The organism is Pantoea sp. Ap-870 (assembly GCF_011752515.1).
Taxonomy (GTDB): Bacteria; Pseudomonadota; Gammaproteobacteria; order Enterobacterales; family Enterobacteriaceae; genus Pantoea; species Pantoea dispersa.
On sequence record NZ_VWXG01000007.1, the window covers coordinates 109,856 to 167,526 of the forward strand.

Here is a 57,671-nt window from a genome sequence, read left to right on the forward strand (position 1 = left end):
GCAGGATCCGCACTGTCGCGGCATTCTGTTACTCGGCCTTGATGCGCCGGAAGAGAAGCTGAAAGCCGGCTTCGCCGCCGCCGCGCAGGCGACGTGGGTGAAAGGTTTTGCCGTCGGTCGCACCATTTTTGGCCAGCCGTCACGCCAGTGGCTGAACGGTGAGCTGGATGATAAGGCGCTGATTGAGACCGTGAAAGGCAATTATCTGCGCCTGATTGGCTACTGGCGCGCCGCGCGCGGCTGACGGATTTGAAGAGGATGTACTGAGAAGCGGCCTGACGGGCCGCTTTTTAGTGTGTTGCGAGCGGATGCCCTCACCCCAGCCCTCTCCCACCGGGAGAGGGAGCCGTTCAGGCAGGTCGTTAAGCATTGTACCAGCCCTGTCAGACCGATCAGACCGCTCCGGACTGTTCCCTCTCCCGCCTGCGGGAGAGGGTTAGGGTGAGGGCAAGCCCTCAACCCCCTGAGTTTTGTGAGGCAATTCATAAACCGATGAAATAGCCTTCACGATAGCGTCAAACAAATGAAATTTTCCATCCATCTGGTACTATAGCGCTCATTATCCAGCCATATTTCCTTTTCTGACGGGCCGAAGTAATGACCAATAACCCAACGCAATTAACCTTGTTACAGGACGATATCCGTCGTCGCTACGAGACGCTGAGTAAACGCCTGAAGCAGGTGGCTCGTTATATCCTTGATAACAGCAACAGCATCGCGTTTGATACCGTCGCCTCTATCGCCCAGCAGGCGGATGTTCCGCCCTCCACGCTGATCCGCTTCGCCAACGCATTCGGCTTTAGCGGCTTCAACGAAATGAAACAGGTCTTTCGTCAGCACCTGATGGAAGAGACCGTGAACTATACCGAACGGGCGCGCCTGTTCCGCCAGACGGCCACCGACGACAGCGCCAGCTCACCGGAGAGCCCGGTGGAGATCCTCAACGTCTTTACCATGGTCAACAGCCAGGCGCTGCAGCAGCTGGCGATGCAGGCGAATCCCGACCAGCTGAACAAAGCGGTGAAGATGCTCAACGAGGCGGAGAACATCTACATCATCGGTCTGCGCCGCTCGTTCAGCGTGGCCTCGTATCTGGTGTATGCGCTGCGCCATCTGGAGCGTCGCGCTTTTCTGATTGATGGCCTGGGCGGCATGTTCACTGAACAGCTCAGCATGGTGAATCCGAAAGACGTGGTCATCGCTATCAGCTACTCGCCGTATGCGCGCGAAGCGGTGGAACTGGTGGAGCTGGGCGCTAAACGTGGCGCGCATCAGATCGCCATCACCGACAGCCAGGTCAGCCCGCTGGCAGCGTTCAGCGATGTCTGTTTTGTGGTGCGCGAAGCGCAGGTGGATGGCTTCCGCTCGCAGGTGGCCTCGCTGTGCCTGGCGCAAACCCTGGCGGTGTCGCTGGCGCTGAATAACAGCAGCAGCGAATAAACCCCGGGTACCGAATGGAACAAAGGCAGCCATCTGGCTGCCTTTTTTATCTGTGCGCATCAGTGAATGCGTGTGCCGTTTAACCTGGTGCGCATTTCCGGCGACCGCGCGGAGACCCGATTAACGGCGCGGATACTGCTCACTGTTCACCCAGGCGTGATCCTTTTCCCAGGTAAATTTCCACAGCCGTACCGGCCCGGCCATCACGTTCAGATAATAGTTATCGTAACCGGCCAGAGTCGCCACCGGATGATACCCGCGCGGCACCGTTACCACATCGCGGTTATACGGGGCCATACACTCGTCGAGCGAACGGTCGTCGGTGTAGACGCGCTGCATGGCGAAACCGGGCTCAGGATCGAAACGGTGATAATAGGTCTCTTCCAGATAGGTTTCGTCCGGGCTGTCCTTCTCATCGTGCTTGTGGCTGGGGTACGAACTGGTCGCGCCCTCGTCGGTATACACCTCGACCACCAGCAGGCTGTCGGCCGGTTGATTATCCGGCAGAATGTTATGCACCAGGCGCTGGTTGCGCCCTTTGCCACGGTGCTCCACGCCTACATCCTGCGGTGCAATCAGCCGCGCCGGCAGATTGCCACTGCCCGGCGCACTGCATACCGCCAGTTCCAGATCGCTGTCGGCAGTGACTTCAACCTCATCATGATGCGGCACGTAAACCGAGTAAGGCGGCGTGCGCTCAAACGGCGACAGGCGCTTACCGATGCCAGGGAATTCTGCGTCGCGGGTTTTCACCGACGCCAGACCGGCCACCAGCACCAGGCACAGCTCTCTCTCGCCGCTGCTTAACCGCAGCGTCTGGCCCTTTTTCAGCAGATAAGCGTCAAAGCCCACATATTCCCAGCCGGCGCTCTCGGGCGTCACGTGCTGGATACGCCCGTGGCTGTCCGGCTGCTGCACTTTTGAAATCAGTGACATCCTGTTTCTCCTGTTGCGCGACATTAACCCAGCGTTGGCATACTGAATTCAGAAACGGTCTGCTGACCGCTCGGCCAGCGCACGGTCGCCGTTTTCATGCGGGTGTAGAAACGCACCCCGTCCGGACCGTGCACGTTGAGCGCACCAAACACTGAACGCTTCCAGCCGCCAAAGCTGTGGAACGCCATCGGCACGGGCACCGGCACATTGACGCCCACCATGCCCGCTTCCACGTTGTGCACAAATTCACGGGCAGTATGGCCGTTGCTGGTGAAGATGGCGCTGCCGTTACCAAATTCGTGGCTATTCACCAGCTGCAGCGCGCTGTCGAAGTCGCTGGCGCGCATGATGCTCAGCACCGGTCCGAAAATCTCTTCGCGCCAAATCACCATCTCCGGCGTGACGTTATCGAACAGCGTACCGCCAACGTAGTAGCCCTCTTCATGGCCCGCGACTTTCACGCCGCGTCCATCAACCACCAGCGTCGCGCCTTCCTGCTCACCTTTGTCGATGTAGCCCAGCACTTTCTTCTGGTGCGCAGCGGATACCACTGGCCCCATTTCATTCTCTTCGGCACCCTGCTGCATGCCCGGCCCCACGCGCAGCGCTTTGATCAGCGGCGTCAGGCGCGAAATCAGTTTATCGGCTGTATCGTCGCCAACCGCCACCACCACCGGCAGCGCCATGCAGCGTTCCCCGGCAGAACCGAAAGCACCGCCCATGATGGCGTTCACAGTGGCATCCAGATCGGCATCCGGCATCACAATGGCGTGGTTTTTCGCGGCGCCGAAGGCCTGCACGCGTTTGCCATGCGCGCTGGCGGTTTTGTAGATGTGCTCGGCCACGCCGGACGAGCCAACGAAGCTGACCGCCGCGATGCGAGGATCTTTATACAGCTGCTCGGCGTCTTCGTTTGAGGAGTGCACCACGTTGAACACACCATCCGGCAGCCCCGCTTCTTTCAGCAGTTCAGCCATGCGTACCGAGGCAGAAGGATCGAGCGCCGGCGGCTTCAGCACAAAGGTATTACCGCACGCCAGCGCGATGGGGAACATCCACAGCGGCACCATCGCCGGGAAGTTGAACGGCGTAATGCCCGCGACCACGCCCACCGGCTGCATCAGCGAATAGCTGTCAACGCCGGAACCGACGTTCGGTGAGTTTTCCCCTTTGATCAGGTGCGGAATGCCGCAGGCAAATTCGATCACCTCGATGCCGCGCGTCAGCTCACCCAGCGCATCGGACCAGACTTTACCGTGCTCAGAAACAATCAGCGCCGCCAGTTCATCGCGATGTTTTTCCATCAGCGCTTTGAAGTTGAACATGACGCGGGCACGACGCAGCGGCGCCGTTTTCGACCATTCCGGAAACGCCGCATGGGCGACCTCAATGGCCTGCGCCACTTCTGCCGCCGTGCTTTGCGTCAGTTCGCGGATCACTTTGCCGGTCGCCGGATCGTAGACCGGAATGGTTTCGTTGCTGGCGCTGTGCGTGATTTTGCCGCCGATAAAGTTTCCTACGATAGTCATGTCGTTGCCTCTTTGATGTGTAAGGTCCCTGCAGGCCGCGGGTCAGTCTGGGTCGCGCCCGATCAGGCAATACGGAAAGCGTGCTATGAAGCTATTACAGTGAAATAAATTTTTCAAATAGTTCTTTTTGGAAAATTTACTTTTAGCGGCCTGGATCGCATTTTTCCGCCAGCGTTAGCGGACTGGTGTAAAGTGCGGGCCTGATGACAATGCCGATGCTGCCTGCACCCGTAATCAGCAGCAGGGAGATTGGCAGGACGATCAGTCAGCGAGAGGGTCAGCGCCGGAGCGTAGCTGGATGAAACGAAATATGAAATTTTTGCGAGGCAGATCCAATATCCGTTATTTCATAATTCAACTAAAACGAAATAAATGTTTTCTTTGCAGCATCTGCAGACAATGCGATGTGAAACGAACCCTTATCTGTGTCTTAGCGACACGCTTTTGTTAGTGTTGGCCTCGGTCGGAGGCCTTTTTTTCACCTGTTCCCCCACCCCATGCGTGATTGCAGCAGCGGATTACCCGGTGCGCATCAATGCGCGCTCTGTCATGCTGTAGGGGCGCCATTTATGGCGACCTGGACGCAGCGTCCTCGGCTGGCATCCCAGCCTGACGCTTGATCATCCGCAGGGTACAAAGCAGCGCAAATCCCACCAGCAGCGCAGTCAGCAGATACACCAGCTGTACGCCGGCGAAGCTCATGATAAAACCCGCGATCGGACCGGTGATGCCGAGCGACAGATCCATAAACGCAGTGTAGGTGGCCAGCGCGCTGCCCTGGTTCTGCTGCGGTACCACTTTGACTGCGACCACACCAATCGCCGGAAAAACCAGCGAGAAACCGGCGCCGGTGAGAAAAGCGCCGAACTTCGCCATCCACGGATCGAACGCGCCCGCCACCAGCAGCAGGCCAATCGCCTCGACGGCAAAACACAGGCTGGCGACGCGCAGCCCGCCGAGCTTATTAATGGCATTGGGAAACAGCAGGCGCATGCCGACGAACGCAGCGCTGAACAGCGTCAGCGCGAAGGCGGCACCGTCCCAGCCCTGCTCCTGATAAAACAGGGTGATAAAAGTGGCGATCACGCCAAAGCCCGCCGAGCCCATCGCCAGCAGCAGGCCAAAACCGTACACCTTACCGAGCACCGCGCGGAACGGCAGCGGTTTGGCCTTGCTGCCTTTCACCGGTGCACGGGGCAGCGCCAGCACTATCGCCAGCACGCTGATGGCGATAATCACGCTGGAGAGCAGCAGCAGGCCGCCGCTGCGAAAGATCATCACCCCAAGCGGTGCGCCAATCGCCATCGCGCCATAGGTGACAATGCCGTTCCAGGAGATCACCCGGCCAATATGCAGCGAGCCGACTTTCGCCACGCCCCACAGCGAGGTGCCGGTGCCGCAGAAACTCTGCCCGACGCCCAGCAGCACGCGCCCGAGGCATAGCAGCGCGAGGCTGAGCACTTCCTGCTCCTCTATCAGCGCCGACAGCAAAATACACAGTCCGCTCACCAGGCTGCCAAACAGCCCAAGCACCACCACTTTTTTGGGTCCCCAGCTGTCGGCATAGCGACCGGCATGCGGACGGCTCAGCAGCGTGGCGACATATTGCAGGCTGATCACCACGCCGGCCCAGAAAGCGCTGTAGCCCAGGCCGTCATGGACAAAGCCCGGCAGCACCGCCAGCGGCAGGCCAATGGTCAGATAGGTGGCGAAGTTGAACTTCACGATGGAGAGAATCTGTAAATTCAGACGAAAACGGCTGTATTCGGCCGCGGCGGGCTGGTCAGGCATGAGTGATTGCGCTCGTGTTTGACGGAATTTTTATAGCTGAAGCTTTACTATACGCCTTTTCTCGCCGTGCGCACCGTCGATTAGCGGCGGGCTGATGGCGGTATCTCCGGCGGTGCTTATCGGGTTCGCTTCGCTTACTCCTAAACAAACAATTACTTACTGGCGTTCAACTACACTTTCCACAGCGAACCACCATTCAGGAGAGGGAATGAACGAAAAGCCACAGGAGAAAATTGGCCAGAACATCCTGGTCAAGCTGGCGATGTTAGTGATTATTCTGGCGGGCATTCGTGCCGCGTCAGATATTCTGGTGCCCTTCTTACTCGCCAGCTTCCTGGCGATTGTGCTTAATCCGCTGGTGACCCTGCTGATGCGCCGGGGTCTGCGGCGCGGCGTGGCGATCTCGCTGGTGATCACGGTGATCTTCATTGTGATGCTGCTGCTGGTCGGGGTGCTGGCCAGTTCGGTAAGCGAGTTCAGCGATACCTATCCGCAAATCCGCAGCCTGCTGGAACAGAAGCTGACGGTGCTGCAGCATTTCGCCGCGCAGTTTCATATCAATATCTCCACCAGCGCACTGGCGGCACGGCTCGATCCCAATGTGATTATGAACATGGCTACCACGCTGCTGGCGCAGTTCTCGGGTGCCATGACCAATGTGGTGCTGTTGATTCTGACCGTGGTGTTCATGCTGTTTGAGGTGCACCATCTGCCGTACAAACTGCGCAATGCGATGATGAATCCGCAGATCCGCATCGCCGGATTGCACAAAGCGCTGAAGGGCGTCACGCACTATCTGGCACTGAAAACGCTAGTCAGCCTGATTACCGGGCTGGCGGTGTGGCTGGTGCTGATGCTGCTGGACGTCAAATTTGCGCTGTTCTGGGGCGTTGTCGCCTTTATCCTCAATTTTATCCCCAATATCGGCCCGATTATCGCCGGTGTGCCGCCGTTTATTCAGGCGCTGGTGCTGAATGATGTGTATGACGCCGTGCTGGTGGCGGCGCTGTTCAGTGCCATTCACATGGTGTTTGGCAATATGCTGGAACCGCGCCTGATGGGACGCGGGCTGGGACTGTCAACGCTGGTGGTGTTTCTGTCGCTGATTTTCTGGGGCTGGCTGCTCGGTCCGGTCGGGATGCTGCTGTCGGTGCCGCTGACCAGCGTCACCAAAATCCTGATGGAAACCACGCCGGGCGGCAGCCGGTTGGCGATAATGCTGGGTAATGGCCGCCCCAAACCGCGCCTGCGCGTCAAAGCTAACCGGCCCGCGCCGCGCCCGTAACGTCTTATCACGCCACGATGCCAGACGATCCGTTTTTGCCGATCGTCTGGCAACTTCCCTGCGCAGTGACGCTGCCGCCGTATGGCGTCAGCGCGCATCGCCATGCCTGATGATTCTGGCGCAACATTCTTACTCATCCCGTGCCACAGGCTTTTTCCTGCCGGGAAATGCCAGTAACGGCAAAACATTGTCAATAAACGCAAAGCGCGAACCATAATTGACTTGTATCAGATTGGTGGAAAATCAAAACGCTAACATGCACGGCCGCGGGAAAGTGTTATGCTGCTGACGCCGTAACGCGCTCCCTGAATGCTGCTTAAACCGACCGAGGAAAGTCTGGTGCCTCTGCAAAAACGACAACGCGATTTTGGCTGGCTGTTGATTGTCTGTGCCGGGTTATTACCGCTGGTGCTGGGCATATTTTGCACAGCCATTGAGGCGCGCCATACGGTCAGCCAGCAGCAAATTGCCACCGCCAATGCCCTGCTGACGCAGGCAGAAAAGATGAGCGACAGCGCCTGGGACATGGTGACCCGCCTGCGTCAGTACCAGAATCGTCGCTGCGCCGATATTGATGAAGATTTGCAGCGCGCCGGCACCCTTAACGCCTACTTCCGCTCGATTGGTACCCTGCAGGGCAGCGAAATCACCTGCTCGTCGGCTTACGGGCTTCAGCACGACACGCTGGCCGGGATGATGATGCAGTCGCCGCCGGTGACCGGCAAAGCCTGGTGGAGCCTGTCGATTCGCGGCACCTCCGGCGTACCGGATCGCCCGGCGGTGATTTTCGTGCGTCACCTGCCGGACAGCAGCGGTTTCTGGGCGGTGATTGATGGTCAGTATCTGATGGACTTCATGCGCGCCATCGGCGAGTCGAACCGTTATCAGATGAGTCTGCGCTTCAACGGCGGCAGCCCCATCGCCAGCGGTCCGGACGACCAGCCAGAGCTGCTGTACCTCAGCAGCGCCAACTATCAGGCGGAGTCCAGCCGCTATCCAATCAGCGTCAGCGTGACGGTACCCGCCGCCGAGCTGATCAAAGCCTGGCGTCAGGCGCTGCTTATTTTCCTGCCAATGGCCGCCATCTTTTCGATTTTGCTGATGGTGCTGACCGCCAACTGGCTGCGCCGCCGCCTCTCATGGGCGGATGAAATTCGCCGGGCGATACGCAACCGTGAGTTCACGGTGCACTATCAGCCGGTGTACAGCACCGGGATTCAGCGCTGCACCGGTGCGGAAGCGCTGATGCGCTGGCAGCGGCCCAACGGCGAAATGATCCGCCCGGATATCTTCATCAGCCATGCCGAAGCGGAAGGCATGATTGTCCCGCTGACCCAGCATTTGCTGGCGATGATGGCGGAAGATATCCAGAGCTGGCAGGTTGAACCGGGCTTCCACATTGGCTTTAACCTCGCGGCTGAGCATCTGCAACACCCCGATTTTGTGCAGGACATGATGCGTTTTGCCCGCAACATCCGTGACAAACAGATGCTGATCACGCTGGAGCTTACCGAGCGCAGCCTGATTGAGGACGGCGACGCGGTGTCGCGCAAGCTGCGCTATCTGCAGTCGCACGGCATGAAGGTGGCGATTGACGACTTCGGCACCGGCCACTGCGCGCTCTCCTATCTGATGACCTTCCCGCTCGATTACCTGAAGATTGACCGCGGCTTTATCAACGCCATTGAAGGACTGGAGATCGAAACCCCGGTGCTGGATGCCATCATCAATCTGTGCCACAAGCTGCAGCTCGAGGTACTGGGTGAAGGGGTAGAAACCGCGTTGCAATTTCAGTATCTGCAGCAGCGTGGCGTGGTGTTTATTCAGGGCTATTATTACGCCCGTCCGATGGACAATAACCAGCTTCGCGCCTGGCTTAATCAGCAGGGGCGCCAACCGCTTCCCGTTGAGGACCACCATGAGCCTGAACTGCATCATTCTTGATGATTATCAAAATGTTGCCCTGTCGCTGGCCGACTGGGCATCGCTGCAACCGCAGGTAAAAACTACCGCGCTGCACCGCCACTACGCCGACGAAGATGAACTGGTCGCTCACATCGCGCACGCCGACATTCTGGTGGTGATGCGCGAACGCACCCCGCTCAGCGCCCGGCTGATAGGCCGCCTGCCCAATCTGAAGCTGATTGTCACCTCCGGCATGCGCAATGCCTCAATCGATCTGCACGCCTGTGCCGAACGGCTGATTGCGGTGTGCGGCACCGCCAGTAGCAGCGCGGCGCCGCTGGAACTGAGCTGGGGGCTGCTGCTCGGTCTGGCACGCCATATTCCGGCGGAGAGCCAGGCGCTGCGCAGCAACGGTGCGTGGCAGCATACGCTGGGCATGGCGCTGCATGGCAAAACCCTCGGCCTGCTTGGGCTGGGCAAGATTGGTGGTGAGATGGCTAACGTGGCGCGCGCCTTTGGCATGCGCGTGTGCGCCTGGAGCCAGAACCTGAGCGAAGCACGCGCAGCGGCGTGCGGCGTAGAGAAGATGGCTTCGCTGCCGGCGCTGCTCAGGGCGAGCGATGTGGTATCGATTCATCTGGTGCTGAGTGAGCGCACCCGTCATCTGCTGGACGGCGCGGCGCTGGCGCACATGAAGCCGGGCGCGCTACTGATTAACACCTCGCGCGCCGGGATTGTCGATCAGCAGGCGATGATCAGCGCGCTGCAGTCTGGTCAGCTGGCGGGCGCCGGGCTGGATGTCTTTGAACAGGAGCCGCTACCGGCCGATCATCCGCTGCGTCAGTTGCCGAACGTGCTGGCAACACCGCATCTGGGCTACGTCGCCGACACCAATTACCGCACCTACTTCAGCGAGGCGGTGGAAGATATTGCTGGCTGGCTGCACGGCGCGCCGCTGCGCTCGCTGCTTTAAGCCCCCGGCGCGTCGACAGCACCAGGGTTAGCTGTGGCAGTACAGGCGCGGCAGCCCGGCATAATTAATCATCTGGTCGCCATTGGGCAGCTGGTACATCTGGTAATAATCGTTATTGCCCTCGCGCGCTGGCGAAAACACGATCTGCGCCGCCAGCGCGGGCGGTACGGTGTCGTCTGCCAGGATACGTACGTTGCGCGTGGTGCTGAGCATGAAATCGCCCTGGCGGCGCCAGGTGGTATCGGATACGCGATGCAGGCGATAGTGGCGATCGCGTACCGTGACGGTGCCGGTCAGCGTTGAGCTGCCGCTGCCGTCCGCCTTAAAGCGCGTGCGAATAGTGGCATCAATCGCGCCAGCCGGCGCGCCTTCATGATCAATACGATACGGTACTTCACACCACTCCGGTACCGGTTCTGCCGGCCGCAGCAGCAGCGCCAGCGCCCACGGCAGCACAAAGGCCAGCACCACCGCCGTGGTGATTATCGCTTTACGCATCGGGTATCTCCTGCGCGGACACCATCCATGAAATACATTCGTTGTCCTTCTGCGCGATCGGTTTGGCGCACAGGAAGGTGCTGGAAAAGAGTCGGGTGCGCACCGGGTTGATGTACACCATCGGCGGCGCTGAGCCATCCGGCAGACGCGGTTGCCACTGCCGATAGCGACGCAGCGCGTCCTGCACCACCCACGAATCGGCTTTCAGGTGGCTGGGGATAAACACCTGGCTGTTCTGAATGCGCAGCAGCGGCCGGAAATCCAGCGCATCGTGCTGCACCGGCGCAAACATCTGGCGTGCCAGCAGCGCCAGCGCGACATTCACCAGCAGCAGCGCAACGATTACCCAGCGCAGCACAGGCCGCTTTTTCTTTACGCTGGCCGGCGCGGGCGCAGGTTGCGGACTGACCACCGCTGCCGCTGGCGCAGCCACCGGCTCATCGCTCAGCGGCGCCACATCGACCTGATCGGCCAGCACGCAGCCAATCAGCGGTACCTGATGCACCAGCGGCCCCGGCGCGTGTGCCAGCTGCGCCTGCTGATTGATGGCGGCAATGGTGGCCGTCAGGCGTTCGGCGAACGGTGTGTCGCTGGGGACGCGCTGGAACAGCGCATGCAGGGTCTGGTTGCGCACCAGTTTGCCATCCGCATCAATCACGCGCCGCAGAATAGCGGTTTGCAGCGGCGTCAGTGCCACGCGGTGCGCGGGCGACTGCACCGGGAAGAGGACCTGCTGGTCAACGTCAAAACAGAGACTTTTTGCAAATAAAACAAAGCGTGCCATGCGGCGCCCGATCTCCGGCAGAGAAACTGGCGCAAGTATAGATATTTTCGCTCGCCCGCGCATCTACGCTGCGGCCTGCGTCGCGATTCAGACAATTTTTTTGCCGCGATTGTGGACCAAAACGGCCATAGTTTTAGCCAAAAAATAGCCAGTTATTGGCGGAAACATGACAAATATCACATTTAAACGGTATACTCTGTCGCGGGATGCAATAATTACCTGAGTAATAATTGCTTTGGCAGGCCAGGGAAAAAACCACTTTCACGGCTATGCTTTAATTTTCTCAACGCCGCGGACTGAACGCTCCACCGAGTCCGCAGCGTTGAGGACTTTTTGAATTCCAATACAGGGTAACCTCATGAAATTACGTAGGAAGCGTGTAAAACCTATTGGGCTGGATGACGTCACGATTATCGATGACGCTCGTTTACGTAAGGCCATTACCGCCGCGTCACTCGGTAACGCGATGGAATGGTTCGATTTCGGTGTTTATGGCTTTGTGGCCTACGCGCTGGGTAAAGTGTTCTTCCCGGACGCCTCGCCTGGCGTGCAGATGATTGCCGCACTCGGGACCTTCTCGGTACCGTTCCTGATCCGTCCGCTGGGCGGCCTGTTCTTCGGCATGCTGGGCGATAAATACGGTCGCCAGAAAATCCTATCGATCACCATTGTCATCATGTCGATCAGTACCTTCTGTATCGGCCTGATCCCTTCTTACGCCTCGATTGGCATCTGGGCACCGATACTGCTGCTGCTGGCGAAAATGGCTCAGGGCTTCTCGGTGGGCGGGGAATATACCGGTGCGTCGATCTTCGTCGCCGAGTATTCGCCGGACCGTAAGCGCGGCTTCATGGGAAGCTGGCTGGACTTTGGTTCGATTGCTGGCTTCGTGCTGGGCGCGGGCGTGGTGGTGCTGATCTCAACGGTGATTGGCGAGCAGAAATTCCTCGACTGGGGCTGGCGTATTCCGTTCTTCCTGGCGCTGCCGCTGGGCATTATCGGCCTGTATCTGCGTCACGCACTGGAAGAGACGCCAGCGTTCCAGCAGCATGTTGAGAAGCTGGAGCAAGGCGACCGCGAAGGTCTGCGCGACGGCCCGAAAGTGTCGTTTAAAGAGATTGCCAGCAAACACTGGAAAAGCCTGCTGGCCTGTATCGGTCTGGTGCTTGCCACCAACGTGACCTATTACATGCTGCTGACCTACATGCCGAGCTATCTGTCGCATAACCTGCACTACTCGGAAGATCACGGCGTGCTGATTATCATCGCCATCATGATGGGGATGCTGTTTGTGCAACCGGTGATGGGCATGCTGAGCGACCGCTTCGGCCGCCGTCCGTTCGTGATCGTCGGCAGTATCGCCCTGTTCTTCTGTGCGATTCCGGCCTTTATGCTGATCAACAGTAACGTACTGGGGCTGATTTTTGCCGGTCTGCTGCTGCTGGCGGTGATCCTCAACGCCTTCACCGGCGTGATGGCCTCGTCGCTGCCGGCGATGTTCCCGACGCACATTCGTTACAGTGCGCTGGCCAGTGCCTTTAACATCTCGATTCTGATTGCCGGCCTGACGCCAACCGTAACCGCCTGGGCGGTGGAAGCCAGCAACAATCTGTATATGCCGGCTTACTACCTGATGGTGGTGGCGGTGGTCGGTCTGGTGACCGGTCTGTACATGAAAGAGACCGCCAACAAACCGCTGCGCGGCGCGACACCGGCGGCATCGGACCTCGAAGAAGCGCGTGAGATCCTGCAGGAGCATCACGACAACATCGAGCAGAAGATTGAAGATATTGATGAAGAGATCGCCCGCCTTGAGGCGAAGCGGAAAAACCTGGTGCAGCAGCACCCGGACATCAACGAGTAATCTGCCCTTTCACTCCCGCCACCCGGCGGGAGTTTTGTTTTTGCGGTTGCCGGGTGCGTGAGAATGTGTGCTGCGGTGATGCTTCCAGGTGCGCATGAATGCGCACCCTTACGGGTAACGGCGGGTTGGGATTCGGCGGTTGCCGGGTGCGCTGTAGGGGCGGCATTCATGCCGACGAGCAACGACGCCCGGCCCGCACCGCACACAATCCTTCATGCTACCCGGCGAAAAGGGGTAAACTGTCGCCACTTTTTTCACCAGCATGAGTTAATCGAGCATGTCTGATTTCAATCTCATTCAGCGCCCAAGAAGACTGCGCAAAAGCGCGTCGATGCGCGAACTGTTCCAGGAATCCCACCTCAGCCTGAACGATCTGGCCCTGCCGATCTTCGTTGAAGAAGGCGTGGATGATTACGTGCCAATCAACGCCATGCCGGGCGTGATGCGCATTCCGGAAAAACGTCTGGCGTACGAAATCGAACGCATCGCCAAAGCCGGTATCCGTTCGGTCATGACCTTCGGTATCTCGCACCACACCGATGCCACCGGCAGCGATGCGTGGAACGAAAACGGCCTCGTGGCGCGCATGTCGCGCATCTGCAAAGACACGGTGCCGGAAATGATTGTCATGTCCGATACCTGCTTCTGTGAATACACCAGCCACGGCCACTGCGGCGTGCTGTGCGATCACGGCGTCGACAACGACCAGACGCTGATTAACCTCGGCAAACAGGCGGTGGTTGCTGCGCAGGCCGGTGCCGACTTCATCGCGCCGTCAGCAGCAATGGATGGCCAGGTGAAAGCGATTCGCCAGGCGCTGGACGCGGCCGGTTTTACCGATACCGCTATCATGTCCTACTCCACCAAATTCGCCTCGTCGTTCTACGGTCCGTTCCGTGAAGCCGCGGGCACCGCGCTGAAAGGCGACCGCAAAACCTATCAGATGAACCCGATGAACCGTCGTGAAGCGATTCGCGAGTCGCTGATTGATGAAGCGGAAGGTGCAGATTCGCTGATGGTCAAACCGGCAGGCGCTTACCTCGATATCCTGCGTGATATCCGCGAGCGCACCACGCTGCCGCTGGCGGCTTACCAGGTGAGCGGTGAGTACGCGATGATCAAATTTGCCGCTCAGGCGGGCGCCATTGATGAACGTAATGTGGTGCTGGAGAGCTTAGGTGCCATTAAGCGTGCCGGTGCAGATCTCATTTTCAGCTATTTCGCCCTTGATCTTGCCGAGCAAAAAGTGCTCTGATCCTCTCGTTACGCTAAACAATCGCGGATTGCCGCGGTTGTTTAGTGCTCTCTGCCCCTGCGCGGGCACGACATCCGGTTTGCTGTAACACATCCATCATTAACAAGAGTTACGCGATGAAAGCACCTGCACTGCCTGCGGACGAATCACAGCGTCTGACCCAGTTACGTGCGCTCAACATTCTGCACACACCCACAGAAGAGCGTTTTGACCGTTTAACCCGCCTTGCCCGACGTCTGTTTGACGTTCCGGTCGCGATGGTCAGTCTGCTGGAGAATGACTATCAATGGTTTAAATCCAGCGACGGTTTTGATCGGCCAACCACCGCGCGTAACATCTCTTTTTGCGGCCACACCATCCTGCAGGATGAGGTGATGGTGGTTGAGGACGCGCTGGCCGACACGCGCTTCAGCGATAATCCGCTGGTTACCGATGCAGACAATCCGGTGCGTTTCTACGCGGGCTATCCGCTGCGCACGCCGTCCGGTGCCAAAGTCGGTACGCTGTGCATCATCGATAATCATGCGCGCCAGTTCAACGCGGAGGATCTGCACGCGCTGCGCGATCTAGCGGCCATGGCCGAAGCCGAGCTGGTAGCGTTTCAGACCGCGACGTCCGATGAGCTGACGCAAATCACCAACCGGCGCGGCTTTATGACGCTGGGTCAGATGGCGCTGAATGAGTGCCTGCTGAGACAGTTGCCCGCCAGCCTGACGTTTCTCGATCTCGACGGTTTTAAGGCCATCAATGACCGGCATGGCCACCGCGAGGGCGACCGCGCGCTGATGGACTTTGCCGATGCCATGAAGGTGAGTTTTCGCCATGCCGATATCTTTGCCCGGCTCGGCGGCGATGAGTTTGTGGTGCTGCTGAACGGCATTCGTCAGGACGAGGCGGAAGCGACGCTGGCGCGCTTCGCCCACTATCTGCATAAACAGATGCAGGATCTGGAGCGGCGTTACACGCTGCAGTTTTCATCGGGCATCGTGGAATTTGATCCGCAGCAGCCGCAATCGCTGGAGCAGCTGCTGGAAAGCAGCGACGCACGCATGTACGCCGCCAAGTACCAGAAAAGGCAGCCGCGCAGATAGCCGCTCCTTAATGCGCCAGGTCGTCAATCAGCGTCTGATTAAACTTCGCTGGCGCTTCCATCTGTGGCGCGTGCCCCATGCCGGGGAACTCAATCAGCCGCGCGCCAGGAATCAGCTGTGCCACCTGTTTGCCCAGCACGTTGTAATGGCCGAGCTGCGCTTTCACCGCTGGTGAAGCGATATCGCTGCCAATCGCGGTGGTATCGGCCGTGCCGATCATCAGCGTGGTCGGCACCTTCAGGTCTTTAAACTCGTAATAGACCGGCTGGGTGAAAATCATGTCGTAGATCAGCGCCGAGTTCCACGCCACTTTCTCATGCCCCGGTCCTTTATTCAGCCCGGCCAGCATCTGCACCCATTTGTCATATTCCGGCTTCCACTGGCCGCTGTAATAAGTGTGCTGCTCATATTTCTTAATGCCCGCCGCGTCGAGCTTCAGCTCGCGCTGATACCATTGATCCACCGAGCGCCACGGCGCGCCCTTCGCCTTCCAGTCCTCAAGGCCAATCGGATTGACCAGCACCAGCTTCTGCGTCTGCTGCGGATACATCAGTGCGTAACGCGTCGCCAGCATACCGCCGGTGGAGTGGCCAACGATCACCGCTTTCTCAACGCCGAGCTGCGCTAACAGCTGATGGGTGTTTTGCGCCAGCTGCTGGAAGCTGTACTGATAGCGGGCGGGTTTGGTGGAGGTACAGAAACCAATCTGATCCGGCGCAATCACGCGATAGCCCTGCTGGCTCAGCGCGTTGATGGTGTCTTCCCAGGTAGCAGCGCAGAAGTTTTTACCGTGCATCAGCACCACTGTCTGACCATTGGCCTGCTGCGCCGGCTTCACGTCCATATAGCCCATGCTGAGCGACTGCTGCTGGGAGGAGAAGGTAAAATGCTGCAACGGATAAGGATAGTGAAATCCCTCCAGCTGCTCGCCATACACGGCCTCTGCGGCCTGCGCGCTGAGCGTGCCGCACAGCATCGCTGACGCCAGCGCTACGCTCAGTAACGGTTTTAATCGAAAACGAAACGTCATGTGACCTCTTCTGTACAGGGGAAAAACCCTCAGTCTGGCACGAAAACCGCCGGTTGATATTGTTGCGCCGTGCCACCGCCAGTCACACCTTTGACTGTTAAGCCGCGCAAAGCGATAACCCATTTGCGTTAATAATAACGGCCGTAATTACGGCAACTATTCAACATCATCACAACATGTCGGTGATTAATTTCACGACAAACAAGACCAGTCTTGATGACAATTAATAAAAAAGCCATTTCCTGATAAAACTTTACGTTACGTCAGTGCTTAAAAAGTTTAATTTAATTACACTGTGTCGAGTTATTGGAGGACCATAATGATGCAGCAAAAATACAACCAAGGGGTGATTGATTCGGTGACCGAATGGATTATGGCCAACCTGGATCAACGTTTGAGCATTGATGATATTGCACTGAAATCTGGCTATTCCAAATGGTATTTACAGAAACTGTTTGCCCGTTACCATAACGAAACGCTGGCGCGTTATATTCGCAAAAAGAAACTGATTTGTTGCGTGAACGAGCTGAAATTCAGCCGCACGCCGATTATCAGTCTGGCGGTTAAATACCATTTCGAAAGTCAGCAATCCTTTACCCGCTCGTTTAAACAGGTGATGGGCTGCACGCCGCTATTCTGCCGCAAACGTCAGCTGAGCGATGCTGCCGAAGCCCTGTTGCGCAGCAGTGACGATCCCTGCGCGCTGTGTCGCAAAGTCGGGTTTAATCGCAGCGAGCAGGAAAAACCGGTTGTTAATCCGGTCAGCGAAAATAATGGGAAGTTTCCAGCGCGTATTAGCTGCGCGGTACGTTAATCACGTCTGATATTTCGGGAAAATATTTATAACCGCGTGAGTAGAAGCGGCGAGATTTATTGCGCTGATGCACAGGTGCACCGTGCCCATCCGGGCGGTGCGCATAAATGCGCACCCTACAAAACCGTGCAATTACCTTGTTACGGTGCGCATAAATGCGCACCCTACAACCGTGCAATTATCCTGACACGGTGCGCATAAATGCGCACCCTACAAACCGTGCAATTACCTTGTTACGGTGCGCATAAATGCGCACCCTACAACCGTGCAATTATCCTGTCGCGGTGCGCATAAATGCGCACCCTACAACCGTGCAATTATCCTGACACGGTGCGGATAAATGCGCACCTGACAAAACCGTGCAACGTTCCTGTAGGGTCGCCATTTATGGCGACCTTTCGGCATTGCAAACAGAAACACCCCCGGTTGTTTTCCGGCCGGTAAAACACTTTTATTTCTCAGCGCACCGGCTGGCCCGGCAGCAGCTTATCTGACATCAACTGGCGGCAGACAAACGCGTCCTGCCGTGCCTGCTGCTGCTGTTGCGGTGACAAATCCTGCCACACCGTTTGCAGATGCTCCGCCAGCCCGGACTGGAAATGAATCTTCTGCAGCGCATAATCCGAATTACCGCCTTCAATAATCTGCTGCATCGCCTGTGCGCTGTTATCGCGCCCGTCATGGGTCAGCGTACAAAAGGTCGCGATGTAGTAAGCCTTGTCCTCATCGCTGTAATGCGGCATCAGCCACCAGATCAGCGCACTGATAATCAGCAGCAGCGGCAGCAGGAATTTGATTTTTAACATGGATTTATTGGCCAGCTGAAAAAGAAAACGCCGCAATCTTAACAGATTCACCGCGCCATGCCGCACGCCATTTTCAGGCTTTTCTCCGGCAGATTGAGACGAGGCTTAACGGGGAATGCACCGATGTGCTTATAAAGTAGCCCGCTCAATTTTCCTCGTCATTCAGGGAATGAACATCATGAAAAAAAGCCAGCTGGCGCTGCTGATTAGTACCTTGTGCCTTAGCGGTTCACCCTATGCCGGGATTATGCGTCATGACATTGACGTGCAGGAATACCGCGATTTTGCCGAAAACCGGGGCAAATATGCTATCGGTGCCACCGATATTCCCCTCTATCGCAAAGACGGCAGCTTTGAAGGCTATGTACTGGACGTGCCGATGCCGGACTTTAGCATGGTCAGCGACGAGGGTTTCAGCTCATTTATCGCGCCATCTTTTGTCACAGGTGCCAAACATGTTCGATATGTTCTGTCGCTGAATTTAGGCAAAAAAGCCAAATTTTCGCCGACTTACCGTGGCATTAACTACAATAATGATCCCACGCGAGACTTTCATTTACCGCGGGTTAATAAGGTGGTCGTCGAAAGCGCGCCTTCGCCTTACATCGGCGGTGAAGAATTATTAGCGAATCGCAGTCGCTATACCGTATTTGCCCGCCTGGGTGCGGGTTATCAGCAAATCGACGATCCAGAAAGCGGTAAATTGATACCTATCGATGGCGCCTACGTCTATAACACCGGTGGAACCTTTAAACCCGGCGCCATTACGAATTTTTATAAGGACTACATTAAGTGGAGAATTTTTTCACCTGATCACCCCTCATTTTCCCTGTTAAGTATTGGTACCCGTGGAGGTGATAGCGGTAGCCCGGTGTTTGCCTGGGACAGTGTAGAAAAACGCTGGGTACAGTTCGCTGTCCATTCTGGTGGCTATGGGGGGACTACCTACAATTATTCCTTTGCCAGTGAATTAATTAATGGAAAGCATGTGCAGGAGGTACTGGATTCCGTCAGGGATGCTGATGTTGAAGACAGCGGCGGCACTACCCTCGAATGGCGCGGTGATAGCATTATGCAGGATGGCAAAACCTGGCAATGGCACGGGCTTGATCAGGCTCAGGCAGAAACCGCACCCGCCAAAGCCAGCAATGATCAGCTCAATGCCACCAAAGATCTGCGCTTTAACGGCGACGGTGGCATCATCGAGCTGGCGCAGTCGGTCAACCTCGGCGCGGGCTTGCTGCGTTTCTCGAACGACTACACCCTGCGCGCCGCAGGCGACGGCAACTTCAGCTGGGTCGGCGGCGGCGTTGAGGTCGACAAAGACAAAACTGTGCTGTGGCAGGTTAACGGCCTGCAGGACGATGCGTTGCACAAAATCGGCGCCGGCACGCTGCACGTTAACGCCAGCGGCATCAATCCCGGCGCGCTTAACGTCGGCGACGGCACGGTCATCCTTGACCAGCAGGCCGACGCGCGGGGACGTAAACAGGCGTTCTCCACCGTCACCCTGTTCAGCGGCCGCCCGACCGTGGTGCTCAACAGCGCCGATCAGTTAAGCACTGACAACATCCGCTTCGGCTATCGCGGCGGTACGCTGGACGTTAACGGTCACGATTTGACCTTCGACGATATCCTGCACAATGACAGCGGCGCGCGCATCGTTAACAGCAGTCAGACGCTGGCGCATCTCGATCTCACCGGCGATAACCGCCTGTTCCTCGGCGAGCTGGGCGAAGCGGACTCACGCGATAACCTCAACGTGACCACCCATCAGCGCTGGCAGCTGGCCGGCGGCGCGCAGCTTAATCAGCTGGCGGTGGCCGACGGTGTGCTAACGCTGAGCGGCGAACAGGTTGAGCATGCCGGGAAGGTGTTCTTTGCCAATGACTGGCAGGACAAAACGTATCACATCAACCAGCTGCAGGTGGCGCATGACGCCGCGCTAACCGTCGCTGAGCACGCTCACGTTACCAGCGACATCACGCTGGCCGACAAGGCCACGCTTAACGTGCTGGGCCGATCCACGCTGGCCGGCGACATCAACCTGAGCGGCACCGCTTCCAGCCTGATTGCTGACATCGCGCAGTACGTCAGCACGCTGGGCGAGCTGGCTTCCACCATCAGCGCCAATATCAGTGGCCAGGGCCGCGTGATTAAAAGCGGTGACGGCCGGCTGACGCTGAGCGGTGACGTCAGCAACCAGCAGGGCGTTGAGGTGCAGCAGGGCGAGCTGGAAGTGAGCGGCAAGCTGCACACGCCGATGAACATGGCCGCCGGCACGCTGCTCTCCGGCGGCGGCGTCATCAATCACGCCAGCCTCGCCGATAACGTCACGCTGGCACCGGGCTGGAACAATGCGCCGGACAGCTGGTCGGCCATGCGCCTTGGCGATCTGCGTCACGGGCGCGACACGGCGCTGGTGCTGAACTCCGCGTTCCGCAATAACGCCAGCGATCGCCTGCTGATCGATGGCGATCTACAACAGCCGGACGATGCGCCGCTGTGGCTGACGGTAAAACCGCAGGCCAGCTGGATCGATAGCGATCGCAACCACAACGGCGCAGCGGATAACACTGAAGGCGTGTCGCTGGTGCAGGTCGGCGGCCAGGCGCACGCCGACAGCGTCCAGCTGGCCGGCAGCTATGTGGCGCGCGGCGCCTGGGCTTACGGTCTGTACGCCTTCGCACCGGGCCGCGCCAGTGGCGATGAGCGTCTGGTGGCGGGCGAAGGGGATCAGTTCTGGGATTACCGTCTGCAAAACATTCTGCTGGCGGAAGGGGATAACCGTGAACCTTACCTGCCGGAGCCGGAGCCGGAGCCGGAGCCTGAACCGCAACCCGAGCCAGAACCGCAGCCGGAACCGGAACCGGAAAATCCGCAGGTGCCGCAGCCAGAGCCAAAACCGGAGCCAGGCAAGGTACGCGCGGCGGTGATTCCGCAGGTGCCGGCCTACATCTCGCTGCCCGCCGCCTTCCACAGCGTGACACACAATCTGCAAGCGCTGTTCAGCAGCAGCGCGCAGCAGGCGGGCGCAGAGGGCCGTCCGGATCTGTTTGTGTCCGGCTACACCGGTGACGACCGCTATCACAGTGCGGGCGGCTTTATGGATTACGGCTACGATTTCCACAGCCGCTATCAGGGCTGGATGATTGGCAGCCGCTTCCCGCTGCAGTCCGCGCTGGCGCTGAGTGTCGGCGTCAATAAAGGCAATCTGAGCATCACACCGGAAGCGCGAGACGGCAATAGTCACGCCCGCATTGATACGCTGGGCGCCAGTGCGCTACTGAGCTGGCAGCCCGATCAGGGCCTACAGCTGGCCGTGCCAGCTGGCGTGATGCAGTACCGCGGCAGCGTCAGCACTGACCTGCGCGGTAACGTGACGCAGCTGAAAGCGCGCGGCGTGAACCTCGGGCTCGACAGCGGCTGGCGCTGGCAGTCCGGCGCGCATGCGCTAACGCCGGTGGCCGGTGTGAATGCGCAGTGGCTCGATATCAATGATTTCACCGACAGCGACGGCGCACAGGTGAGCTACGATAATCCGCTGCAATGGCAGCTCTCCGGCGGCGTAAAATACGACTTCCGCCTCAACGAGAAGCTGAAGCTGGGCGCGGAAACGCGCTACGTGCAGCGCATCAGCCAGCGCGATCGGGTGGCGATTGGTGACGGCCAGCAGGCGGCGCACTTCGCCACCGGACGCGGCGGCAATAGCCTGCAGTACAGCGGTTACGCCGGCTGGCAGGTACTGGACAATCTGGAGCTTAACACCCAGCTTCAGGGCCAGCAGCGCCTGACGCAGGAAGGCATCAGCGACTGGAATCTGCAGGCCGGTGTGAAAATCAGTTTTTAATCGCGGCTCTCATCACGCATCAGCCCGGGACATGTCTTACCGGGCTTTTTTATGCTTTTCTGAAAAAAAACCAGACAAAACTTAATTGCCACGTTAGTCGGTCGCTTTAGGTTTGCGATTCTCGCTATTTTCATCCATGGAAGAGAATATGAAACTTACCCCGCTGACGCTGGTGATCAGTACGTTCTGTTATAGCCTTCCTGCATTCGCTGATGAGCGCTACCCTGCATTTTCACCCTTACAAAATAATAACGTTAACGCTGCGAATATTCCGCATCCACCGGAATCCTTTCATGGTCCATCAACCCAGGAAATCCCTGAGCTGCCGCTGCTTGCGCAGGCCAGCCGCCAGACCGGCGAAGGGATTAAACAGCTTGGGAAAATGATCGCCCGCGGCTCGTGGTTTGATGAGATCAATCCGGCAACCTCGGGCCTGGTGAGAAGCAGCGTGCTGGCCGGCAATAACAGCCATCACTTGTGGTATTACCGGTTACAGACCATGGTCCTGACCGGGGAGAAAGATGAAGGATTGCCGAATATCAATAATCCTGGCATCGTGGCTCCGATACCCGATCCCGATCGTGGCGAAGCTGTCATAATACCGCCGCCTCCACCGCCTGAGCCGGAACCGCCACAGCTTACACCCGCGCCACAAATCCCGACCTATCTCGCCCTGCCCAACATGCTGTATGCCCTCAACGACACCATGCAAACCCGCTTCCACTTCGCTGCCCGGCAGATGAGCCTGGATGATCATCACAACCTGTTTGTGTATGGCTATAGCGGCGGCGAGCGCTATCGCAGTGCGCAGGGCGATAGCGATGCCACCAGCCGCTATCAGGGCTGGATGCTGGGTGCGCGCTGGACGCCGGAAGCGGAACAGAGCCCGCTGGCCTTCAGTGCGGGCGTGCATAAAGGCGTAGTGACTATGCTGTCGGATACGCCGGCGGGGCGCAGCCAGCTGCGTATGCAAACCCAGGGCATTAATGCGCTGATCGGCATTCAGCCGCCTGAGGGCTGGCAGCTGGAGATACCGCTGGGGCTGACGCATTATCGCGGCACCTTACGCCATGAAACCCAGGGTGAAGTGGCGCGGATCAGCGCCGTTAGCGGCAATATCGGCGCAGAAGCGGGCTGGCGCTGGCAGCAGGATGCGCATAGCCTGATGCCGCTGGCCGCAGCCGGTGTGCAGTGGCTGCATATTGCGGATTTTACCGAGCAACAGGGTGCGCAGGTGAACTATCAGCTGGCGCCGCAGTTCAGCCTGGCTGGCGGTGTTAAGTATGATTATCAGCCGCTGTCGTCAGTGAAGCTTGGGCTGGATGCGCGTTATGTCTGGCACAGCGGCAGGCAGAATACGCTGGATGCCGGCGATATGCGCGGATTACCGATTGAGCGCGCCCGCCACAGCGCCCAGCTGGGCGGTTACGTCAGCTGGCAGCTGCATGAAAACGTGGAGGTCGGCACGCAGTTGCAGGTGCAGCAGCGGCTGGATCGCCCCGGCGTGAGCGACTGGAATGTGCTGAGCGGAGTAAAAGTGGCGTTTTAAACCAGTAAAAGGATGCAGATTGTTGTAGCGGCACGATTTATTGCGGATGCGATTTCTGCATTATCCAGTCGCACAAACCGTAGCGGCGTGATTCATCGCGCATTTCAATTACCGCACAGCGGCGGAAAGCGCAATAAATTGCGCCGCTACCACCCGTGCAGTTATCTGCGGCATCACATGGAAGGGATATCTGCGCGAGAAATCGCGCCATCATGATTTATTGCGGATGCGATTTCTGCTTTATCCCGTCGCACAAACCGTAGCGGCGCGATTCATCGCGCAATTTCAATTACCGCACCGTGGCGGAATGCGCAATAAATTGCGCCGCTACCATCCGTGCGGTTATCAGCGGCATCACATGGAAGGGATATCTGCACGAGAAATCGCGCCATCATGATTTATTGCGGATGCGATTTCTGCACTGTCCAGTCGCACAAACCGTAGCGGCGCGATTTATCGCGCATTTCAATTACCGCACCGCGCCATCACGACGCCTGCAAATAATGCACTACCGACTGGTTCAGCGTATCCAGCTTCTCTTCCAGCAGCAGAAGCCCTTCGCGGATGACCTCCTGATCTTCAGCGCTTTGGCAGGCGCGCTCGATCTGCCCGCACAGATCATCGATCTCGACAGCGTAAATGATCTGCGCCGATCCGCCCAGCCGGTGCAGCGATGAAGCCAGCGCCGGCCAGTCCTGCGCATCAAAATGGCGCCAGCACTGCTGCATATCGTTGCGGCTCTCCTCGCCGACCTTCTCCAGCATCTTCGCCACCATCGCATCGTCGTGATACACCATGGCGCGCAGCGATTCGAGCGACAGCAGCGAATCCAGCGCCGGCACTTCGGCGGCTGGCTCGTTGCTGCTCAGCAGCTCGGCCAGCTTGTCAATTTTCAGCGGCTTAAACAGGCAGGCGTTCATGCCCGCTTCCAGACAGCGCACGCGCACGTCCGACTGCGCATTGGCCGTCAGACCAAAAATTTTCACCGCGTTGCCACTGCGGCGCAGGGTCTGCGTCAGTTCGATGCCGCTCATGCCTGGCATATTGCAGTCGGTGATAATCAGATCGAACGACTGATGCGCCAGCAGCGCCAGCGCCTCTTCGCCGCTGCTGGCTTCGCTGATCTGCTGGCCCAGCTCGCTGAGCTGGCTTCGCAGCAGCAGGCGGTTGGCCGGATGGTCGTCGACCACCAGAATATTCAGCTGCGGCAGCGCACGGCTGCGCGCCACGCGGGTTTTCTCCAGCAGCTTGCGCGCCCGGCGTGCCGGCATCATCACGTTAAGCTGAATCAGCGTGCCGCGTCCCGGCTGGCTGTTGAGGTTCATGGTGCCCTGCATCTTCTCCAGCAGCTGGGCGCTAATCACCAGACCAAGACCGGTGCCGGTCTGCTTGCGCCCCTCTTCGGTCTGAGCAAACGGCTGAAACAGTTTGGCCTGGTCGACAGCGCTGATGCCCACGCCGCTGTCTTCGATCTCAATTTCCAGCTCCAGCGAACCGTCTTCCCACTCATGGCCGATCACCCGCACTTCCACGCCGCCTTCGTGGGTAAACTTGATGGCGTTATTGATGTAATTGGCGATCACCTGGCGGAAGCGCGCAGCATCGATAAACACTTCCAGCCCCGGCGGCGTGTCGCTGTGGTAGTGCAGCGTCAGATTTTTGCCGCTGGCCATGCCGTCAAACAACCGCACCACCGGCAGCACCAGCTGCTCGGTGCTGACCCACTCCGGCATCAGCTCCAGCTGACCGCTCTCAATCTTGGCCATGTCGAGGATATCGCCAATCAGCCCCAGCAGCGTGTTGGCCGACTCGTAGGCGATCTGAATGGCTTCGTTATCGCGCTGTTTGCGCCCTTCCAGCTCCAGCAGGCCGATGATGGCGCTGATCGGCGTGCGGATCTCATGGCTCATGGTGGCGAGGAACGAACTCTTGGCACGGTTGGCTTCATCCGCCACCTTTTTCTCCGCCTGCAGCGCCAGCATCAGCAGTTCGTAGGCGGTAACATCCTGCCAGCCGCAGATCAGCCCGGTAATATTGCCCTGCGCATCGCGCTGCTCCTGCGCCCAGTGGTGCACCATGCGCGCTTCGCTGCCGTTTTCGATCTCAATTTCCAGATCCTGGGCGGTATCGCCCCACAGACTGTTATGCGCCAGCGCCACCAGTTCCGGATCGTTGACCGCTTCCGGGCTCATCAGCGGATAGAGTTTGCTGATGAGCGGCGACAGCGGATGGCGCTGATCGTAAAGCGAAAAACTCAGGCGCTGCGCGTCGACGCCGGCAAAAAAGCGCTGAAACGCACCGTTAGCACTGACCACGTTCCAGTTGCGATCCAGCACGTAGACCGGCGTTGGCAGGCCATTCAGCAGCGCATCACGAAAGCGCAGTTCAGCCTGCAGGTCAGCTTCTGCGCGACGGCGATGCTTCACCTCTTTGCCGCGATAGTTAACCCACGCCAGACAGGCGATCAGCAGCAGCGCGGTCAGCAGAGTGATGGCGTAAAACTGCGCGCGGTACAGCTGCCAGGTGGTGCGCGTGGTCTGCGGTGTGCCCTGCCAGCGGCTGGCAATCAGCGAGATTTCGCTCGGCTGAATGTCGGCCAGCGCTTTATCAATAATGCTCAGCAGCTCCGGCTGATCGCGGCTGACGGCAAAGCTCAGCTCCACCGGCGGCAGCGCCTGACGCGACACGATCTTCAGCGGTTGCTGCGCGTAGCGCGCCAGTAACGTGTTCACGCTCAGCTGGTTATCGATCAGCCCGGCGACCTTGCCCTCCTGCAACAGTTGCAGCGCCAGGCTGGCGTTATCCACTTCAGACAGCTGCAGCGTGGGGAAACGATCCAGCAGCGCCTGACGCGCCGGATTGCCTTTGACGATACTGAGCTTCATGCCGGGATAGAGCGCCTGCGGCGCATCAGGCTGGTCCGGCACCAGCAGCACCAGCGGCACCTTCAGGTAAGGCCGGGTAAAGCGCACTGCCTCCTGATGGCCGCCATCCTGCGCCATCGCTGCCAGCATCGCTACCTGATGCTGCTCCAGCTGCTGTACGCCGTCACGCCACGAATACGCCGGCACCGGGGTGAAAAACAACCCGGTGCGCAGCTGGATCAGATGCAGCAGATCGGCGCTGATACCCTGAAATTCGCCCTGCTCATCCAGCAGCGCCAGCGGTGCAGAGAACGGATTGAACGCCACTTTCACCTGCATATGCTGCTGCAGCCACTGCTGCTCGCGCGGCGTCAGGCTGAGCGGATCCTGCAAACGCCAGACGTCCGGCCGCTGCGTCCACTGCCGCGAAATTAGCCGATGCTGTTCGCCGGGAATAGCCGCGATGGCGGCATTCAGCGCTTGCAACAGCGGCTGATTATCGGCTTTCACTACCAGACGGCTGCCGTACAGTGCGTCTTCCGGCAAAATCGCTGCCAGCGCCAGCTGATTGACATAGCTGCGTTCAATCAGAAATGCTGCCGCCAGCAGGCTACCGAGCGCATAGTCCGCTTCGCCACTGGCCACTGCCGCCAGCGCCGCCTGGCTGGAGGGATAACGCACGATGGTGGCGTCAGGGAAATGCTGTTTGATTTGTGCATCGGTCAAAAAGCCTTCGCGCATGGCGAGGCGCAGCGGTGCATCGTAGGGCACCGGCTGTGAGGCCTGCTTCTCCGCGGCGATCACCACCGGACGATTGATGAGAAAACTGTCTGTTGCCCTGAAGGCCGCCGCATCGTGCAGTTCGCGCCCCGGTGAGCTAAACAAGGCGTCCGCCGCGCCGCTTTTCACCGCCGCCTGCGCCGCCGCCTGGCTGGGATAACGCACCATCACCGCCTGCACGCCAAGATTACGCGCCAGCAGTTGCAGATAATCGGCGTAGATCCCTTCCACGCTGTTGCCGCTGCCCGCTTCCTCCTGAAAGATCAGATAAGGCGGCAGCTCCGGTGCCCACACCGCGATGCGCAGCTCATGTTTAATGCGCAGCCAGCGCCACTCGTCACCGCTCAACTCAATATGCATCGGTGCCAGCTTTTCACGGCTGAACAACTGAAATATTTCGGGCTGCGGCTGGGCGGCCAGTAGCGGGCTCAACAGCAGCAGAAGCAGAGTGACCAGGCGCAGCATCGCTACTCCATATGATTACGATTGGCGAAGGCAAAGAGATCGCGCAGGCTTTTGCAGTGCAATTTCTCCAGCAAACGGCCTTTGTAAGTTGAAACGGTTTTATTGCTGAGATTCATGCGGTTAGCAATGCGCATGTTATCCAGCCCCTTCAACAGATAAGTGAACACCTGAAATTCCTGCGGTGACAGCGATTCCAGCAGCCGGATATCGGGATGAGTGCTGCTCTGTTCCGGTGGTGCATTAATACCGGCTAACGGAAAGTAGCCATAACCATTTTGTGCCGCCCGAATTGCGGTGATGATTTCCGGCAAATTGTCTTTTTTACTGATAAAACCATTTGCGCCACAGCGAATACTCTGTATTGCATAGAAACTCTGATTCTTACCTGAGACGATAATAATAATACCCGGAAAACTCCTGGCGCGCAGAGTTTTTACGACTTCAATACCATTTATCGAGTGAATATCAATATCCATTACGACGATTTCCGGGTAATGCTGATCAACCAGCTCGAGTGCTTCGCGACCATCATCAGTTTCGGCAATTAAGGTATGCCCTTCTTTTTCAAGTAAAAAAGTTACAGCCATACGCGCCATGGGATGATCGTCGACGACGATAAAGTTCGCCATGATTCATTTCCTGTCAGTAGCCAAATATAAACTTCCTCTATCCAACTATTAGACTAATAAATTCAACAAATAATCAATAATAATCAAATAACAAAACGTAGGCCATGTCCTACACGACACCGATGAACAATCCCATATCTTTGTAAGAACATTAATCGTATGATCTTCATGTCGCAATTAATCACCCTGTAAACAATTTCACAAACCGTCATAAAATAAGAGCACAAAAATGGGAATGGATATTCTGTTCAACACTGGTGACGATAATAAACCCAAAAAAATCATTATTGCGCTAAGCTGCAATTTTGCGCAGACCGGTTTACAAGAGCTTTGCCGTTCACTCCCGGGATGTGAAGTGCAAACGATACTGGGTGCGCCAGAAGCGATATCAGATGAGCTCATGTTTAGTTATGCCGATTTAGTGATTACCGACCTGCCTCGTGATGCGGCAGGTCTGGCAGAGTTACTTCTCATTCCTGAATGGTTCAAAGGCAGCACGTTGATTTTATTGGATGAAGAAGCTAAGGCGATGCGTCGCACACTCCTGGATGCAGACTTCAGTGATGTGGTAATGAAAAAAGAAAAATTAACGACGCTGCATCAGGTAATACATAATCTGCTGCAAGCTAACCCTGAGTCTATTGAAGAACAGTTAATCGGGAAAAACGCACTCATACGTGAAAAACGCGTTATTTGTGCTTTATTACGCGGAGTGAAACCGTCGTTGATTGCACGGGAAATGGGACTGCACCCACGTGAAATCAGTCGTAGCAAAATTAATTGCCTGGCAAGAAGCGGTTTTTCATCGCTTAATGCCATGCTGGCGTGCGCATCAAGGACATCACAATGATGTCACTTTTAGTTAATAAAATTTTCTTGCGTTAACAGCGCTCGATTTTTGACACGGAGGGAATAATCCGATAACAACAAAATGCTAACTTTAACAGCGCGACAAAATTTTGTTGTAGCAGCATCCTTTCAGGCTTTAATTTCCCCTGCCATGGCGTGTCCAAAACAAATCAGACGTTAAATACAACCTATCCATACATCGCCTGTCTGGTCGAAAAGGAAAAATTTCCCGGCTGCAGGGCTAATCACCAGCCTTAGCTTACACCTTTGCGGCTGCAGTTCCCCCAGCGCCAGCGTGCGCGCGTCATTGAAATCCGTCACCAGCGCCGGAAAATGCGCCATGCCGTTAATCTGCGCCCGGTACTCGCGCATCATGCCGCGTCGCAGGTGCTGCACATCGTTAGTGAGCCAGCGCGGCAGGCTGTTCGCCAGCTGATGCGCTGCCACCGGCCCGCCGGTATAAGCCAGCAAACGCACGCGCGCCTGGCGCGGCGGCTGAATAAAGTGGTGAATGAACCAATCCATGTATGCGTCTTTCATCCCTGCGCTTCCCCTGTGCTGACCGGCTGGCCTCAGGCTATTTTAAGGACTGGCAGGTTTAAGGTTAATGAGACCAGGCCTACGCGCCGGTCAGTGCAGTCTGACAAATGGGGGAGATTCTTAGTCGTTTGGGTTTGGGTTTGGGTTTGGGTTTGGGTTTGGGTTTGCCCTCACCCCGGCCCTCTCCCACAAGCGGGAGAGGGAGCGGTCCGCTGCGGGCGGGGAAGGCAGTGCGTAACTGGGGAAAATAAGGGGCATGAAGCGGGGGCAAGTGTGAAAAGCTCGCAGGCAAAGGCTGAAGATGACCGATTACACCCTGGCGCGCCAGCCAGTTCCTTCTTCCCCTACCAGCACCGCCCAGTTCCCTCTTCCCAACCGGCACTGGTCAGTTCCCTCTCCCGCTTGCGGGAGAGGGTTAGGGTGAGGGAAAGATCACTCTGATTTCAAACGATTAAACCGCCTGCGCGCACGCCCATGCCGAGCTCCACGCCCACTGGAAATTGTAGCCACCCAGCCAGCCCGTCACGTCCACCACTTCGCCAATGAAATAGAGCCCCGGCACATCACGTGCTTCCATGGTCTTTGACGACAGCTGCGTGGTATCCACGCCGCCCAGCGTCACTTCGGCGGTGCGATAGCCTTCGGTGCCGTTTGGCTGCACGCGCCACTGGTGCAGCGTGGTGACCAGCTCGCTCTGCTGCTTGCTGTTGAGCTGCTTCAGCGTCACGTCCGGAATCTGCTGCAGCTCCTGCAGCACTTCCACCAGCCGCTTTGGCAGAATCTTCGCCAGGCTATTTTTCAGGCTGAGGTTGGGATGCGCCGCGCGCTGCACGTCGATAAAATCGTCCAGCGCGGTCTCCGGCGACAGATTGACGGTGACAAACTCGCCCGGCTGCCAGTAGCTGGAGATCTGCAGCACCGCCGGACCGGACAGGCCGCGGTGGGTAAACAGCATCGCCTCTTTAAACAGCGTGCCGTCCTGAGCGGTGATGGTGGTCGGCAGCGCCACGCCGGAAAGCGTGTTCAGCTGCTCCAGCAGCGGCTTATGCAGCGTAAATGGCACCAGCGCGGCGCGCGTCGGATGAACGCGCAGGCCAAACTGTTCCGCCACCTTATAACCGAAAGGCGTTGCTCCCAGTCCCGGCATCGACAGACCACCGCTGGCGATCACCAGCTTGTCCGCGCGAACCGCCGAGCCATTCAGCTGCAGCGTATAACCGTCGTCGTCGCGCGCCACGTTCAGCACTTCGCTGCGCAGCCGCAGCGTCACCTGGCCGGCTTCACACTCCTTCAGCAGCAGATCAACAATCTGCTGCGCCGAATCATCGCAGAACAGCTGGCCAAGAGTTTTCTCGTGCCAGGCGATGCCGTGACGATTAACCAGATCGATGAAATCCCACTGGGTGTAGCGCGCCAGCGCCGATTTGCAGAAGTGCGGATTATGCGACAGATACGCCGCCGGTTCGGTGTAGAGATTGGTGAAGTTGCAGCGGCCGCCGCCGGACATCAGGATTTTGCGCCCCGCTTTCTTGCCGTTATCCAGCAGCAGCACGCGACGGCCTAATTGCCCGGCCTGCGCCGCGCAGAACATGCCGGCCGCGCCTGCACCAATGATGATAACGTCAAACTTTTCCACTGCCTTAACCCACCTGATTGAAAGGCGCTGATTGTAGAGATCTGCGGCTTTTCGCGCCAGCGACAAAAAATTGCCGTAAATGTGTCATATTGTAACTTGCTCATTTTGCGGTCTTTTTGCCTTTAATTACCTGCCGGATGACAAATTTAAGACAAAAAAGAGCTATATTTTTCTTTCCCATAGCGCACGTTGTCGCAGATAATGCGCCGCGTTCATGTCCTCCAAAATGGCGTAACGTTTATGCTACATCTGTTTGCTGGTCTTGACCTAAGCACCGGCCTGTTATTGGTTCTTGCTCTGCTGTTTGTGTTGTTTTACGAAGCAATCAACGGCTTTCACGACACTGCCAACGCGGTCGCTACAGTCATTTACACCCGTGCGATGCGGGCGCAACTGGCGGTTGTGATGGCCGGTGTGTTCAACTTCTTAGGTGTGCTGCTCGGCGGTTTGAGCGTGGCTTATGCCATCGTGCATATGCTGCCAACCGATTTGCTGTTGAATGTCGGTTCGGCGCATGGGCTCGCCATGGTGTTCTCCATGCTGCTGGCGGCGATTATCTGGAACCTCGGTACCTGGTATCTCGGCTTACCGGCGTCCAGTTCGCACACGCTGATCGGCGCCATCATCGGTATTGGTCTCACCAATGCGCTGATGACCGGCACGTCGGTGGTGGATGCGCTGAACCTGCCGAAAGTCATCAATATTTTCCTCTCCCTGATTCTGTCGCCGATTGTTGGTCTGATCATTGCGGGTGGCCTGATTTTCCTGCTGCGTCGCTACTGGAGCAGCACCAAAAAACGGGCTCGCATCCACATGACGCCTGCTGACCGCGAGAAGATCGACGGCAAGAAAAAGCCGCCGTTCTGGACGCGTATCGCGCTGATTGTCTCCGCCATTGGCGTGAGCTATTCGCACGGTGCCAACGACGGTCAGAAAGGCATCGGCCTGATCATGCTGGTGCTGATTGGCGTCGCGCCGGCGGGCTTTGTGGTGAATATGAATGCCTCCGGTTATGACATCACCCGTACGCGCGACGCGGTGAACCATCTGGAACAGTATTACCAGCAGCACGGCCAGTCGCTGACGCACATCGTGCAGATGGCGCCACCGGCAGTGCCGACGCCGGAAGAGTCGCTCGGCGGCCCGCAGGAGTTCCATTGTGATAGCTCCCGTGCGCTTGATGCGATTAACCGTGCGCAGGGTCTGCTGGGTAATCTGCAGAGCTACAGCGATCTCACACCTGACCAGCGCGGTCAGATGCGTCGTCTGCTGCTGTGCATCTCCGACACCGCGGACAAAGCCGCTAAGCTGCCGGAGACCAGCGCCGACGATAAGCGCTTCCTCAATAAGCTGAAAGGCGATCTGCTTGGTACCATCGAGTATGCGCCGGTATGGATTATCGTGGCGGTCGCGCTGGCGCTCGGCATCGGTACCATGATTGGCTGGCGCCGCGTGGCGACCACTATCGGCGAGAAGATCGGTAAAAAAGGCATGACGTATGCGCAGGGCATGTCGGCCCAGGTAACGGCGGCGGTGTCGATTGGTATCGCCAGCTACACCGGGATGCCGGTTTCGACCACGCACATTCTGTCATCGTCGGTTGCCGGTACTATGCTGGTAGATGGCGGTGGGCTGCAAAGCCGCACCATCAAAAATATCGCGATGGCCTGGGTATTCACCCTGCCAGTGTGTATTTTGCTGTCTGGCTCGCTGTACTGGATTGCGCTGAAGCTGATTTAACGCTTCAGCGTTGCAGGGTTCTGTCGTGGTGCGTTGCGAATACAACACAGCGCGCCGCGACAGAACCCGCTCCCCTTCTCAGTGCCAAATCGCTAAGGCGATCAGGCTCACCACCACCAGAAAACACAGCCCGCTGGTCAGAACAAACTGACCGCGTACCCGCTCGCAGCGACGAATAAATTCATCGTCGTGATGATCGCGATAGCGTTTCTCCCAGATATAGCGCACCAGTCGCACCTGCTTGCTCGGCTGACCGTGGGACGTAAAGAAACCGGCACCATCAACATACTGATACAGCAACGGATCGCACCCGCGCAGCACCGCCAGCAGTGAGCGCAACGATGAGAAGTAACGCGCCATATTCACCAGACAAACCACACACAGAGCCCAAAAAAGCGCGATAGTGCTGATCATGTTCCCCTCCCGGCTGGAGCCGCAATGACGTTACCTGCAGCGGGGAAAAGCTGCAGACGCCCCACGGGAAATAAGCCAGCCACAGATGAATCGAATTGCATTGTTGTTATGCGGACCTGAGCGCGCTACCCGGACGGGAGTGGCCCTCATTTTCAGTGTAGGAGATCTGTTTAAATTTTTTCCAGCGATGATTTTCGTTCAGCGCGAGCGAAAAAAGCGATAACCCATGATCTGACTCACAGCCGGGCTTCGGTTTGCAGCATTTGCTACCCACTCTGGCTATACTCGGGATATAACAATTATTCACCTGCGTGGCTGACATTGTGGTTGGTGGCGCTTCATCGCCGTTACGCGCAAAGGATTACGCCAGCCGAACGGCAGAAATTCGGGTTGCCCCAGAATCTTGAGAAAGGAGTTTTATCATGGCTTATAAACACATCCTGATTGCAGTAGACCTTTCCCCGGAAAGCCAGTTGCTGGTTGATAAAGCGGTATCACTGGCCCGTCCTTATGATGCAAAAATCTCGCTGATTCACGTTGATGTGAACTATTCAGATCTCTACACCGGGCTGATTGACGTCAACCTCGGCGACATGCAGAAGCGAATTTCGGAAGAGACACATACCGCGCTGCGCGAGCTCTCCACCAACGCCGGTTACCCGATTAGCGAAACCCTGAGCGGCAGCGGCGATCTCGGCCAGGTGCTGGTGGACGCGATTAAAAAATACGATGTCGATTTGGTGGTGTGCGGCCATCATCAGGATTTCTGGAGCAAGCTGATGTCGTCAGCGCGCCAGCTGATCAATACCGTGCATATCGATATGCTGATTGTGCCGCTGCGCGACGAGGAAGAGGAATAACCAGTAAAAAAGCCCCTCGGACCGAGGGGCAAAAGACTGCAATAACAGAACAACTACAACATGGCTTAGGGAAATGAGTGACGCTTACGGCTGTTGGTTCAGCGCCAGCCGTACGACGACCCGGCGATTCGGCGCGTTACAGGCAATCTGTGCGGCGCGCGATCCTTCACAATACTCCACCACCGGTTCACTGCTGCCCGCGCTGCTGGCGCGGATCACCGTGGCCGGCAGGCCGCCGTCAATCAGCATCTGGCGTACCGTAGCAGCGCGCTGCTGGCCGAGCTGGCGGTTGGCGCTGGCGTTACCAATCGGGTCGGTGTGACCAATCACTTCGAGGCTTTTCAGCTCGGCGCGATCGCGCTGCAGCTCGGCAATCAGCGCACCGACCGCGCGGCGGCCGGCGGCGGAGATATCGCCAATGGACGATTTGCCAAAGTTAAACAGCACGTCACCGGCCAGCACGTAGTCTTTGTAGCTGCGCGGCGCCAGGTTGTCGCACTTCACGACCGATGACGCACGCGACAGCGCGTGGATCTGCTGCTGCGCCCCGTTGAGTTCCCGCTCCGCCTGCTGGCGGCTGACTACCTGCGGCTGGCCGGTAGTGACGTTGCCGAGGCGCACAAAGTAGGTGGTGCCGCCGGCAAAGTTGTCGCGCCACGCCTGGGCGCGCTTACCGCTGTAGCGCGGCGCGTCTTTCATGTAGTTATCCAGCGAGTAGCTGCCCGGTTTGAGGCAGAAGACGCTGAAACCGCCCGGCAGCAGCGCGGTCTGGAATTCGCCGTCGACATAGACGTGCGCCGCATCGTTGCCCGACTGCGCCAGTGTGCGGTAATAAACCACCTGAGTCTGCGATGCCGGTACGCCGCTTACCGGCTGATACAGTTCGCCGAACGGTTTTGCCGCCAGCGCGCTGTGGCTGAGGGTGACTGAACCGGCCAGCAGTGCGGCCAGCAGGGTAAGGCTGAAAGTTTTCATAACTCCTCCACGGGTGCCCAAAAGGGCACCCGATTAGTATTGATGGTTAACAGATTAAAAAAGCCACGGCTGATTAATGATTATCCAGTTCGACTTTTACCCCCTGCTGCACCAGCAATTCACCTTCCACTCCACTGTGACGATAAACGTCGTACACCTGACCGCCCTGGGTAATCGTGCCCGCCACCTGCAACCAGTCGCCGAGATCGGTGCCGTCTTTGAGAAGATCAGATAGGACAATTTCCTTATTTTCGGCATCATTAATGATTAACCGGGAATCCGTGTTTAAAGTTATGTCATCTTCAATAATTTTTATAAAATCAGAGAGATCGATGTTACCTAAGTTTTGTTGGATAATAAGTTCATTCTCATCGTTAGCGATTGGATGATCTTCTGACTCTTCCACTGCATAAGCGTCATCAACAACAGGGGCAATTTCATTATTTGAAATAGATGACGTATGAGTAGTTATATTTTTCCCCCAACTAAGGTCATCCAATCCTAAACTAGACGGATCTTTGCTTGTTAACGTAACTTCTCCAATGAACGTTCCTGCAGGAGCAACGTAATCAAAGTATACTTTCCCTCTGTAATCATACGATTGTATTCTTGTGTCTTTTATTAAATTTCCTTGAGTGTCATAAATTTTTATGATGGCGGGTGCAGAATCATAACCTGCAAAAGTTCCCCACCCCGACACAACAAAATGGACATCCGTTGTTGCGCCAAATTTTAAAGTCAATAAATCATCATTTACCTGTAAAGAATTGCTCGAAAAAGCGTTCCCCCCCCCACCTGCAGCAATGACTACTACGTCCCATTTCCTGGTAACAATCAGCCCATTGCCGAAGTCATGAGATTTTCCGTGCCTTCCAGCGGAAATGCTATTAAAGTTTTCAAAGCCTTGCGTAAGAATTACATCAGGTCCAATCTCAATCTCCCTGCTTACCGATTTTGCGGCATTACCCGCCTTATCTGCTGCCTGTACATAGAAACTGTGCGCACCATTACTTAACGCCGGTGACGGCGTAAAGGTCCACTTACCATCCGCCCCCGCCGTCACCGAGCCCAGTTTGGTACTACCATCATAAATGGTCACCACACTGTTGGCTTCCGCTTTGCCTGACAGGGTTGGCGTGGTGTCATCGGTTTTACCGCCGTTAGCCACGTTACCGGTTTTGCTGCCGGCGTTGTCATACACCGTATCGATGGTCGGGGTGCTGATGACCGTATCAACGGTAATATCCCACGCCACAGCCTCGCCGCTGCTGTTGCCGGCGCTATCGCTGGCTTTGGCGCTGATGTGGTGCAGTCCGTCCGACAAGTCACTGAGCGGGACGAAACTCCAGTTGCCGCTGCCATTGGCGCGGGTGCTGCCCACCGCTATACCATCAATATAAATCGTCACCAGGCTGTTAGCCTCGGCGGTGCCGTTGAGGGTCGGCCGCTTGTCGTCAGTGAAGCCATTTTTATCGATGTTGCCCTTAATGCTGCCGACATCATCTTCAATGGTGACAATGACCGGTGCGTTCGGTGCCACGGTGTCTACGGTAATGTTCCACGCCGCGGTCTGGCCGCTGGTGTTGCCCGCGGTATCGGTGGCGGTGGCGGTAATGCGGTGCAGGCCATCGGTCAGATCGCTGCCCGGGGTAAAGCTCCAGTTACCGCTGCCATCGGTGCGTACGGTACCGGCAGGCGTACCGTCGATGTATACGGTAACGGTGCTGTTGGCCTCGGCGGTGCCGCTGATGGTCGGCCGCTTATCATCGGTAATGCCGTTGTTCAGCACATCACCGGTGATGCTGCCGGCGTCATCGTAGACGCGTACAATCGCTGGCAGGTTCGGCGCCACGGTATCAACGGTTATCGCCCACGGCTGGGTTGGGTAGCTGGTGTTACCGGCCGCGTCGGTGGCAGTGACGGTGAACTCATAGCGTCCGTCAGCCAGATCGCTGCCCGGCGTAAAGCTCCAGTTGCCGCTGGCATCCGCTTTCACCGAGCCTACTGCAACTTCACCAATGTAAATGGTCACCAGGCTATTGGCCTCGGCGGTGCCATTCAGCGTTGGTCGCTTATCATCGGTCGTGCCGTCGCGCTGAATCGGGCCGGTCACGCTGCCAACGTTATCCATAATGCTGGTGAGCACTACCGGATTCGGTGCCTGGGTATCGACAATCACCGGCCAGACGTCAGACGGTGCCGAGCTGTTGCCCACCGGATCGGTCATCACCACGGTGAAGTTGTGCGTACCATCGTTAAGCGGCGTAGTCGGGGTAAAGCTCCAGCGCCCGTCGTTACCAACGGTGACCTCACCAATCGGCGTACCGTTATCGATGATGGTGACCTTATCATTTGGCGTACCGCGGCCAGACAGGGTTGGCGTGGTGTCATCGGTGTAGCCGCCTTTGCCAATTGGTCCCTGAACCGTGCCGACGTCGTCGCTGACGGAGTCAATCACGCCCTTGTTCGGCGCGGTGATGTCAATCAGCAGATCGAACTGGCTGGTTGGCTCACTTTCGCCGTGTGCTTCAGTGGTCGCCGTCACGGTCAGGGCGTGCGAACCTTCGCTGAGCGCTGTACCCGGCGTGAAGTTCCACTGGCCCTGCGCGTTAGCGCTTACCTGATCAATCAGCTTGCCGTTGTCATAAATTTTCACCAGCGCGTTCGGCGTCGCGGTGCCATACAGCGTTGGCGTGGTGTCATCGGTGGCCTGGCCGGAACTCAGATCGCCTTTGACACTGCCGGCGTTGTCTTCCACGCGAGTCAGCGCTACCACCACCGCAGAAGTATCGACGGTAAAGTCAATCGCCCCGCCAATTGGGCCCTGATTACCGGCGAGATCGACCGGCTGCGCGGTGAAGCTGTGCTTGCCATCTGTCAGCGGCGTGCCCGGGGTAAACGTCCAGTTACCGCTGTCATCGGCGACCGCTCTGCCCAACTCTTTGCCGTTGTCGCGCACAATTACTGTAGCGCCCGGCTCAGTTTTACCGCTAAAGGTCGGCGTGGCATCGTCGGTGGTCTCGCCGCTGCGAATCGGCCCCTGTACCTGGCCGACATCATCCGTCAGTACCGGATTGATGATGTTGCCTGGCGCCGTGGTATCCACTTCAATCGGATAGACGCCGGTTTCCGGGCTGACGTTGCCGGCAGCATTGGTGGAAGTCGCGCTGATGTTATGCACGCCGTCACGCAGATCGCTGGCTGGCGTATAGCTCCAGTTACCGTTGGCGTCTGCCGTTACCGTGCCCAGCTTAATGCCGTCTGCATAAAGCGTAACGAGGCTGTTCGGCTGTGCGGTACCGTTAATGGTTGGTCGTGCATCGTCGGTGACGCTTCCCTTCTGCACCAGGCCCTGAATGTCTCCTACGTTATCCATTACGCTGGTAATCGCCGGCGCATTCGGCACACCGCCGCTGATCAGGCCAAACTCAAACTTGTCTGACGACTCGCTGACGTTACCAGCGGCATCTACCGCTTCCGCTGTCAGCGCATGGGCACCGTTGGCCAGCGGTAACGGTGGCTCGAAGCTCCAGTTGCCTTTGCCGTCAGTGCGGGTTGAGCCTATCAGCACGCCATTGTCATAAATATTCACCAGACTGTCGGCTTCAGCGGTACCGCGTACCGTCGGTGTCGCATCATCAGTGGTGTCGCCTGCAGCGATTGGTCCACGGCGATCGCCCTGATCGTCATACACTTCAGTGATCGCTGGCTTATTCGGTGCCTGCGTATCCACATTCACTACATAAGGATCCGACGGCTTACTGCTGTTGCCCGCCGGGTCGGTGATCACGGTTTCAAATTTGTGCTCACCGTCGTTGAGCGGAGTTTCCGGCGTGAAGGTCCACTTGCCATTCTCGCCAATTACCGCGCTGCCGATGGTTTCACCGTTATCGATAATGGTTACCACGTCGCCCGGCTTACCGCCGCCAGTCAGCGTTGGCGTGGTATCGTCAGTCGCGCCGCCGTTGTCCACGGTGCCCTGCTCTGTACCCACGTCATCACGGACATCCTCAATACCCGCGTTGTTTGGCGCCGTGATATCAATAGTGATATCGAAGGCGGCTGTGGCCTCACTCTCGCCGTGTGCCGGCGTGGTGGCGGTCGCCGTCAGGCTGTGCGGCCCTTCGCTCAGCGCAACGCCAGGCGTAAAGCTCCAGCTGCCGTCTTTGGCTGCCACCGTGCTGCCAATCAGCTGGCCATTGTCGTAAATTTTCACCAGCGCGTTGCCGGTTGCGGTGCCTTTCAGGGTCGGCGTGGTGTCATCTGTCACCTGACCGGACGTGAGATTACCGGTAATGCTGCCCGCATCGTCATACACCTGAGTGATAGCAATCACCACTTTGGAGGTGTCTACGGTGAAGTCAATGGCGTCAGTTTCCGGCCCTTTGTTACCGGCCTTATCCACCGGCTGAACGGTAAAGCTGTGGTCGCCATCCGCCAGCGGCTGATCCGGCGTGAAGCTCCAGTTACCGTCTTTATCAGCTACCGCGCGACCCAGTTCATTACCGTTATCGCGCACGATTACCGTGGCGCCCGGCTCGGTTTTACCTTTAAAGGTGGGCGTCGCGTCATCGGTGATGTCGCCGCTGTTAATCGGACCCTGCACCAGGCCAACGTCGTCAATCAGCTGATTACCTTTGCTGGCTTCTGGCGCGGAGGTATCGATATCAATTGGATACGCCCCGGTTTCCGGACTGATATTACCGGCCGCGTTAGTGGCGGTAGCGGTGATGTTGCGCACACCATCCGCCAAATCGCTGTCCGGCGTAAATGACCAGTTCCCAGCGCCATCGGCCTGGGTGCTGCCCACAGCTTTGCCATCAACCAGCAGCGTAACGATGCTGCCCGGCTGGGCGGTACCGTTGATGGTCGGACGCGCGTCGTCGGTCAGACCGCCTTTCTGGATTGCACCCTGAATGTCACCTACGTTGTCCATCACGCCAGTGATAGCCGGTGCCGTTGGCTTACCGCCGGCTGCCAGCGAGAAGTCAAACTTCTCTGATGGCTCGCTAGCGTTGCCCGCCGCGTCGATCGCTTCCACGGTCAGCGAGTGTGCGCCGTTAACCAGCGGTTTGCCCGGTTCGAAGCGCCAGTTGCCCTGCCCGTCAGCGCGCACGCTACCGATCAGTTCACCGTTGTCATAAATCTTCACCAGGCTGTTGGCTTCCGCAGTGCCCTTCACGGTAGGAATGCTGTCATCGGTGGTATCACCGGATTTCAGCGCACCGGTGCGATCGCCCTGGTCATCAAACACTTCGGTAATCGCTGGCTTGTTCGGCGCCTGCGTATCAACAATCACAATGTACGGATCGGACGGCTGGCTGCTGTTGCCGGCCGGATCGGTGATCACGGTTTCAAATTTATGCTTGCCGTCGTTGAGCGGGGTTTCCGGCGTGAAGGTCCACTTGCCATTCTCGCCAATTACCGCGCTGCCGATGGTTTCACCGTTGTCGATAATGGTCACCACATCGCCCGGCACGCCTTCACCTACCAGCGTTGGCGTGGTGTCGTCAGTAATGCCACCGTTGTCGACCGGGCCCTGCACCGTGCCCACGTCATCCAGGACGTTATCAATACCGCCCACGACTGGCGGGGTCAGATCGATGGTGAGGTCAAAAGGTGACGACTCGGCGCTGGTTCCGGCGGCGTTTGTCGCCGTAGCCGTAAAGTGATGTTCACCTTCCGCCAGCGCAACATCTGGCGTAAAGCTCCACTCGCCTTTGTAGTTGGCTTTTGCGGAACCGATGAGCGTGCCGTTGTTATAGATGTGAATCAGCGCGTCTGGCGTCGCCGAACCGTTGAGGGTTGGCGTGGTGTCATCGCTGACCGCACCGCTGGTCAGGTTGCCCGTGACAGAACCCGCATCGTCATAAACGCTATTGATGGTCACCAGCACCGCAGAGGTATCGACAATGAAGTCAACTGGCTGGCTTTCCGTACCTTTATTACCGGCTTTATCAACTGGCTGCGCAGTGAAGCTGTGATCGCCATCCGCCAGCGGCTGGTCCGGCGTAAAGCGCCAGTTGCCGTCTTTACCGGCGACCGCGCTGCCAATCGGCTGGCCGTTGTCGCGGATAATAATGGTCGCACCCGGCTCGGTCACACCGCTGAAGGTTGGTTGCGCGTCATCCGTAGTATCGCCGCTATTAATCGGCCCCTGAATGTCGCCAACGTCATCCGTCAGCTGATTGTCGCTGCTGGCATCTGGCGCGGTGGTGTCAATCACAATCGGATAGAGGCCAGTTGACGGACTGATATTACCGGCCGCGTTGGTCGCGGTGGCACTCAGATTGCGCAGGCCTTCGGCCAGGTCACTATCCGGCGTGAATGACCATTTGCCTGCGGCATCGGTCAGGGCGGTCCCCAGCACTTTGCCATCGGCATACACGGTGACTACGCTGTCCGGCTGCGCGGTACCGTTAATGCCAGGACGGACATCATCGGTCACGCCGCCTTTTTCGATGGCGCCCTGCACATCTCCGACGTTGTCCACTACGCCAGTGATTGCCGGTGCGGTCGGCGCGCCACCGGCCTCCAGCATGAAGTCAAAGCTGTCGGACGGTTCGCTAACGTTACCGGCCGCATCGACCGCTTCCACAGTGAGTGAATGCGCGCCGTTCAGCAGCGGTCGGGTTGGCGTGAATTCCCATTGGCCTTCAGCATTCGTGACAGCTGAACCCACCAGCTGGCCATTGTCATACAGATTGACCAGGCTACCCGGCTCCGCTTCGCCGCGCACGGTCGGCTGGGCGTCATCCGTCACCTCACCCGGATTGAGTGCACCCTGCTTATCACCTTGATTATCATATACTTCTTTAATTACAGGTTTTTCTGGCGCCTGCGTATCCACGATAATGGTGTAATCGTCAGACGGTGAGGATTCATTACCTGCCGGATCTGTCACGATGATGCCGATATTGTGTTCGCCGTCTTCCAGCGGCTCTTCCGGGGTAAATTCCCACTTGCCATCGTCACCGATCACGGTGCTGCCGATTGGATTACCGTTGTCGATGATAGTCACTACGTCACCCGGTGTGCCGCCACCGCCGATGGTCGGCTGCGTGTCGTCGGTTGATTCGCCGTTTTCGATCGGCCCGGTTTCGTTACCGACATCGTCAATGATATCGCCGATTTCCGGTTTCGCGGGTGGGGTGGTATCCACGATGACAGTGTAAGGATCGGACGGTTCGCTGGTGTTACCCGCCGGATCGGTGATTACGGTTTCAAACTTGTGTTCACCGTCGTTGAGTGGCGTTTCTGGCGTGAATTCCCACTTGCCGTCATCACCGATGACGGTACTACCGATGGTTTCGCCGTTATCAATAATGGTCACCACGTCACCCGGCGTGCCGCCACCAACCAGCGTTGGCGTGCTGTCATCAGTCACCTCGCCGCTTTCGACGGGTCCCTGAACGCTACCTACGTCATCCTGCACCTCGTCAATGCCGTCGTTGCCCGGGGCAGTGATATCAATGATCAGATCAAACGGTGCGGTCGGTGCGCTGACGCCATTGGCTTCGGTCGTCGCCGTGGCGGTAAAGCTGTGTTCGCCTTCATTCAGCGGCTCCGCTGGTGTAAATGACCATTCGCCCTTGTAATTTGCCAGCGCGGAGCCAATCAGCTCACCGTTGTCATAAATATGGATCAGCGCACCTGGCGTCGCTGAACCATTGATGGTCGGCGTAGCATCGTTAGTCACGCCACCTTTTTGCACGTAGCCAGCTTCGCCTGCGTCGTCATAGACGTTGATAATCGTCACTTCAACACCAGAGGTATCGACGATGAAGTCGACTGGCGCGCTTTCTTCACCTTTGTTACCGGCGTTATCTACCGGTTGCGCAGAAAAGCTGTGATCGCCTTCGGCCAGCGGTTGTTCCGGGGTGAATGTCCAGTTACCGTCTTTGTCCGCGACAACGCGGCCAATTTCTTCACCGTTATCACGGATAATCACCACAGCGCCCGGCTCAGTTTTACCGTCAAAGGTAGGTGTGGCATCATCAGTGGTATCGCCACTGTTAATCGGGCCCTGAATCGCGCCGACATCATCAGTCAGGGTGTTGTCGCCGCTATTTTCTGGCGGGGTAGTGTCAATGATAATCGGATACACGCCGGTCTGCGGACTGATGTTGCCCGCCGCATCGGTAGCAGTAGCGGACAGCTGATGTTCACCTTCAGCCAGGTCCACTTCCGGTGTAAAGCGCCAGCGGCTGTTTTCATCAGCGGTGGTGGTGCCCAGCAGCACATCACCGTCATAAACGGAAACGATATAGCCTGGCTGCGCCGTGCCATGCACGGTTGGGCGGGTGTCATCGGTGACACCGTTTTTCGCGACGTTGCCCTGAATATCACCCACATCGTCCAGCACACCAATAATCGCCGGCGCGCTTGGCACACCACCGGTGATCAGGGTGAAATCAAAGCTGTCAGACGTTTCGCTGACGTTACCCGCCGCGTCAGTTGCTTCTGCCGTGAGAGAGTGTCCGCCATTGCTGAGCGGTTTGTTCGGAGTAAATTCCCAGTTGCCTGCGGCGTCTGCACGCGCGGAGCCAATCAGCACGCCATTGTCATACAGGTTAACAATGCTGCCAGCTTCAGCCTCGCCTTTTATGGTCGGGAGCGCATCATCGGTCGTATCGCCCGGCTGCAGTTCACCCTGCTGTTCACCCTGATTGTCGATAACCGCAACAATGCGCGGCTTATCCGGTGCCTGGGTATCGACAATAATGGTGTAATCATCTGAAGGTGCAGACTCGTTGCCGACCGGATCGGTGATGATGATACCGATGTTGTGCTCACCATCTTCCAGGGGTTGTTCCGGCGTAAACTCCCACTTGCCGTCATCACCCACGACAGTACTGCCAATCGGCTTGCCGTCATCAATAATGGTTACCACGTCGCCAGGCGTGCCGCCGCCGCCGATGGTAGGAGTCCTGTCGTCGGTGCTGCCGCCGTTGTCTACCGGTCCGACAATGCTACCCACGTTGTCAGTGACTTCACCAATGCCCGGATTTACCGGTGCCTGCGTATCAATAGTGATGATGTGAGGAGCAGAGGGCAGGCCGATATTACCGGCACGGTCGGCAGCTACCACGGTGAATGCGTGCTCACCATCAGCCAGTGCCGTTGCAGGGGTGAAGGTCCAGTTGCCGTTGGCATCAGTCAGTGCTTCACCGATTTTTTCACCGTTGTCGTAGATCGATACGGTACTGTACGGTTCCGCTTTGCCGGAAAGGGTCGGCGTATTGTCATCGGTGGCCTCGCCGTTGGCAATCAACCCGGTGAGCGAACCGTGATCGTCGAATACGCTGTCCAGCGTAGCCTGTGCTGGCGCTTTGAGATCGATAATTAGCTCAAACGGTTCGGAAGGCTGGCTGGTGTTACCCTTACCGTCGCGTTCAATCACCGTAAAGCTATGGTCGCCTTCAGCCAGCGCCGTGCCTGGCGTAAATGTCCAGTTACCGTCCTGATCGACAATGGCTTCACCAATTTTTGTGCCGTTATCCCAGATCTCAACAGTATTACCAGGATTGGTGCCGGTGCCGCTCAGAGTTGGCGTCGCGTCATCGGTATAGTCGCCGCTGGCCAGCGGTCCCTGAATGGCGCCCACGTTATCCGTCACCGCATCAATGGTTGCGCCTCGCGTGAATACCGGATCAGGCAGATTCCCGCCTTCACCCTCACCTGACTTACCGTGATCTTTTTTGTGATTGTGATAAATGATGCCTGCCGCTGCACCAATCGCGCTCAGTAAACCCAGACCCAACAGCATCGGGTTAATCAGACCATTTTCGGCAATCAGCAGATTATCCAGCCCCGGGACGGATTCTGACCCGAGCACCAGCGCCGAATAATCGCCATCAGCAAGCGCTGCAGCTTCGTGATCATCACGCGCATCAGAGGCGATGTATTCATGGAAAGCGTTATCTTCTGCTTTACCAACCAGCTGACCAGGGTAGACAAAAAAATCCTCAATGATGAGATCGGGTTTATCCAGATCGCCATCCTCCAGGATAACCCAGAGACTTTTGCCTACGCGCTTGACGGTGATGTTTTCAGGTGCAACACCCTTCTCACCTTCAGCAAGGATATATTTCCCATTGGCAATGGCTTTGATTTTTACTGGTTTTCCATTTTTACCGTTGCGAAGCACCTGCGCTTCGACAACCGTTTTTTTGTCTACAACGGCGACATTAACGGGGATGGCGTTCATAATTTATTTAGTCCATGTATTTTAATAGTCACGCTAAACAACCAGGTTAGCGTTGAGAAATTTCCCGGATGAGAGAGCACAATGAAAGCTCCATCCTTAACGCGGAAATAATATCAACAAGGACCGCACTTTCTTATTGAGACATGTCGCAAAACAAATCCAGATAAAAAATACAGATAATTAATTTTATCAATGACTTAAATAAATATTAAGATTAATCTCTCAGGGGAAAAATCTTATATAGCCGGATGTTTATCAGTAATTTCACCCTTAAAAACAAAAAACATAAAAATAGCAACACCGATATCAAAAAAAATAACGGAAATATACTTGATGGGTTAGCATAAGTCTGGAAGGAGTGAATTTCCGGGCGGAAGACAGTAAAGATATGAGTTTTAACCAGTTAACTTATGGCTATGCACAATCCACGTTATGCATCGTCATGATATGAAATTATATGGCTTGCAGCGACGCGATGATTCACGCCGCTAAGCCATAGTGACTGCTTACGACAACGGCGGATAAATATCGAAACGGTGGCTTTTGGTCACCACCGCTGATTGGGTGGCGACGCCGGCCAGCGGCGGTGCGTAATCCGGGCGCTTCACCACGATGCGCTTCTTCGCCAGACGGCGCGCCGGTTCGAGCAGCGCATCGGCATCTTCGTCCGGCCCCACCAGCGACTGAAACACCCGCATCTCCTTCTTCACCAGCGCGCTTTTCTGCCGGTGCGGATACATCGGATCGAGATACACCACGTCCGGTGCCGGCGTGATATCACTCAGCGCCTGCTGGCTGACCACATGCAGCAGCGTCAGGCGCTCGCGCAGCCAGCCGCCGATCTCCGCATCTTCATAGCCACGCCGCAAACCATCTTCCAGCAACGCCGCGACCACCGGATGACGCTCCAGCATACGCACGCGGCAGCCCAGCGCGGCCAGCACAAAGGCATCGCGCCCCAATCCCGCCGTCGCGTCCACCACGTCGGGCAGGTAATCCCCTTTGATGCCCACCGCTTTCGCCACCGCTTCGCCGCGTCCGCCGCCAAATTTGCGCCGGTGCGCCATCGCGCCGGAAACGAAATCGACAAAGATGCCGCCGAGCTTCGGCTCGTCCACTTTACGCAGCTCCAGATGCTGCGCTGTCAGCACCAGCGCCAGCGTGGCGCTGTCGTCCTGCTCCAGCCCCCAGCGCTGCGCCAAATGTAATAAGGCGCCGTCTCCGGCGCCTGTTTCATCCACTAAACCGATCTTCACAAGCAGGCTTATCCCTGAATTCCGTAGTGTTCCAGCATCGCATCCAACTGCGGTTCACGGCCGCGGAAGCGTTTGAACAGCTCCATCGGCTCTTCGGAACCGCCGCGTGTCAGGATGTTGTCGAGGAACGACTGACCGGTCTGACGGTTGAAGATGCCCTCTTCTTCGAAGCGCGAATACGCATCGGCAGCCAGCACGTCGGCCCACAGATAGCTGTAGTAACCCGCCGCGTAGCCACCGGCAAACACGTGGCTGAAGGCGTGCGGGAAGCGGCCCCACTCCGGGCTCGGCACCACGGCAACCTGCTTTTTCACTTCACGCAGGGTTTCGAGGATTTGCGCGCCCTGCGCCGGATCAAACTCGGTATGCAGACGGAAATCGAACAGGCCGAACTCCAGCTGACGCAGAATGAACAGCGCCGCCTGATAATTTTTCGCCGCCAGCATTTTATCCAGCAGCGCTTTCGGCAGCGGCTCACCGGTTTCGTAATGGCCGGAGATGAACGCCAGCGCTTCCGGCTCCCAGCACCAGTTTTCCATAAACTGGCTCGGCAGCTCGACCGCGTCCCACGGCACGCCGTTGATGCCGGATACGCCCGGCGCTTCGATGCGCGTCAGCATGTGGTGCAGGCCGTGGCCGAACTCGTGGAACAGCGTGGTCACTTCATCATGAGTGAACAGCGCCGGTTTGCCCTGGACCGGGCGATTGAAGTTACAGGTCAGGTACGCCACCGGCTTCTGCAGGCTGCCATCGGCTTTACGCATCTGCCCGACGCAGTCATCCATCCACGCGCCGCCGCGCTTGTGCTCGCGCGCGTAAAGGTCGAGGTAGAAGCTGCCACGCAGCTCGCCGCTCTCGTCGAACAGGTCGAAGAAACGCACGTCCGGATGGTAAACATCCACGTCGGTACGCTCTTTGGCGGTGATGCCATAAATACGCTTCACCACTTCAAACAGGCCGTTTACCGCGCGTGATTCCGGGAAGTACGGACGCAGCTGTTCGTCGCTGATGGTGTACAGATGCTGTTTCTGCTTCTCGCCGTAATAGGTGAGATCCCACGGATTCATGTCATCCACGCCAAACTCTTTTTTGGCGAAGGCACGCAGCTGCGCCAGCTCTTTTTCACCCTGCGGGCGCGCGCGTCTGGCGAGGTCGTTCAGGAAGTCGATCACCTGAGACGGGCTTTCCGCCATTTTGGTCGCCAGCGATTTGTCGGCGAACGAGTCAAAGCCCAGCAGCTCGGCCAGCTCGTGGCGCAGCGCCAGCTCTTCCGCCATGATCGGGCCATTGTCCCATTTACCGGCGTTCGGGCCCTGATCGGAGGCACGGGTGGAATAGGCGCGATACATCTCTTCACGCAGCGCGGCGTTGTCGCAGTAGGTCATCACCGGCAGATAGCTCGGGATATCCAGCGTCAGCAGCCAGCCTTCCTGCTGTTTGGCTTCCGCCTGCGCTTTGGCCGCGGCCAGTGCGCTCTCCGGCATGCCCGCCAGCTCGGCTTCGTCGGTGATCAGTTTGCTCCAGCCCATGGTGGCGTCCAGCACGTTGTTGCTGTAAGCCGATCCCAGTTCGGAGAGGCGCGCGGCGATCTCGCCATAGCGTTTCTGTTTCTGTTTATCGAGGCCGATACCGGACAGCTCAAAGTCGCGCAGGCTGTTATCCACCGCTTTCTTCTGCGCGGTATCCAGCTGTGCGTAGCTCTCGCCCTCACGCAGGTTGCGATACGCCTGATACAGGCCTTCGTGCTGGCCCACCCAGGTGCTGTATTCGGACAGCAGCGGCAGCGTCTGCTCATAGGCTTCGCGCAGTTCCGGGCTGTTTTTTACCGAGTTGAGATGGCTGACCGGCGAGAAGATGCGGCCCAGGCGATCGTCCACTTCCGCCAGCGGCTGGACTAAATTTTCCCAGGTGTAAGGCGCGCCCTGCGCCACTACGCGCTCCACCGCTGCGCGACAGTCGTTCAGCGCTTCAGTTACAGCGGGAACCACGTGCTCAGGTTTGATGGCGGAAAAAGGCGGTAGCGTAAAAGGCGTGAGTAACGGATTGGTCATAAGCGCAGTCCTTTCATCATGGAGTGGGGCCGCGCGCAGGGGCGCGACGCAATTTTACTAACATGCGGCCAGACGAGGGGAAAATCAATGCCACCCGCAAGGGCAGAGAGAAAAACGCGCGATGAATCGCGCCGCTACAATAAGTGCACGTATCGGTAGCGGCGCGATTCATCGCGCATTGTTGAAAAAAAAGCCCGCCAGACGGCGGGCCAGAGGTTATTTGATGGTCAGCTGATAATGGATCACATCATACGGCGCGACCCACGGTGGCAGCGGCTCGCGCTCGTAAATATCTTTCGCCAGCGCCCAGCCTTCCACTGCGCCGCCTTTACCGGTCAGCGACATGCCTTCCTGCAACAGTGGCGGCAGGCTGTCGTTGAACGGCACCTGATCATGTGAAAAATCGTTGATTACCTTGCCGCTCAGAGTGGTGACCCGGACGCTGACCGCCGCCTGCTGGTCCGGCAGCAGTTTGCCTTTGACGCTTTTCACCGCAAACCACTGCATGCCGAGATCTTTCTTCAGCGCTTTACGCTTCGCCACTTTCTTGTCCAGCTGCGCGTAACCTTTTTCAATCAGTGCGTTCAGTCCTTTGCCAATGGAGGCCTGCATAGTGGCGTAACGGCGCGCCATCTCTTCGCCATCAAGCAGCGAATCACCGCTTTGCAGCTGGGTGGTTAAGCCGGCAATCAGCTGATCCATACTGATGCTGAGGCCGATGTCTTTGACCATCTGCAACTGCACCACCGCATTGCTGGCGATGAACTGACCCAGCGTGTAGCCATCGCGTTCGGCATCGCTTTTCGGGGCAGAAAGTTTTGGCGCGGCGACCGGTTGCTGCTTCGCCGCCTCCAGTTCCCGCGTCAGCTGCGCCAGGTTGTGTGCCTGCTGCTGTTTGTCACTGTCCAGCGCGGCGAGTTGTTTTTCACGCTCGGCCTGCTGCGTCTGCAGGGCGGTGAGCTTCTTCTCGCTTTCCGTCTGCTGTGACTGTAACGCTTTCAGCTGTTTGTCGCTTGCAGTCTGCTGCGCGGCCAGTTTTTGGGCGCTCTCAGCCTGTTGTGCGCTGAGCTGCTGTTTGCTTTCAGCCTGTAATGCCGTCAGCTTTTTGTCGCTTTCCGCCTGCTGGGCGCTGAGCTGCTTTTTACTCTCAGCCTGCAGCGCCGCCAGCGCCTTCTCGTTTTCTGCCTGTAAGGCCGCCAGCTTTTTGTCGCTTGCCGCCTGCTGGGCGCTGAGCTGCTTTTTGCTCTCTGCCTGCAGCGCCGCCAGCGCTTTCTCGTTTTCCGCTTTCCGCGCTTTAAGCGCATCGGCGCTCTGGGTGGCCGCCGCGCGCGCGTCACTGAGCTGCTTCGTCAGCTGGGCGCTGCCGGCGCTTTGCTGCTGCTGTGCCTCTTTCAGCGCCTGCTGCAGCGTGGCGATATTTTTCTCCTGCTGCTGCTTCTCCGCGCTGAGCGCTGCCAGTTTTTTATTGTTCCCGGCCTGCTGGGCGCTGAGCTGCTTTTTGCTCTCTGCCTGCAGTGCCGCCAGCGCCTTGTCGTTTTCCGCTTTCAACGCTTTAAGCGCATCGGCGCTATGGGTGGCCGCCGCGCGCGCGTCGCTGAGCTGTTTCGTCAGCTGGGCACTGCCGGCGCTTTGCTGCTGCTGTGCCTCTTTCAGCGCCTGCTGCAGCGTGGCGATGTTTTTCTCCTGCTGCTGCTTCTCCGCGCTGAGCGCTGCCAGTTTTTTGTCGCTGGCAGCCAGCTGCGCCTTTAACGCATCGTCCGCTTTCACCGCAGGTGCCGCAGACTGCTTTTCCAGCTCCGCCACGCGGGCGCGCAGACGCGTCAGTTCCGAACTGTGATCGGGCGCTGTTGCGGCTTTTTTCTCTGCCTTGCTGACGGTTTTCGCCGCCGGTTTTGCGGCCGGTTTTGCAGGTGGCTGTGGTTTTGCTGCCGGTGCCGGCGGCAGGGTGCGCGCTGCTTCGCTGAACGCGCGCAGCATGTCATCATCAGCCGCTGACGCGGCCTGTCCGGGTAGCAGTAAGGCCGCGCTAATCAGCACCGCCAGCAGATGACGCTGTGTCATCAAAACCTCCAGTCGCGGCTCCTTGCCGCTAAGAAAACAAAAGGCCTCATCTCAATATGTTAATTGAGATGAAGCCATCCACCGCGCGAGGTTGTCGCGCTGTTAAAAAAGGGGTCGGCTTGCGCCGTTATTGTTAACCGGCCTGGCGAATAATCAGCTGTGACAGACGGGTTTTAATGCGGAAGCACAGTTCACGGATCTGGAACTGATAGCGCGGCATGACTAAATCGTTAATATCCGCGCCGATCGAATCTTTAATCTGCAGATATTTGTTGGTCTGCGCGCCAATTTTCTGGAATTCCGCCTGGTAGCTGTCGTAAGACGCCTGACTGTAGAGGCGCATCGCATCCAGCTCTTTACGGCACTGCTGAATGTTGCTGGCGCGATCGTCAGCGAACGAGGCAGCGGCCGGCTGGGCTGGCGCTTCGGTTACAAACGGCTGGCCGTCAGGCCGTGCAGCGGATTCAGCCATCGGCTGAGCGTCGGCGGCGGGCGGCGTTACCAGGCTATGAACAGGCTGTTGTTTCGCGCAGCCGGCCAGTGCCAGCAGGCTTGCCACCGCGATACCAGTCATTTTTTTCATTATTGTCACCAGGAGTTATTAAGGATGCTTGAAGCAAAAAATTATACGGCCATGGCCGAAAAGTTTCCTTGCCAGAGACGCATTCCTGGCATTTCGCTCGCGACCGCTTCGTTTTCGGCTACTAACTTACTTAATCTGCGGTAAAATTTCGAGAGTCGAATTATCCCTAAGTGAAATTAGTTCTCTACCAGACCGGTCGCATTCCGCTAAAGCGACCCGGGCGCTGAAAACTTAAGCGGATGGTAAAACGTCAGCAATTTTTATGCGGCGCGGCTATAATCGCGCCACACACGATCTATTCGACTTCATTGATCCAACCGCGGACCCCTCTTTTTTATGCTGAGTTATCGCCACAGTTTTCATGCCGGCAACCACGCCGACGTGCTGAAACACACCGTTGAAAGCCTGATCCTCACCGCCCTGATGGAGAAGGAGAAACCTTTCCTCTATCTGGACACCCACGCCGGTGCCGGACGTTACCAGCTGAGCGGTGAGCACGCCGAACGTACCGGCGAATATCTGGAAGGCATTGCGCGTATCTGGCAGCAGCCGGACGCACCGGCGCTGCTGAAGCCCTATCTGGCGGCGATTCGCAACCTCAACCCAACCGGCACGCTGCGCTATTACCCTGGCTCGCCGCTGATCGCCCGTCATCTGCTGCGCGACGAGGATAAGCTGCAGCTCACCGAACTGCATCCGACCGATTACCCGCTGCTGCGCAGTGAGTTCAGTAAAGATGCGCGCGCCCGCGTTGAACGCGCGGATGGTTATCAGCAGTTGAAGGCCAAACTGCCGCCACCGACCCGTCGCGGCCTAATCCTTATCGACCCGCCGTACGAAATGAAAAGCGATTATCAGGATGTGGTGAAAGGCATTCAGGAAGGTCACAAACGTTTCGCTACCGGCGTCTATGCGCTGTGGTATCCGGTGGTGTTGCGCCAGCAAATCAAGCACATGCTGAAGGATCTGGAAGCCACCGGCATTCGCAATATTCTGCAGATCGAGCTGGCAGTGCGTCCGGACAGCGATCAGCGCGGCATGACCGCGTCCGGGATGATTGTCATCAACCCGCCGTGGAAGCTGAAGGCGCAGATGGAAGAGCTGCTGCCGTGGCTGCACCAGAAACTGGTGCCCGCCGGCACCGGTCACTACAGCGTGACGCAAATCGTGCCGGAATAAGCGCTAAACCTCAAATATCGCAAAATCATGCGCCAGTTCGGTGGCCGGAAACACCGACTGGCACTCAGCCAGCAGCCTTTCCCGATCCTGTGACAAATAGCGCGAGCTAAAGTGCGTCGCGATCATGCGTTTTGCGCCAGCGCGCTGTGCCACGCTGGCCGCCTGCACCGTAGTGGAGTGGCCGCGCCCGTTGGCTTTTTCCGCCATCGCCGCTTCCAGCGTGGTTTCATGCACCATCACATCGGCGTTCGCCGCCAGCTGCAACGCCACCTCGGTGGGGCCGGTATCGCCGAAGATCGCCAGCACTTTGCCTTTGGTGGCCGGGCCAAGATAGTCGGCGCCGTTGATCTCGCGGCCATCTTCCAGCGTGATGCGTTTGCCCTGTTTCAGATCCTGATACCACGGGCCGCGCGGCACGCCTTCAGGCGCGGTGCGTCAAGGAAGCCCGGCTTATCATGCTGTTCGATGCGGTAGCCATAGCACTCGACCACGTGGTTTAGCGCATAAGCAGTGACGCGAAACTCACCGTTATCCAGCACCGGACCGGCTTCGATCTCGACAATCTCCAGCGGATAGCCGGTATAAGAGCCACTCAGGCTGAGCGCAGTGTCGACAAACTGGCGCAATCCTTTCGGACCGTACAGCGTCATCGGCTCGGTCAGGCCCGCCATCGAACGGCTGGTGAGCAGACCCGGCAGGCCAAAGATGTGATCGCCATGCAAATGGGTAATAAAGATTTTTTCCAGCTTGCCGGGCTTAAGCGCCGATCGCATAAACTGATGCTGCGTCGCTTCACCACAGTCGAACAGCCAGGTCTCGCCGCGCTTCGACAGCGTCAGCGCAATGGCGGTGACGTTGCGCTGCAGGCTGGGCGCGCCCGCGCCGGTACCAAGAAATGTCAGGTGCATGATAAGTTCCTTTGAGCCAACCCCTTGCCGGCATTCAACCCTATTACATACATAGGTGCAAACTTTGCGCCGGTAACTGAAGCGGCGTTACACTCTATGCCAGTTTTCCTCCAACAGATGGACACAACGGATGACCAGACATTTTGATTACCTCGCCATTGGCGGCGGCAGCGGCGGTATCGCCTCCATTAACCGTGCGGCGATGTATGGCCAGAAGTGCGCGCTGATCGAAGCGAAAGAGCTGGGCGGCACCTGCGTCAACGTCGGCTGTGTACCGAAGAAAGTGATGTGGCATGCGGCACAAATCGCCGAAGCAATTCACCTGTACGGTCCGGATTACGGCTTTGATACCACCGTTAATCGCTTTGACTGGTCAACGCTGGTGAAAAATCGCAGCGCCTACATCGACCGTATCCACACCTCATACGACAACGTGCTGGGTAAAAACCAGGTGGAAGTGATCAAAGGGTTCGCGCGCTTTGTCGATGCCCACACGGTGGAAGTGAACGGCGAGACCATTACTGCCGACCATATCCTGATCGCCACCGGCGGGCGTCCCAGCCATCCAAAGGTGCCGGGCGCAGAGTACGGCATCGATTCCGACGGCTTCTTTGAGCTGGAGGCGCTGCCAAAACGCGTTGCGGTGGTAGGCGCAGGCTATATTGCGGTAGAGCTGGCCGGCGTGGTGAATGCGCTGGGCGCAGAAACTCACCTGTTTGTGCGTCAGCATGCGCCGCTGCGCAGCTTCGACCCGCTGATTGTTGAGACGCTGGTAGAAGTGATGCAGGCGGAAGGTCCGACGCTGCACACCGAATCGATCCCGAAAGCGGTGATCAGGAATGCTGACGGCAGCCTGACGCTGCAGCTGGAAAACGGCCAGCAGCAGACGGTGGATTGCCTGGTATGGGCAATTGGCCGCGAGCCCGCCACCGATAACCTCAACCTGACGGTGACCGGTGTGGCGCTGAATGACAAAGGCTACATTCAGGTCGACAAGTTCCAGAACACTAACGTCAAAGGCATCTATGCGGTGGGTGATAACACCGGTGCGGTCGAGCTGACGCCGGTGGCCGTGGCGGCAGGCCGTCGCCTGTCCGAACGCCTGTTTAATAACAAGCCGGACGAGCATCTCGACTACAGCAACGTTCCCACCGTGGTGTTCAGCCATCCGCCGATTGGCACCGTCGGTCTGACCGAACCGCAGGCGCGTGAGCAGTATGGCGACGACCAGGTAAAAGTGTACAAATCGTCGTTCACCGCCATGTATACCGCGGTGACCCAGCACCGTCAGCCGTGCCGCATGAAGCTGGTATGCGTGGGGCCGGAAGAGAAGATTGTGGGTATTCACGGTATCGGCAACGGCATGGATGAGATGCTGCAGGGCTTTGCGGTGGCGCTGAAGATGGGCGCCACCAAAAAAGACTTCGACAACACCGTGGCGATTCACCCGACGGCGGCGGAAGAGTTCGTCACCATGCGCTAACACCGCCTCCGCGCCATCATCGCAGCCCCCGCCTGGGGGCTTTTTTGTTTGCTGACTACTCAACAGCGCGCATACCCGCTATGATTTTTGCTTTGCTGGCGCGGCGGCCAGCGTTTTGCGGTAACGGGACGACGTCAGCACGTGAATATCATCAGCATAATTATGGAGTCGGGCAAAGCTGCGGTCGACGTCGCGCTTTACACTCTGATTCCCATCATGGTGGTGATGCTATTCATCATGAAATACCTCGAAGTGAAAGGCGTGCTGGATTTTGTCGTGCGCCACGCCACGCCGTTACTGAAGCCGCTGGGGATTACCGGCCTGGCGCTGTTCGCACTCATCCAGTTGAATTTTGTCAGTTTTGCCGCACCGCTCGCCGCGCTGGCGATCATGGAGAAGCGCGGCACTTCAGACCGCCATATGGCGGCCACGCTGGCGATGCTGTTTGCGATGGGCCAGGCCAACGCCTTTTATCCGCTGATTCCTGACGGGCTCAACTGGAGCGCCGCGCTGCTGTTCTCCATCAGCGGCGGCGTGCTGGCGGCCGCCTCAACCTATCATTTTTTTTGCCCGCAAACTTTCCGACGTCGCGCTGCGCGATGAAGACCAGGGCGTGGAGAACAGCGACACGAAGCCGGGACTGATCGCCATCATCAACACCTCGGGTGCCGACGCCATTCGCCTCGCGCTCGGTTCGCTGCCGATGCTGATCCTTTCCTTGTCGGTAGTGGGCATCCTGAAGAGTGCCGGCGCCATTGAGCTGCTGACGCAGCTGCTGGCACCGCTGTTACAGAAACTGCATATCGCCGAGGTGTATGTGCTGCCTGCCCTGACCAAATGCCTGGCTGGCGGCACCGCCTATTACGGCGTGGTTGCCGGTCTGGTCGAACAGGGGCAGTACAGTGCGCACAACATCAACGCCTCGGCAGGCCTGCTGATTCAGACCTTCGACCTGCCCGGCATCGGCATTTTCCTCGGTCTCTCCAGCCGTTTTCCGCGCCTGTTCCGCTTCGCCGTGCCCGGCATTTTGCTCGGCATTGCGCTGCGCGCCACGGCGCACAGCCTGCTGTTCTGACGCCCAACGCTTAATATTGACGTGATTCAGGCCGCTTTGAAAGCGGCCATCCCGACTCACGTAGCGAAAAATGACAATATTACATCCAGAGCAGCTCAGGCTTATTGAAGGTAACAAATTTCTCGGTAAAGAGCCGACACTCATCAATAGCCAGATTAATTTTCATGGTAAGAACAATATTCTGATATGTGAGGAGGGCGTAGTCCTGCAGGATTCCGTAGTGGATTTTCGGGCGGATAATTCAATCATTTATTTGAGCCAAAGTGCGATACCCTATATCGTCAAAATAATTGCATTCTCAAATTCAGTCTGCTTCATTGGCAGACATAATTACTTCAATGAAAAGTTAACGCTGATTCTCTCAGAAGAAAAAAATATCATCATTGGCAATCATTGTTGTCTCTCCTTTGGTATCTGGATGCGAACCGCCGATCCTCATCTGATATATAACATTGCGGATAATCAGCGCATCAATCATTCCCGTAGCATTTATATCGGCGATCACGTGTGGATCGGACAAAACGCGATGGTTTTAAAAGGTTCATCGATCCACTCCGGCAGCGTAATTGGTGCCATGAGTCTGGTGGCGGGGAAAACGATACACTCCAATAGCTGCTGGGGCGGGAACCCAGTGAGAATGCTTAAAGAGAATATTGCCTGGTCCGGAGAAAGCGTTCATCACTGGACAGAAGCGACAACGCGTGACTGGAACATGTGCGATACCGAACCAATGCAGTTTAACCATGACGACCATGCATTAAATATTGCCGTAATTGAACAGGGATTCAAAGATGCCCACAATGTTGTTGATAAATGCCAATATCTGTTGAAGCATATCGTTAAAAACGAAAATAAAAATCGTTTTTATGGTTAAGGTAAATAAAAGGGCCAACGATGTCAGCCAGTCCGTGTTAACCAGCCGCAGACCGCCATTAATAACGGTCTGCGCAACCAGGTGACACGGCAAAGTTACGCATCCGCGCCAAACGCCAGTGCTTTCTGCGTTCGCAGTTCTGCCAGCCGGGCTTCCAGCGCGGCTTCGATGTGCTGATAGGCCGTGCTGCCCAGCGCCAGCCGCAGCGGCATCGTTTCCTGATCCAGCGTCGCCAGCGTGGCCGCCACGCATTTTCCGGCATCACCCAATATAGCAAAGTCACCCGCTTCAATCGCCCGACGCAACTGACCGGATGCGTTGTCACGATAGGCGTCGAGCGGCGCGGCGATATCCAGCCCGCTGGCGAAGTTGGTGACGGTCGGGCCCGGCTCTACCAGCAGCAGCTCGATGCCAAAGCTGGCCACTTCCTGGCGCACCGCTTCGACAAAACCTTCAATGCCCCATTTGCTGGCGTGATACAAGCTGAAATTGGGATACGCCACCTGGCCGCCCTCGGAAGAGATCTGCGCAATGCGGCCCCCGCCCTGCTGGCGCAAATGCGGGATGACGGCGCGAATCAGCTGGATCGATCCGGTGAGATTGGTGGCGATCTGGCGTGCAATCTGCGCGTCGCTGAGCTCTTCCGCCGCGCCAAACAGACCGTAAGCGGCGTTGCTTACCACCACATCAATACGCCCGACGCGGGCAAAGGCGCTGGCGATGGCCGGTGCGATACTGGCCGTTTCGGCCAGATCCAGCCGCATCACCAGCAGCCGATCGCCATATTGCTGCTGCAAATCTTCCAGCGCCTGCTCGCGGCGCACCGTTGCCACCACGCG

Annotated in this window: 36 protein-coding genes and 2 pseudogenes (2 of these 38 running past the window's edge); 18 read left to right on the plus strand and 20 right to left on the minus strand. The window is 57.5% G+C overall.

Going from position 1 to position 57,671, the window contains the following annotated elements:
* Together iolC and F3J41_RS17340 are read left to right on the plus strand one after the other, a co-directional pair.
* Positions 1 to 244: the 3' portion of a 5-dehydro-2-deoxygluconokinase gene (iolC, locus tag F3J41_RS17335; RefSeq protein ID WP_021507392.1), read on the plus strand. The gene continues 1,670 nt to the left of window position 1, outside the view; the window shows 244 of its 1,914 coding nt (coding positions 1,671–1,914); the start codon falls outside the window, past its left edge; it ends in the stop codon at positions 242 to 244.
* Between the two features lie 353 nt (positions 245 to 597).
* Positions 598 to 1,440 carry a MurR/RpiR family transcriptional regulator gene (locus F3J41_RS17340; protein ID WP_136546530.1) on the plus strand — a complete coding sequence of 281 codons (843 nt, stop codon included), beginning with the start codon at positions 598 to 600 and terminating at the stop codon, positions 1,438 to 1,440.
* Between the two features lie 120 nt (positions 1,441 to 1,560).
* Here the strand turns inward: F3J41_RS17340 and iolB are convergent, their stop codons facing one another.
* The 3 genes from iolB to F3J41_RS17355 form a co-directional block, all read right to left on the minus strand.
* Positions 1,561 to 2,376 carry a 5-deoxy-glucuronate isomerase gene (iolB, locus tag F3J41_RS17345; protein WP_058759327.1) on the minus strand — a complete coding sequence of 272 codons (816 nt, stop codon included), beginning with the start codon at positions 2,374 to 2,376 and terminating at the stop codon, positions 1,561 to 1,563.
* 23 nt (positions 2,377 to 2,399) lie between these two features.
* Positions 2,400 to 3,905, minus strand: a complete 1,506-nt coding sequence (locus F3J41_RS17350; protein WP_021507389.1) for a CoA-acylating methylmalonate-semialdehyde dehydrogenase — start codon at positions 3,903 to 3,905, stop codon at positions 2,400 to 2,402.
* A 567-nt stretch (positions 3,906 to 4,472) separates the two neighbouring features.
* Positions 4,473 to 5,696: an MFS transporter gene (locus F3J41_RS17355; protein ID WP_058770953.1), complete on the minus strand. Its 1,224-nt coding sequence runs from the start codon at positions 5,694 to 5,696 to the stop codon at positions 4,473 to 4,475.
* 208 nt (positions 5,697 to 5,904) lie between these two features.
* On the opposite strand from F3J41_RS17355, the gene F3J41_RS17360 reads away from it, so the two are divergent.
* The 3 genes from F3J41_RS17360 (at position 5,905) to F3J41_RS17370 (ending at position 9,859) form a co-directional block, all read left to right on the plus strand.
* On the plus strand, positions 5,905 to 6,981 hold the full coding sequence (locus F3J41_RS17360) for an AI-2E family transporter (RefSeq protein ID WP_058759330.1): 1,077 nt from the start codon (positions 5,905 to 5,907) through the stop codon (positions 6,979 to 6,981).
* A gap of 339 nt (positions 6,982 to 7,320) precedes the next feature.
* Positions 7,321 to 8,925: an EAL domain-containing protein gene (locus F3J41_RS17365; RefSeq protein ID WP_058770992.1), complete on the plus strand. Its 1,605-nt coding sequence runs from the start codon at positions 7,321 to 7,323 to the stop codon at positions 8,923 to 8,925.
* Positions 8,900 to 9,859 (plus strand): D-2-hydroxyacid dehydrogenase family protein, encoded by a 960-nt coding sequence (locus tag F3J41_RS17370; RefSeq protein ID WP_166711881.1) that lies wholly within the window; start codon positions 8,900 to 8,902, stop codon positions 9,857 to 9,859. Before F3J41_RS17365 ends, F3J41_RS17370 begins: the two co-directional genes overlap by 26 nt.
* A 27-nt stretch (positions 9,860 to 9,886) precedes the next feature.
* On the opposite strand, the gene F3J41_RS17375 is transcribed toward F3J41_RS17370, so the two are convergent.
* The gene (locus F3J41_RS17375) at positions 9,887 to 10,357 is read right to left on the minus strand and encodes a hypothetical protein (RefSeq protein WP_021508122.1); all 471 of its coding nucleotides are present in this window, start codon (positions 10,355 to 10,357) and stop codon (positions 9,887 to 9,889) included.
* Positions 10,350 to 11,141 carry a hypothetical protein gene (locus F3J41_RS17380; protein WP_058774975.1) on the minus strand — a complete coding sequence of 264 codons (792 nt, stop codon included), beginning with the start codon at positions 11,139 to 11,141 and terminating at the stop codon, positions 10,350 to 10,352. The genes F3J41_RS17375 and F3J41_RS17380 overlap by 8 nt, the downstream gene beginning before the upstream one ends.
* Positions 11,142 to 11,499: 358 nt before the next feature.
* Between F3J41_RS17380 and proP the strand changes: the two genes are divergently transcribed.
* The 3 genes from proP (at position 11,500) to F3J41_RS17395 (ending at position 15,351) form a co-directional block, all read left to right on the plus strand.
* Positions 11,500 to 13,005, plus strand: a complete 1,506-nt coding sequence (proP, locus tag F3J41_RS17385; RefSeq protein WP_021508120.1) for a glycine betaine/L-proline transporter ProP — start codon at positions 11,500 to 11,502, stop codon at positions 13,003 to 13,005.
* 277 nt (positions 13,006 to 13,282) lie between these two features.
* Positions 13,283 to 14,260 carry a porphobilinogen synthase gene (hemB, locus tag F3J41_RS17390; RefSeq protein ID WP_031279816.1) on the plus strand — a complete coding sequence of 326 codons (978 nt, stop codon included), beginning with the start codon at positions 13,283 to 13,285 and terminating at the stop codon, positions 14,258 to 14,260.
* A gap of 116 nt (positions 14,261 to 14,376) precedes the next feature.
* Positions 14,377 to 15,351, plus strand: coding sequence for a diguanylate cyclase (locus tag F3J41_RS17395; RefSeq protein WP_166711883.1), 975 nt, complete (start codon positions 14,377 to 14,379; stop codon positions 15,349 to 15,351).
* 7 nt (positions 15,352 to 15,358) lie between these two features.
* Here the strand turns inward: F3J41_RS17395 and F3J41_RS17400 are convergent, their stop codons facing one another.
* Positions 15,359 to 16,327, minus strand: a complete 969-nt coding sequence (locus tag F3J41_RS17400) for an alpha/beta fold hydrolase (RefSeq protein WP_371815498.1) — start codon at positions 16,325 to 16,327, stop codon at positions 15,359 to 15,361.
* Between the two features lie 373 nt (positions 16,328 to 16,700).
* On the opposite strand from F3J41_RS17400, the gene F3J41_RS17405 reads away from it, so the two are divergent.
* Positions 16,701 to 17,195, plus strand: a complete 495-nt coding sequence (locus F3J41_RS17405) for a helix-turn-helix domain-containing protein (RefSeq protein ID WP_031279815.1) — start codon at positions 16,701 to 16,703, stop codon at positions 17,193 to 17,195.
* Between the two features lie 458 nt (positions 17,196 to 17,653).
* Here the strand turns inward: F3J41_RS17405 and F3J41_RS17410 are convergent, their stop codons facing one another.
* Positions 17,654 to 18,001 carry a hypothetical protein gene (locus F3J41_RS17410; RefSeq protein WP_031279814.1) on the minus strand — a complete coding sequence of 116 codons (348 nt, stop codon included), beginning with the start codon at positions 17,999 to 18,001 and terminating at the stop codon, positions 17,654 to 17,656.
* Positions 18,002 to 18,179: 178 nt separating this feature from the next.
* Here F3J41_RS17410 and F3J41_RS17415 point away from each other — a divergent pair, with 178 nt between their 5' ends.
* Both F3J41_RS17415 and F3J41_RS17420 read left to right on the plus strand, forming a co-directional pair.
* Positions 18,180 to 21,851: a S6 family peptidase gene (locus F3J41_RS17415; RefSeq protein WP_166711887.1), complete on the plus strand. Its 3,672-nt coding sequence runs from the start codon at positions 18,180 to 18,182 to the stop codon at positions 21,849 to 21,851.
* A gap of 148 nt (positions 21,852 to 21,999) precedes the next feature.
* Entirely contained in the window at positions 22,000 to 23,400 is a 1,401-nt protein-coding gene (locus F3J41_RS17420; RefSeq protein ID WP_166711889.1) for an autotransporter outer membrane beta-barrel domain-containing protein, read from the plus strand.
* A gap of 485 nt (positions 23,401 to 23,885) precedes the next feature.
* On the opposite strand, the gene F3J41_RS17425 is transcribed toward F3J41_RS17420, so the two are convergent.
* Together F3J41_RS17425 and F3J41_RS17430 are read right to left on the minus strand one after the other, a co-directional pair.
* On the minus strand, positions 23,886 to 27,509 hold the full coding sequence (locus F3J41_RS17425) for a response regulator (RefSeq protein WP_166711891.1): 3,624 nt from the start codon (positions 27,507 to 27,509) through the stop codon (positions 23,886 to 23,888).
* A 2-nt stretch (positions 27,510 to 27,511) separates the two neighbouring features.
* On the minus strand, positions 27,512 to 28,138 hold the full coding sequence (locus F3J41_RS17430; RefSeq protein ID WP_166711893.1) for a response regulator: 627 nt from the start codon (positions 28,136 to 28,138) through the stop codon (positions 27,512 to 27,514).
* Between the two features lie 229 nt (positions 28,139 to 28,367).
* Here F3J41_RS17430 and F3J41_RS17435 point away from each other — a divergent pair, with 229 nt between their 5' ends.
* On the plus strand, positions 28,368 to 28,988 hold the full coding sequence (locus F3J41_RS17435) for a hypothetical protein (protein WP_021312984.1): 621 nt from the start codon (positions 28,368 to 28,370) through the stop codon (positions 28,986 to 28,988).
* Between the two features lie 176 nt (positions 28,989 to 29,164).
* On the opposite strand, the gene F3J41_RS17440 is transcribed toward F3J41_RS17435, so the two are convergent.
* Positions 29,165 to 29,512, minus strand: a complete 348-nt coding sequence (locus F3J41_RS17440; RefSeq protein ID WP_136548270.1) for a hypothetical protein — start codon at positions 29,510 to 29,512, stop codon at positions 29,165 to 29,167.
* Between the two features lie 466 nt (positions 29,513 to 29,978).
* Positions 29,979 to 31,163, minus strand: a complete 1,185-nt coding sequence (locus tag F3J41_RS17445; RefSeq protein WP_166711895.1) for an NAD(P)/FAD-dependent oxidoreductase — start codon at positions 31,161 to 31,163, stop codon at positions 29,979 to 29,981.
* Between the two features lie 240 nt (positions 31,164 to 31,403).
* Between F3J41_RS17445 and pitA the strand changes: the two genes are divergently transcribed.
* Positions 31,404 to 32,903: an inorganic phosphate transporter PitA gene (gene pitA, locus F3J41_RS17450; protein ID WP_021508108.1), complete on the plus strand. Its 1,500-nt coding sequence runs from the start codon at positions 31,404 to 31,406 to the stop codon at positions 32,901 to 32,903.
* 78 nt (positions 32,904 to 32,981) lie between these two features.
* On the opposite strand, the gene uspB is transcribed toward pitA, so the two are convergent.
* Positions 32,982 to 33,317 (minus strand): universal stress protein UspB, encoded by a 336-nt coding sequence (gene uspB, locus F3J41_RS17455; RefSeq protein ID WP_010618665.1) that lies wholly within the window; start codon positions 33,315 to 33,317, stop codon positions 32,982 to 32,984.
* A 422-nt stretch (positions 33,318 to 33,739) separates the two neighbouring features.
* Between uspB and uspA the strand changes: the two genes are divergently transcribed.
* The gene (gene uspA, locus F3J41_RS17460) at positions 33,740 to 34,177 is read left to right on the plus strand and encodes a universal stress protein UspA (protein WP_021508107.1); all 438 of its coding nucleotides are present in this window, start codon (positions 33,740 to 33,742) and stop codon (positions 34,175 to 34,177) included.
* Positions 34,178 to 34,261: 84 nt separating this feature from the next.
* Here uspA and F3J41_RS17465 read toward each other — a convergent pair whose 3' ends face one another.
* The 6 genes from F3J41_RS17465 to F3J41_RS23325 all read right to left on the minus strand — a co-directional run bounded on the left by F3J41_RS17465 (position 34,262) and on the right by F3J41_RS23325 (position 51,313).
* Positions 34,262 to 35,152, minus strand: coding sequence for an OmpA family protein (locus tag F3J41_RS17465; protein WP_166711897.1), 891 nt, complete (start codon positions 35,150 to 35,152; stop codon positions 34,262 to 34,264).
* Between the two features lie 73 nt (positions 35,153 to 35,225).
* A complete protein-coding gene (locus tag F3J41_RS17470) occupies positions 35,226 to 45,362 on the minus strand; it encodes an Ig-like domain-containing protein (RefSeq protein WP_166711899.1) in 10,137 nt (3,378 codons plus the stop codon).
* Between the two features lie 506 nt (positions 45,363 to 45,868).
* Complete coding sequence (rsmJ, locus tag F3J41_RS17475; protein ID WP_021508104.1) at positions 45,869 to 46,618, minus strand: 16S rRNA (guanine(1516)-N(2))-methyltransferase RsmJ; 750 nt, start codon at positions 46,616 to 46,618, stop codon at positions 45,869 to 45,871.
* An 8-nt stretch (positions 46,619 to 46,626) separates the two neighbouring features.
* Positions 46,627 to 48,669: an oligopeptidase A gene (gene prlC / locus F3J41_RS17480; RefSeq protein ID WP_059012341.1), complete on the minus strand. Its 2,043-nt coding sequence runs from the start codon at positions 48,667 to 48,669 to the stop codon at positions 46,627 to 46,629.
* A 216-nt stretch (positions 48,670 to 48,885) separates the two neighbouring features.
* Positions 48,886 to 50,730, minus strand: a complete 1,845-nt coding sequence (locus F3J41_RS17485; RefSeq protein WP_166711901.1) for a hypothetical protein — start codon at positions 50,728 to 50,730, stop codon at positions 48,886 to 48,888.
* A 133-nt stretch (positions 50,731 to 50,863) separates the two neighbouring features.
* A complete protein-coding gene (locus F3J41_RS23325; RefSeq protein ID WP_021508101.1) occupies positions 50,864 to 51,313 on the minus strand; it encodes a hypothetical protein in 450 nt (149 codons plus the stop codon).
* A gap of 336 nt (positions 51,314 to 51,649) precedes the next feature.
* Here F3J41_RS23325 and F3J41_RS17495 point away from each other — a divergent pair, with 336 nt between their 5' ends.
* Positions 51,650 to 52,492: a 23S rRNA (adenine(2030)-N(6))-methyltransferase RlmJ gene (locus F3J41_RS17495; protein ID WP_021508100.1), complete on the plus strand. Its 843-nt coding sequence runs from the start codon at positions 51,650 to 51,652 to the stop codon at positions 52,490 to 52,492.
* 3 nt (positions 52,493 to 52,495) lie between these two features.
* Here F3J41_RS17495 and rnz read toward each other — a convergent pair.
* Positions 52,496 to 53,400 (minus strand): annotated as a pseudogene (rnz, locus tag F3J41_RS17500) (ribonuclease Z).
* A gap of 130 nt (positions 53,401 to 53,530) precedes the next feature.
* Between rnz and gorA the strand changes: the two are divergent.
* The 3 genes and pseudogenes from gorA to F3J41_RS17515 all read left to right on the plus strand — a co-directional run bounded on the left by gorA (position 53,531) and on the right by F3J41_RS17515 (position 56,832).
* Complete coding sequence (gene gorA, locus F3J41_RS17505) at positions 53,531 to 54,883, plus strand: glutathione-disulfide reductase (protein ID WP_166711903.1); 1,353 nt, start codon at positions 53,531 to 53,533, stop codon at positions 54,881 to 54,883.
* A 141-nt stretch (positions 54,884 to 55,024) separates the two neighbouring features.
* Positions 55,025 to 55,958 (plus strand): annotated as a pseudogene (locus F3J41_RS17510) (nucleoside recognition domain-containing protein).
* A 70-nt stretch (positions 55,959 to 56,028) separates the two neighbouring features.
* A complete protein-coding gene (locus F3J41_RS17515) occupies positions 56,029 to 56,832 on the plus strand; it encodes a hypothetical protein (RefSeq protein ID WP_166711905.1) in 804 nt (267 codons plus the stop codon).
* A 95-nt stretch (positions 56,833 to 56,927) separates the two neighbouring features.
* Here the strand turns inward: F3J41_RS17515 and F3J41_RS17520 are convergent, their stop codons facing one another.
* Positions 56,928 to 57,671, minus strand: partial view of an SDR family oxidoreductase gene (locus F3J41_RS17520; protein WP_166711907.1) — the 3' portion only. 78 nt of this gene lie beyond the right edge of the window; the window shows 744 of its 822 coding nt (coding positions 79–822); its start codon lies off the right edge, out of view; it ends in the stop codon at positions 56,928 to 56,930.

Excerpts from the sequence above, each read along its gene's own strand:
- F3J41_RS17340 (WP_136546530.1), top strand. The coding sequence starts at position 598 with ATGACCAATAACCCAACGCAATTAACCTTGTTACAGGACGATATCCGT.
- iolB (WP_058759327.1), bottom strand. The coding sequence starts at position 2,376 with ATGTCACTGATTTCAAAAGTGCAGCAGCCGGACAGCCACGGGCGTATC.
- F3J41_RS17350 (WP_021507389.1), bottom strand. The coding sequence starts at position 3,905 with ATGACTATCGTAGGAAACTTTATCGGCGGCAAAATCACGCACAGCGCC.
- F3J41_RS17355 (WP_058770953.1), bottom strand. The coding sequence starts at position 5,696 with ATGCCTGACCAGCCCGCCGCGGCCGAATACAGCCGTTTTCGTCTGAAT.
- F3J41_RS17360 (WP_058759330.1), top strand. The coding sequence starts at position 5,905 with ATGAACGAAAAGCCACAGGAGAAAATTGGCCAGAACATCCTGGTCAAG.
- F3J41_RS17370 (WP_166711881.1), top strand. The coding sequence starts at position 8,900 with ATGAGCCTGAACTGCATCATTCTTGATGATTATCAAAATGTTGCCCTG.
- F3J41_RS17375 (WP_021508122.1), bottom strand. The coding sequence starts at position 10,357 with ATGCGTAAAGCGATAATCACCACGGCGGTGGTGCTGGCCTTTGTGCTG.
- F3J41_RS17380 (WP_058774975.1), bottom strand. The coding sequence starts at position 11,141 with ATGGCACGCTTTGTTTTATTTGCAAAAAGTCTCTGTTTTGACGTTGAC.
- proP (WP_021508120.1), top strand. The coding sequence starts at position 11,500 with ATGAAATTACGTAGGAAGCGTGTAAAACCTATTGGGCTGGATGACGTC.
- hemB (WP_031279816.1), top strand. The coding sequence starts at position 13,283 with ATGTCTGATTTCAATCTCATTCAGCGCCCAAGAAGACTGCGCAAAAGC.
- F3J41_RS17395 (WP_166711883.1), top strand. The coding sequence starts at position 14,377 with ATGAAAGCACCTGCACTGCCTGCGGACGAATCACAGCGTCTGACCCAG.
- F3J41_RS17400 (WP_371815498.1), bottom strand. The coding sequence starts at position 16,327 with ATGCTGTGCGGCACGCTCAGCGCGCAGGCCGCAGAGGCCGTGTATGGC.
- F3J41_RS17405 (WP_031279815.1), top strand. The coding sequence starts at position 16,701 with ATGATGCAGCAAAAATACAACCAAGGGGTGATTGATTCGGTGACCGAA.
- F3J41_RS17410 (WP_031279814.1), bottom strand. The coding sequence starts at position 18,001 with ATGTTAAAAATCAAATTCCTGCTGCCGCTGCTGCTGATTATCAGTGCG.
- F3J41_RS17415 (WP_166711887.1), top strand. The coding sequence starts at position 18,180 with ATGAAAAAAAGCCAGCTGGCGCTGCTGATTAGTACCTTGTGCCTTAGC.
- F3J41_RS17420 (WP_166711889.1), top strand. The coding sequence starts at position 22,000 with ATGAAACTTACCCCGCTGACGCTGGTGATCAGTACGTTCTGTTATAGC.
- F3J41_RS17425 (WP_166711891.1), bottom strand. The coding sequence starts at position 27,509 with ATGCTGCGCCTGGTCACTCTGCTTCTGCTGCTGTTGAGCCCGCTACTG.
- F3J41_RS17430 (WP_166711893.1), bottom strand. The coding sequence starts at position 28,138 with ATGGCGAACTTTATCGTCGTCGACGATCATCCCATGGCGCGTATGGCT.
- F3J41_RS17435 (WP_021312984.1), top strand. The coding sequence starts at position 28,368 with ATGGGAATGGATATTCTGTTCAACACTGGTGACGATAATAAACCCAAA.
- F3J41_RS17440 (WP_136548270.1), bottom strand. The coding sequence starts at position 29,512 with ATGGATTGGTTCATTCACCACTTTATTCAGCCGCCGCGCCAGGCGCGC.
- pitA (WP_021508108.1), top strand. The coding sequence starts at position 31,404 with ATGCTACATCTGTTTGCTGGTCTTGACCTAAGCACCGGCCTGTTATTG.
- uspB (WP_010618665.1), bottom strand. The coding sequence starts at position 33,317 with ATGATCAGCACTATCGCGCTTTTTTGGGCTCTGTGTGTGGTTTGTCTG.
- uspA (WP_021508107.1), top strand. The coding sequence starts at position 33,740 with ATGGCTTATAAACACATCCTGATTGCAGTAGACCTTTCCCCGGAAAGC.
- F3J41_RS17465 (WP_166711897.1), bottom strand. The coding sequence starts at position 35,152 with ATGAAAACTTTCAGCCTTACCCTGCTGGCCGCACTGCTGGCCGGTTCA.
- F3J41_RS17470 (WP_166711899.1), bottom strand. The coding sequence starts at position 45,362 with ATGAACGCCATCCCCGTTAATGTCGCCGTTGTAGACAAAAAAACGGTT.
- prlC (WP_059012341.1), bottom strand. The coding sequence starts at position 48,669 with ATGACCAATCCGTTACTCACGCCTTTTACGCTACCGCCTTTTTCCGCC.
- F3J41_RS17485 (WP_166711901.1), bottom strand. The coding sequence starts at position 50,730 with ATGACACAGCGTCATCTGCTGGCGGTGCTGATTAGCGCGGCCTTACTG.
- F3J41_RS23325 (WP_021508101.1), bottom strand. The coding sequence starts at position 51,313 with ATGAAAAAAATGACTGGTATCGCGGTGGCAAGCCTGCTGGCACTGGCC.
- F3J41_RS17495 (WP_021508100.1), top strand. The coding sequence starts at position 51,650 with ATGCTGAGTTATCGCCACAGTTTTCATGCCGGCAACCACGCCGACGTG.
- gorA (WP_166711903.1), top strand. The coding sequence starts at position 53,531 with ATGACCAGACATTTTGATTACCTCGCCATTGGCGGCGGCAGCGGCGGT.
- F3J41_RS17515 (WP_166711905.1), top strand. The coding sequence starts at position 56,029 with ATGACAATATTACATCCAGAGCAGCTCAGGCTTATTGAAGGTAACAAA.